Raw genomic sequence first — 57,671 nt, 5'->3', positions numbered from 1 at the left:
GGTTGAGCGCCGCGTACGGGTCCTGGAACACCATCTGCACCTCGGAGCGGAGGTCCTTCAGGCCACGCCGCCCGAGCTTGGCCACGTCGCTGTCGCCGAACCGGACCGTGCCGGTGGTCGGCTTCTCGACGCCGGTGAGCAGCTTCGCGATGGTCGACTTGCCCGAACCGGACTGGCCGACGAGGGCGAGCGACTGCCCGGGCTCGAGGGTGAACGAGACGTCGCGCACCGCCTGCACCGGCTGCTCACCGCGACGGGGCGCCGGGTACGTCTTGACGATGTGGTCGACGACGATCGGGTTGCGGGCGGCGCTGCGCTCGCGGGACCCGACCGTGCTGAACGACGACGTGGTCTCCTGGCGGGTGGCTGCCGGGTCACGGAGCGACCGGTCGGGGAAGCCGGGGAGCGAGACCACCTCGGCGCGCGGGTCGGCGTAGTGCGACAGCAGCATCTTCGTGTACTCGTCCTGCGGGTCGCGCAGGATGTCCTTCGAGCCGCCGTCCTCGACGATGCGCCCCTCGTGCATGACGAGCACGCGCTCGGTGGCCTCGAGGACGATGCCGAGGTCGTGGCTGATCAGGACGGCCGTGAAGCCCTCGGACTGCTGCAGCTCGATGATGGTGTCCATCACCGCGTGCTGCACGAGGACGTCGAGCGCCGTGGTCGGCTCGTCGAACACCATCAGGCGGGGCTCGAGCGAGAGCGCCAGGGCGATCGACACGCGCTGCCGCATACCGCCGGAGAGCTCCCCCGGGTAGCGGGCGAGCATCGCCGTCGGGAGCTTCACCTTCTCGATGAGCTCCTTCATCCGGGCGTCCCAGCGCTCGCGCGGCACGTGGCCGTGCGCCTTGAAGACGTCCACGAAGTGGTTCCGGATGGTCCGCACCGGGTTGAGCGCGTTCATGCCGGACTGCAGGACCATGGCGAAGCCGCCCTGGCGCTGCTGCCGGAGCTCCTCGTCGCCGAGGTCACGGATGTCGTGCCCGCCGAAGAAGATGTTCCCGCCGTTCGTGCGCGCCGGCGGCTTCTGCAGCCGGGTCAGCGCGTATCCGAGGGTCGACTTGCCCGAGCCTGATTCGCCGACCAGGCCGACGAACTCGCCCTTCTTCAGCTGGAACGAGACGTGGTCGACGGCCTGGACGGCCGTCTGGCCGGCCGATTCGTAGACGACCGACAGGTCGCGGACGTCGAGCAGGATGTCCTGCGTGGCGCTCGTGGAGTCGGACTGGAGGCGCGTGGCGGCGCCGTCCCGCGCCTCCAGGCCGTCTGCTGGTTGCGGTGCACGCGACCCGCTCATGCGGTCTTCTCCTTCTTCCGGCGCGCGCCCTCGCGCAGCCGCGGGTTGGACACGGCGTCGACGCCGAAGTTGATCAGGGTCAGGCTCATCGCGAGGAGTGCGATGCAGAGACCCGGTGCGAACAGCAGGATCCACTGACCGGTGAGCAGCGCGTTGGAGTTCTGCGCCCAGTAGAGGATCGTGCCCCAGCTGACGATCGACGAGTCGCCGAGCCCGAGGAACTCGAGGCCCGCCTCGGCGAGGATCGCGCTCGTGGCCGCACCGAAGAACGAGCCGACGATGAGGCTCGTCATGTTCGGCAGGATCTCGCGGAACACGATGCGGGTCGCGCCCTCGCCGGAGAACTGCGCGGCGGTCACGAAGTCACGGCCGCGGAGGGACTGTGTCTGGCTGCGCAGGACGCGAGCGCCCCACGCCCAGCCGGTCACGACGATGACCGCGATGATCACCGCGATGCCGCCGTTCTGCAGGTACGCCGCGATGACGATCATGAGGGGCAGACCCGGGATGACGAGGAAGAGGTTCACGATGAACCCGATGACCTCGGCGATCCAGCCGCGGACGTAGCCCCAGCTGAGGCCGATCGCGACGGCGACGAGCGTGGACAGCAGGCCCGCGACGGCACCGACGAGCACGGAGATCCGGGCGCCGTAGATGATCTGGGACAGGACGTCCTCGCCGGCCGCGGTCGTGCCCATCCAGTGCGCCCAGCTGGCGTCCGCGCTCCGGGCGAAGCCGTTCTGGCTGGCACCGTACGGGGCGAGGAGCGGGGCTGCGATCGCCACGACGACGAAGACAGCGAGGATGATGATGCCGATCCGGGCCTTGGTGTTGCTCCAGACGACGCCGAACTGTCTTGCTGCTGATTTGAGCTTGCTCGGGGCCTGCTGTTCGTTCTTGTCTTGGGTCCGTACTGCGACGGTCGCGTTGTTCGTCATCGGCGCGTCCTCGGGTCCAGGACGCCGTAGAGGACGTCCACGATGAAGTTGGCGATGAGCACCGACACGGTGATCATCAGGAAGAGGGCCTGCATGAGCGGGTAGTCCTGCCCGATCACGGCGTTGAACAGCAGGTAGCCGATGCCCGGGTAGCCGAACACCTGCTCGACCAGGACCGAACCGCCGACCACGCCACCGAGTGCCAGACCGAAACCGGTCAGGTTCGGCAGGATCGCGTTGCGTGCCGCGTACCGGATCGCCACGGTGCGGCCGCGGAGGCCGTTCGCCTCGGCGAAGGTCACGTAGTCGTCACCGAGGGTGTTGATCATCGCGTTGCGCATGCCGATGATCCAGCCACCGAGGCTCGTCACGAGGATCGTGACCGCCGGCAGCACCGCGTGCTGCAGGGCGTCCCCGATGAACGCGCCGCTCAGGCCAGGGGTCGTCGTCGCCGAGTAGGCGCCCGTCGTCGGGAACCAGTGGGCCACGTAGCCGAGGAAGAACAGCAGGAGGAGCGCCGTCCAGAAGTACGGGAACGTCGACATGAACGAGCCCGACAGCGTCGGGAGCGAGTCCAGCCAGGTGCCGCGCTTCCAGGCCGCGCCGACACCGATCAGGGTGCCGAGCACGAAGGCGAGGATCGTCACGACGCCGACCAGGATCAGCGTGTACGGCAGCGCTCGGGCGACGAGGTCACCGACCGGCTGCGGGTAGAACGTGTAGCTCGTGCCGAAGTCGAGCGTGACGACCTGGTGCAGGTAGCTGACGTACTGGTCCCAGAGGTTGCCGGTCGGGACGCCGAGCTGCGCCTCGATGGCCTTCTTGGTGGCGTTGGTGACCGGGCCGTTCTGGCTGAGCTTCGCCAGGGCGGCGTCGGTCGGGCTGCCCGGCATGAGTCGCGGGAGCACGAAGTTCAGCGTGACCGCGGCCCAGAGGGTCAGGACGAAGAGGACGAGTTTCTGGAGGATGTACTTCACTTGGCTTCGTCCTGTTCCTTCAGGATCTTCTGCCCGGCGGCGCTGTCACGCAGTCGCAGCTTGGAGAAGATGAGCAACGGGGCCGAGTCGTAGTTCTGCGGCGCCATGTAGGGGTCCTTCGCGCTCGGCCACCCGACGAACTTGCCGGTGTTGAACAGGCCCCAGAGCCCGCCGTAGTACATGCCGATCACGGGCAGGTCGTTGTAGACGACCTCCTGCAGCTGGTCGAGGATCTCCTGCTGCTTCGCCGTGTCCGTCGTCGCCTTGTACTCGTCGAGGAGCTTCTGCGTGTCGGCGTTCTTGTACCGCTCGTAGTTGTTCACGGTCGACTTGCCGACCGGCTGGTAGAAGTCGGTGCTGAGCAGGGAGTTGAACGCCTGGTAGACGTCGCCGTTGCCCATGCCGCCCATCGCCATGTCGAACGTGCCGTTGTTGATGTTCTGCTGGTACCCGGCGGGCTGCGGTGCCTGGATCGTCACCTTGATGCCGATGGCGGTCAGGTTGCGGCGGACCTCCTGCGCGGCGCGGAGCCAGTCGGAGTAGCCGTTCGCGGTCATGATGTTGATCTCGAGCTGCTTGCCGTCCTTGACGATCTTGCCGTCCTGGACCGTGTAGCCGGACTTCTCGAAGCTGGCGACCGCCGCCTTCGTGTCCTGCGTGACGACACCCTTGTTCGGGATGTCGTCGTTGACGTACTGCTCCTGGTTCGGCAGGATCAGCCCGGTCTGCGCCGCGGCCTTGAGGTTGCCCTCGGTCGCGGTCTCGGCGATGCCGTCACGGTCGAGCGCGAGGGAGATGCCCCGGCGGACGTTGACGTCGTTGTACGGCGCCTTCGTGAGGTTCGGGATCAGACCGATCACACCGCCCGGCGGGAACCAGTACGTGTTCGTCTTCGAGGCGGCGCCCCAGGTGCCCTTCACGTCGGAGATGAACGAGTACGCCCAGTCGTAGCCGCGCGTGACGGTGTCGAGCTGCGTGTTCGTCGCCGGCAGGATCAGGTGCTTGATGGCGATCTTGTCGGCCTGCCAGTACTTCGGGTTCTTGTCCATCGAGTACTGCTGGTCGGTGTAGTTGCCGAGCACGAACGGGCCGGTGCCGACCGGGTTCGGGTCACGCCAGGTGGTGGGATCCTTGACCTTCCCCCAGTGGTTCTCGCCGAGGATGTACGTCTGGCCGATGATCGTCAGGCTCGGGACGTCCTCCGACTTGAGGTGGAAGACGACGTGGTCGCCCTTCCGCTCGATCGTGTCGATGTGCTGCCACGCGCCCTTGATGTCCATCGCGGGGAACTTCTTGAGCAGGTCGAACGTGAAGACGACGTCCTTCGCGGTGAACGGGTCGCCGTTCGACCACTCGACGCCGCTGCGGATCGTCATGTCGATCGTCTTCGCGTCCGGCTGCGACCACGAGCTCGCGAGCCACGGGTTCCGCTTGCCGTCGAGGGGGTTCACCTCGATGAGGGGCTCGTACATCCACTTCGACGCCGTGCGGGCGTTCGCGATGTACGGGTTGAAGTTGCGGTCGAACAGCGGGTTGCCGTGGTCCGCGTTGATGAGCATCGTGTCCTTGCCGATGCTCGGGTCCGGTTGGGACCGGACCTGGATGCTGCAGCCGGTGGCCGCGAGGGCCACGACCGCGATGCCGGCGATGGCCGCGATGAGACGGCCACGCCATCCCCGGCGGGTGCCCGGGGTGCGCGGCTCGTGTTGCCCGCGCGTGCGCTGTGGGGGAAGCGTCATTGCTCGGTCGACCTCCGTGTCGAGTGGGTACTGGGACAATGTATGCGCTTACATCGCGTTGCGCAACCGAGTGGTTTGTGAACCGGGGCGGTGCGCGCGGTGCGGGGTTGCGCGGGGCGGTGCGCGCGGGGCGGTGCGCGCGGTGCGGGATCGCAGTGTGCGAGGTTCCGTCCTGCGTGCGAGGGTCCGACCGCCGCACAGTGCGCGGAACCTCGCACACTGGCGCGGCGGGGGCGGCGCGACCTCGCACCGTGCGAGTGTCGCACCCGGCCCTCGAGGGGGCGCGACGCGCCGCTCACGTCCGCCGAGAGGGCAGGAAGTGCTGCCCGCAGACGCCGAGCGCGACGTTTTGTGCTCTCTCGGCGCGGGGTGCACCGTGCGAGTCGCGCCGGGTCGCACCCGGTCGGCGAGGGGGCACGACGTGCCGCTCAGATCCGCCGAGCGGGCGGAAAGTGCCGCCGCCGCGCAACGAGCGCGACGTCTTGTGCCCTCTCGGTGACACGCGGACGGCATGTCGTGCGACCGCCCCGCACCCCTACAGCGCCGGCGGGCAGCTCTCGCGCAGCAGCACCTCGACGGGCAGACGCATCGCGCGCGGTGGCCCCTCACGTCGCTCGAGCCGGTCGACGATCGCCCGGACGGCGGCCCGCCCGAGCTCCCCCATCGGCTGGTGCACGGTGGTCAGCCTGGGCACCGAGAACCGCCCCGCGTCGATGCCGTCGAACCCGGTGACGACGAGGTCCTCCGGCACCCGCACACCCCGCGCGACCGCCGCGTCGAGCACACCGAGCGCCGACTGGTCGTTCGAGCAGATGATCGCCCGCGGGGCCGCGTCCCCGTCGAGCAGCTGCGCCGCGAGCTCTCGCGCGCGCACCCGCCCGAAGTCGCCGTGCACGACCCGGACAGCCGAGGCCGGGACCCCGTGGTCGTCGAGCGCCTGCCGGAAGCCCGCCGAGCGCTCGATGTCGTCCGGGGAGTCGATCGGTCCCGCCAGGTACACGAGCGACGACCGGATGCCGAGCCGACCGATGACGTGCGAGCCGAGCGTCCGCATCCCCGCGGCGTTGTCCACGCTCACGGAGTCGAAGCCGTGCGAGCGCCGGTCGTCGGCGAGCACCACGACCGGGATCCGTCGGGCGACGTGCTCGAGCAGGTCGTCCGGCACCGTCTGCGCCAGCACCGCGAGGCCGTCCACGCGTCCGGCGACGTCGTTGACGATGACGTCCCGGGAGGAGCCACGCCCCGCCGCCACCATGAGCGCCAGCCCGCGCTGCCACGCCTCGGTCTCGGCGCCGCGCAGGACCTCGTCGAAGTACAGGTTGGACGAGAAGGGCTGCGTGACGTGCCGTCGGTCGTCGACCACGCGGACGCCACCGTCGGTCACGAGGTCGGGTCGCTCGTCCGGCACCACGTCGAACCCGGGCAGCAGGAGTCCGACCACGCCGGTCCGCTTGCCCGCGAGGGCCCGGGCGTTGCCGGAGGGCACGTAGCCGAGGGTCCGGATCGCCGCCTGCACCCGGTCGCGGGTACCCTCGCGGACCGCGTCGGGCGTGCGCAGCACGCGCGAGACCGTGGCGATCGAGACGCCGGCGGCAGAGGCCACGTCGTAGACCGTGGGAGGTGCGGTGCGCTGCTCGGCCAAGCCGTGCCTCCCGTCCGACGTCCGCTGGTTCCGTGCCGCGAGCCGTGCGGCCGGACCATCCTAGGCATGCTGCATGCCGGGACTTTTCCACATGTGACCGGAATCCCTTGCGCGATCCGGACAGCGCCCGCACACTGGTGCGACCTCAGTACGTCCCGTGAGGAAGCGCATTGGCGGGCAGGTCGCCCGCATCAACCACGATGCCCACACACACAGGAGAAGACGCGATGTCCCAATCGACACGGTCCGGCAGCAAGAGCGCGATCCGGCTCACCACCGACGAGGCCGAGGTGCGCGACGCACTGCTCGACCACACCGACGGCGGCAACGCCTGGATCTTCGACCAGATCGACGCGGCTGAGGACGCAGCGACGAGACCGTAGTCACCAGCCTGGAGGCACGGTGCGGGTCCGCCCCGCGCCGTGCCTCCTGCAGATCGGTCGCCTCCAGGGCACGCGGCGCGCGTGAGCGGGTCAGCGCTCGGTGCTGCCCACGATCGCCATGCCCGCGCCACGCAGACGGCGACGCTCCTGCGCGATCCACGCGAGCAGGCGGTCGTTCGTGCCGGCGACGTGCGCCGCGAGCAGGTCAGCAGCGCGGTCCCCGTCCCCGGCGCGCACGGCGTCGATGATGGCGCTGTGCTCCTCCCAAGCGGCGTCCCGGGCCTCGGGCGTGCGGACCTCGATCCAGCGCGTCCGCTCCAGGCGGGTGAGGGCGTCGGCGATGGCGTCGGTGATGAACCGGTTGCCGCCGAGAGCGGCGAGGTCGAGGTGGAACGTCGACCCCATCCGGATGCCGGCCTGCTGGTCGGGCGTCGGCCGGAGGGTGTCGAGGTGCGCGCGGACCTCGGCGAGCTGCTCCTCGGAGGCGCGACCGACGGCGAGCCGGGCGGCGGCGGGTTCGAGGACGCCGCGGAGTTCGGCGAGGGAGGCGATCTCGTCGAGGTCGATCGGGGTGACCGTCCACGAGCGACCCTCGTGCAGGATGAGCCCCTCGCGTTCGAGCCGCGAGAGTGCCGCGCGGACGGGCGTGCGTGAGGCGTGGAACCGTGCCTCGAGGCCACGCTCGGAGATGCGCTCCCCCGGCGCGATCTCGAGGGTCAGGATCGCGGCACGCAGGTTGTCGTAGAGCTGACTCGTCTGCGACACGGGCACTGCATCGGTCGTCTCGGTCACGGCGATCCAGCCTAGTAGCGGAGCGGCCCGGATGGTATACCGTTTTGGTATACCAATTGCTTCCGAACTGAAACGATCGCTGTGACCCCCTCCTCCCGCGCCTGGACGATGCTCGCCCTCGGCGTCGCCGCCCAGGCCGCCGGCACCCTCGTGGTGTCCGCCCCCGCGCTGCTCATCCCCTACCTGCACGCCCAGGGCACGTCACTCACCCAGGCGGGACTGCTCGCCGCGGCCCCGACCTTCGGCATGGTCCTCACGCTCATCGCCTGGGGCGCGATCACGGACCGGTTCGGCGAGCGCATCGTCATCGCGGGCGGCCTGGTGCTCACGACCCTGGCGGTCGTCGGGGCCTGGGCCGCTGCGGGCAACCCGGTGCTGCTGGGGCTGGCGTTCCTCGCCGGCGGCATGACGAGCGCCTCGACGAACGCCGCGAGCGGACGGGTCGTGGTGGGGTGGTTCCCGAAGGAGCGGCGCGGACTCGCGATGGGCATCCGGCAGATGTCGCAGCCACTCGGGGTGACGCTCGCCGCGGTCACGGTGCCGCAGCTGGCCGAGACCGACGGGATCCGCGCGGCCCTGGTGCTGCCGATCCTCCTGTGCGCCGTGCTCGCCGTGCTGTGCGCGATCGGCATCGCGAATCCGCCGCGCCCGGCCCGTGCGGATGCTCCGGTGGAGCACGTCGCGAACCCGTACCGGGCGAGCGGGTTCCTCTGGCGGATCCACGCGGTGTCGGTCCTGCTGGTCGTCCCCCAGTTCACGCTGTCGACGTACGGCCTGGTGTGGCTCGTGGGCCTCGGCTGGTCGACCCCCGCTGCGGGGCTGCTCGTCGGGGCATCGCAGTTCGTCGGCGCGATCGGCCGGATCCTCGTCGGCGCGTGGAGTGACCGGGCCGGGTCACGTGTCGGGCCGCTGCGCGTCGTCGCGGTGAGCGCCGCCGTCGTGATGGGGCTGCTCGCACTGGTCGACACGACGCACTTCGCCGCCGCCGCGGTGTTCCTCGTCGTCGCGACGAGCGTCACCGTGGCGGACAACGGCCTGGCGTACACGTCGGTGGCGGAGGCGGCGGGGCCGTTCTGGTCCGGCCGGGCCCTCGGGGCGCAGAACACCGGGCAGTTCATCGCGGCGAGCGCCGTCGGTCCCGGGGTCGGCGCGCTCGTGGGGGCGCTCGGGTTCGCGGCGTCGTTCTCGATCGTCGGGGTCCTGCCGTTGCTGGCGCTCCCCCTGGTCCCCCGCCGCGACCGGACGCTCCAGGACTGAGGCCGCGCCCACTTCCTGAGCAGAAATGGTCGGGTTCCGTCACGGGACCCGACCATTTCTGCTCATGCAACGAAGCGCAGCGCAGGCAAAGCGCGCAGCGCGCTCACGCGGGGACGGCCGGACCCACCGGCCAGCGCAGCAACGCGGCCGCGGCCACCCCGCCGGGCAGCGACGCCGCGTTGACGAGCTGGAGCTCGGCGTCCGTGAGCACCGCGGCGCGCACGAGCGCGCAGACGGCCGGCACGGCGCCGATCACCGGCGTCCCGGCGGCCTGCTCCGGCGCGGTCGCCACCCACGGAGCCCCGGCGAGCGCGAGGAGCGTCCGGTCCCCGACCGCCACGGCGTCGAGCGCGACGACCGCCCCCTGCGCCTGCTGCAGTGCGGCGACGACGGACCCGAGCCCGGTCACCGCGAGGTTGTCGCCGCGCCCGACGTGGGTGCGGAGCAGGTCCTCGAGATCGTGCCGCCGGGTGGCGACGACACGGGCGAGGGCGGTCTCGACGTGCTCGACGAACGCCTGCTTCGACGAGGCGTCCGATCGCGGGTCCCCCGGGAACACCGAGGTCAGGGCACGACTCTCGCTCGACAGCGCCTTCACGAGCAGCTCGCGCGCGGTGACGTCACCGGCGACCACGACGAGCCCGGGCCGGAGGGTGCGCACGGCCTCGTCCACGGCGGCGGCGGTCTCCGACGAGTTCTGCTTCCAGATCTCCTCGGTGTGCTGCTGCCAGTGCGGCTGCTTCCACCCGGTGCCGGCCTTCTCGTAGTGCAGGGTGTCGTTCCGGCCCGCGACCTGCTGTTCATCGTGCGAGACCGGCGCGTGGCCGAGCCGGTACGCACGGAAGGCCCCGCCCTCCTTGCCGGCGTGCACGACCAGGAACGGCAGGTCGACCGGGCGGTGGGCGACGAGCGGCACGAGGTCCGGCACGGCGCCGACACCGACGGACTCCACGCCGTGCAGGTGGCCCGGCAGCACCTCGCTCAGGACGACGGCACCGTCGTGGACGAGCACGTAGCGGGTGACGGGCGACGGGACGCCGGGCTCCTGTTCGAACTCTTCGGCGATGACGTCGACGACCTCGTCGGACGCACCCTGCGCACGCAGCGCTTCCTCGACCCCGCGGAGCTTGAGCGCCGCCTGTCGTCGTGGGTCCTCGACGTTGCCGGACACGTCGGCGTAGGCCCACGCCCACGTGCCACCGCCCTCCAGCCGTTGCCCCAGGATCCCGTGCAGTTCACTCGTCGCGTTGGTCGACGTCATGGCAGCTCCTCTCGGACGGTCGCCGGGGCTGTCACGAACCCCGACGTTTCGTGTTGGCCCACACTCCACCCGGACGCGGCACGGTGTTCGACGTCCGGAGGGAACGTCCAGAGTCTGCGCGAAAGTACAGCCGCGCTCGGTTTTGTGGTTGGCTGGAGGGCACCCCGCTCGACGACGAACCGGAGTCCAGGCAATGACGCCACAACCGAACCGACGCCCGATGTCACGACGACAGCTGTTGGGCTTCGGCCTCGGCACGGCCGCCGCCGGACTCCTCGCCGGGTGCGCGGTGCCCGGCTCGACGAACGTCAACAAGGCCGCCCTCGTGCCCGCCGCCGTGAGCGGCCAGAAGGTCGAACTCACCTACTGGGCCTGGCTGAAGGACCTGCAGAAGGTCTGCGACGTGTGGAACAAGACGCACCCCGACATCCAGGTGAACGCGAACTGGATCCCCGGCGGCAACAGCGGTGGGTACCAGAAGATGTACTCCGCGCTGGCGGCCGGCGGTGGCCCGGACATCGGGCAGGTCGAGCTCCGGCAGATCCCCGAGTTCATGCTCGCGAACGGCCTGGTCGACCTCGCCCGCTACGGCGCGAAGGACTACGAGGCGAAGTACGACGACGCCGCCTGGGCGCAGGTGTCGTTCGTCGACGGGATCTACGGCATCCCCCAGGACACCGGCCCCATGGGCTTCTACTACCAGACAGCGCTGCTCGAGCAGGCGGGCGGCGAACCCCCGACGACGTGGGACGAGTGGCGCGAACTCGCCGAGAAGGTCCGGAAGACGGGTGCGCAGAACTACCTCGAGGTCTTCCCGGTCTCCGACGCCTCACCCTTCGCCGCGTACGCGCAGCAGGCCGGTGCCCGCTGGTTCAAGGTCGACGGCGACGAGTGGGTCGTCGACATGACCGACGACAAGACCCTGATGGTCGCGGAGTTCTTCGACGGCGTCATCGACGACAAGCTCGTCGACACGAGCGCCGGCGCGTACTCCCCCGGCTGGTACGCCTCGGCGGCGAGCGGCAAGATCGCGGCCGTCACGAGCGCGAGCTGGGGTGACGCCCTCATCGAGTCGGTGCAGGGCGGCGAGGGCAAGTGGAAGGTCGCGCCGATGCAGAAGTGGGGCGACACCGGCTTCGGCTCGAGTGCGATCGGCGGTTCGACGGCAGCCGTGCTCGCCAACTCGAAGCACCCGAAGGAGGCGCTCGAGTTCATCACCTGGATGACCACCTCGAAGGAGGGCATCGACGCGATGATCAAGCACTGCGGCATCGGGTGGTCCCCCGCGAAGGACTACATCGGCGCGCAGCGAGAGAAGCCGAGCAAGTGGTTCTCCGGGCAGAACTACAACGAGGACGTGTTCGTCCCCGCCGCCCGGGAGCAGAACGTCGACTGGTCGTGGTCGCCCGTGACGCAGTCGGCCTTCACGAGCCTGCAGAACCAGTTCCGCCGCAAGCTCACCAGTGGTCTGAAGCTCACCGACGCAGTGGAGCTCGCCCAGAAGGAGATCGTCCAGTCCTTCAAGGACAAGGGCCTCAGCGTGAGGACGGCACGATGACCACGACGCAGCCGAAGAACGGCTTCCGCACGAGCACGAAGGCCACGGTCGCCCAGAAGCGCGCCCCGTGGATCCTGCTCGCACCCTTCCTCGCCCTGTTCGTGCTGACGTTCATCATCCCGATCGTCAGCGCGCTGTTCCAGAGCTTCACCACGGTGGACCGGCAGGGACTCTTCGGTGAGGACGGCGTCACCGGCCGGTTCGCCGGGTTCGACAACTACGTCACCGCGTTGAACGACGCCGGCTTCGTCGCCTCCATCGGCCGCATGCTCCTGTTCGGCATCGTGCAGGTCCCGGTGATGATCATCGCGTGCACGATCCTCGCGCTGCTGCTCGAGTCGGCGAGCGCCCGCTGGCCCGGGTTCTTCCGGGCGATCTACTTCATGCCGTACGGCGTCCCCGGCGTCATCGCGACGATCCTCTGGTCGTTCCTGTACGTGCCCGGGCTGTCGCCGATCGTGTCCCTGCTGCAGTCGATCGGGCTGCAGCCGGACTTCCTCGGCGCGAACAGCGTGCTCTGGTCGATCGCGAACATCGTCACGTGGACGTACACCGGCTACAACATGCTCATCATCGTGGCGCAGCTGAAGTCGATCCCCGGCGAGGTCTACGAGGCCGCCAAGGTGGACGGCGCGAACGCGTTCCAGGTCGCGTGGCGGATCCAGATCCCGCTCATCGCGCCGGCCCTCGTGCTCACGACGGTGTTCTCGATCATCGGCACGCTGCAGCTCTTCGCCGAGCCGCAGATCCTGTCCACGGTCGCCCCCGCGATCGACACCGAGTACACGCCGAACTACGCCGCCTACACGAACGCGTTCGCGTTCAACGAGTACGGCGTCGCGAGTGCGCAGGCGGTCATCATCGCGCTGGCCGCGTTCATCCTGTCGTTCGCGTTCCTCGCGTTGACGAACCGTCCGCCGAAGGACGAACGGGATCGCCGCAAGCGGGCGAAGCGGGACGGCCTGGAGGCGCAGCGCGCGCTCCAGACGCGCGCATCCGCCCGACAGGTGGTCACCACCCAAGCCGCACCGAGCCTCCAGGGCGGGTCCGGTCTGCAGAACGGAACGAAGGGGGCGGACGCATGACCAGCGAAGCCATCGAAGCGCCGGCCACCCGCGTGAACGCGGAACGGCTCGACACCACGTCGATCTCGGCGCACCAGCGCCGCAAGCTCGACCGCTCCGGCAAGTCCCAGATCGTCGTGACGGGCATCCTCGTCATCGTCGCGATCTACTTCCTCGTCCCGCTGTACTGGGTGATCATCGCGGCGACGAAGACCACGGGAGCGCTGTTCGCCACGAACGGCTTCTGGTTCGGCGGTGACTTCGCGCTGTTCAGCAACCTCCAGCAGGTGTTCACGTACGACGGCGGCATCTTCGTCCGCTGGATCGCGAACAGCATCCTGTACTCGGGCGTCGGCGCCGTCCTGGCGACGTACTTCGCCGCCGCGGGTGGCTACGCGCTCGCGAAGTACGAGTTCCGCGGCCGGCAGCTCGTGTTCGGCACGATCCTCGGCGGCGTGCTCGTGCCGGGGACCGCGACGGCCCTGCCGCTGTTCCTGCTCTTCTCGACGCTGGGGCTCACCGACACGTACTGGAGCGTGCTCATCCCGAGCCTGGTCTCGCCGTTCGGCCTGTTCCTCTGCCGGGTGTACGCCGCGGCGTCGGTGGACACGGCGCTCCTCGAACAGGCCCGTATCGACGGTGCCGGCGAGCTGCGGATCTTCCACACCATCGTGCTGCGGCAGATGACACCGGCGCTCGTCACCGTGTTCCTGTTCCAGGTCGTCGGCATCTGGAACAACTTCTTCCTGCCGCTCATCATGCTGGCCGACCAGAAGCTGTACCCGATCACACTGGGACTCAACAACTGGCGATCGCAGGTCGACCGGCTGCCGGAGTTCTACCAGCTCACCACCGGCGGGGTGCTCGTCTCGGTCATCCCGCTCGTCATCGCCATCATCGTCCTGCAGCGCTTCTGGCGCGGGGGCCTCACGGAAGGATCGGTCAAGGGTTGACCAGTCTTGCGCTCGCTTCCACCGCTCCCGGTTCGGAGTCCCGGCTCGCACCGCGTGCCTGGCTGCACACCGACGCCCCGTCCCTGTCGCTGAACGGGGAGTGGGACTTCCGGTGGTCACCGGTGGCGGACGTCCCGGAACCCGGGCCGGAGGACGAGTGGGGCACCATCCCGGTGCCGGCGCACTGGGTGCTGCACGGCCACGGCGCGCCGAGCTACACGAACCTGCAGTACCCGTTCCCGATCGATCCGCCGCACCCGCCGGAGGAGAACCCGACCGGCGACTACCGGCGCACCTTCGACGTGCCGACGACCTTCGACGCGGCGGCCCGGGTGCTGCTCCGCTTCGACGGGGTGGAGTCGCACTTCCGGGTGTGGGTGAACGGGTCCGAACTCGGCTGGGCGACCGGCTCCCGGCTCGCGACGGAGTTCGACGTCACGTCGGTGCTGCGACCGGGGTCGAACGAGGTGCGGGTCCGGGTGCACCAGTGGTCGGCCGCCTCGTACCTGGAGGACCAGGACCAGTGGTGGCTGCCCGGCATCTTCCGCGACGTCACGCTGCTCGCGCGGCCCACCGCCCCGGTCGACGACGTGTTCGTCCGTGCCGGCTGGACCTCGACGCTCGGGTCCGCGGCGACCGCGGGCACCGCGGCGTCGGGTCGGCCGTCGACGGGCACGGGGACGATCTCGTTCCCGACGCTCGACGCGGTGTTTCCGGTGCGGTTCGTGGTGCCCGACCTCGGGGTGTCCGTGGTGTGGCACACGGCCGACGTCGTCACGCCGATCGAGGTCGAGGGCGTCGAACCGTGGAGCGCCGAGCTCCCGAAGCTGTACGACGCGACGGTGTCCACCGGGACCGACGCGGGCGGCGACGCGGGCGGTGAGACGGTCTCGCTGCGGCTCGGCTTCCGCACCGTGGCGATCGAGGGCGACCGGTTCCTCGTCAACGGCGAGCGCGTGGTGTTCCACGGGGTGAACCGGCACGAGACCCACCCGGAGCGGGGTCGGGTGTTCGACGAAGCCCACGCCCGCGCGGACATGGCGCTCATGAAGCGCCACAACGTCAACGCGATCCGGACCTCGCACTACCCGCCGCACCCACGCGTGCTCGACCTCGCCGACGAACTCGGGTTCTGGGTGATCCTGGAGTGCGACCTCGAGACGCACGGGTTCGTCTTCACCGACTGGGTCGGCAACCCCTCGGACGATCCAGACTGGCGCGAGGCCTACCTCGACCGGATCGCGCGGACGGTCGAGCGGGACAAGAACCACGCCTCGATCGTGATGTGGTCGCTCGGCAACGAGTCGGGCACGGGCCGGAACCTCGCGGCGATGGCGCAGTGGGTGCACGACCGCGACGCCGAACGCCCCGTCCACTACGAGGGCGACTACACGGGCGAGTACACCGACGTGTACTCGCGGATGTACCCGACGCTGCAGGAGACCGAGTCGATCGGCGGCGGCCCGGCCACGCCCCTGCTCGGCTGCGGTCCCGCCGAGGCCGCCCGCCAGCGGTCGAAGCCGTTCATCCACTGCGAGTACGTGCACGCGATGGGCAACGGCCCCGGGCAGATCGCCGAGTACGAGGCCCTGGTGGACAAGTACCCGCGGCTGCACGGCGGGTTCGTGTGGGAGTGGCGCGACCACGGGCTCCTCACGCACACCGCTTCCGGCGAGGCGTACTACGGCTACGGCGGCGACTTCGGTGAGGTGATCCACGACGGCAACTTCGTGATGGACGGCCTCGTCCTGCCCGACGACTCCCCCACCCCGGGACTCGCCGAGTTCGCGGCCGTGGTCGCCCCGATCCGGTTCGCCCTCTCGGACCGCACCGTGCTCGTCGAGAACCGCTTCCACTCCGCGTCGACCGCCGGGCTCCGGTTCCACTGGGCCCTGTCGCGCAACGGTGTCGTCGAGCACGAGGGTCGGTTCGCTCCGGGTGTCGTCGCGGCGCGGGAGTCCGCGACCGTGCCCGTACCGGACGAGGTGCTCGAGGCCCAGGCCGCGACGCTCGCTCCCGGCGACGAGCTGTGGTTCGACGTCACAGCGGAACTGGCGGGGCCGACCTCGTGGGCGGACACCGGCCACGTCCTGGCACGCGCCCAGACGCTCGTCGCGAGCCGACCGGCGGACGCACCACGGGCCTCCAGTCAGGGGTGGGACGGCGACCGGCTCGGCGACGGGACGTTCTCGGCCCGCGGTGACCTGGTGTCCTGGAAGGGGCACGAGGTGGCCGGGCCGCGGCTCGAACTGTGGCGCGCGCCGACCGACAACGACAGTCTGGCGTCGCAGGGTGGCTACGAGACGGCGGACCCGGTGCTGACGCACGGCGTCGGCGACCCGTCCGCTCCCGCATCGGCGACACGCTGGCGGGAGCGCGGCCTGGACCGGCTCACGCACCGGCTCGTGTCGGTGTCGCGGACCGACCACGGCCTGGAGCAGCGCATCCGCGTCGCGGCGGCGAACAGCGGGTGGGGCGTCGACGTCACGCACCGTTGGACCCTCACGGACGACGGGCTGCTGCTGCAGACCGACGCCGTGCCGTTCGGCGCCTGGGACGTGACGTGGCCGCGGATCGGAGTGCGGTTCGACCTCCCCGCGGGGCTCGCCGACGAAGACGCGAGCTGGTTCGGGACCGGGCCGCTGGAGTCCTACGCGGACTCGTCGCACGCTGCCCGGGTCGGACGCTTCACGGCTCCGGTGCGGACGCTCGGTGTGGAGTACTCGATGCCGCAGGAGACCGGGTACCGCCCCGACCTGCGAGAGCTGTCGGTGGGCGACCTCACCGTGTCGACCGTCGGGGCGCACCGGGCGGGCTTCACGCTCTCGCCGTGGACCGCGCAGCAGATCGGCCGCGCGATGCACCCGTACGAGCTGCCGGCGTCGGAGCACCTGTACCTGTACCTCGACGCCGCGCAGCACGGGCTCGGCAGCCGGGCGTGCGGCCTCGACGTGCTGCCGGAGCACCAGCTGTGGCCGCAGGCGTTCTCGTGGAGTGTCGTGCTCGCGTAGGGGTCCTCCGCAAAACACCGGTGTTCGTCGGTCGCACCCAGACATGTCGGGGTGCAACGGACGAACACCGGTGTCTTGCGATCCGGCGGGGCTACTCGGCGGACTCCGCGGACAGCGCCGGCAGCGCCGCGGGGTCGCTCGCGTCCAGGAACTCCGTCAGGCGCTCGGGCTCGCCCGGCTCCTCGATCGCCGACGCCGCGCGGCGCAGGGCGAACAGGGCCCGGAGCACGCCGCGGTTCGGCTCGTGCGACCACGGCACCGGCCCGGCCCCACGCCACCCCGCCTTGCGGAGCGCGTCGAGCCCGCGGTGGTACCCCACGCGGGCGTACGCGTAGGACTCGAGGGCGGCCCCGCGCGCCCAGGCCTCGTCGGCGAGGAGCGCCCACGCCAGGCTCGACGACGGGTGCGACACGACGACGCTCGCCACGGGGGTGTCGGCGGCGAGCGCGGCCTCCACCTCGGGTTCGGCGGGCAACAGGGTCGACGGGTTCGCGGTCGGGTTCGGCAGCAGGTTCTCCGGCATGCCCCCAGCCTGTCACCTCTTGCGTGTCCGCGGGACGCGGGCGTAGCGTGGTGGCACCTCGTCGTCATCACGGGGCTCCCGGGGCGGGACGACCGACCGGCAGCACGGATGGCGGACACGGGGGCTCCCCGACGGAAGAGACGCCTTGCTGGCCATCACCGGTTCTGCTCAGCCCACGCGCTGACACCGTGATGACGCGCCCCGTCGGGCGCACCACCGCCTCGGCGGTGGGTCCGGTGTCGAGCGCCCAGCTTCGACAACCGGGGAGGCATCTCCATGCCCATCAGTCCGTCCGTCGTCCTGAACGACGTCAGTTTCACCTGGCCCGACGGCACCGTCGCGCTCAGCCACCTCACCACCGCCTTCGGCCGTGGCCGCACCGGCCTGGTCGGGAGGAACGGGGCCGGGAAGTCCACGCTCGTCCGGTTGGTCACCGGTCGGCTCCACCCCACGTCGGGCACCGTCACGACGTCGGGTCCGGTCGACCACCTGCCGCAACGCCTGCAGACGGGTGACGACGCCGCGGTCGCCGACCTGCTCGGCATCCGACCGACGCTCACCGCGCTGCGGGCGATCCTCGGCGGGGACGCGTCGCCGGAGCACTTCGACGCGGTCGGTGACGCCTGGGACCTCGAGGAGCGGGCGGCCGCGGCGCTCGACGCGATCGGCCTGTCCGGCACCACGGCCGATCTCGAGCGGCCGGCGAGCACCCTCTCCGGCGGCCAGGCCGTCCTCGTGGCGGTCGCCGGGATCCGCCTGCGGGGTCGGCCGATCGCGTTCCTCGACGAGCCGACGAACAACCTCGACCGCCGTGCCCGTGGGCTGCTGCTCGACATGGTCGACGACTGGCACGGCACCCTCGTCGTCGTCAGCCACGACCGGGAGCTCCTCGAGCACGTCGACGAGACCTGCGAGCTCCGGGCCGGGAGCATGACGGTGTTCGGCGGGACCTTCAGCGCCTTCGAGGAGCATCTCGCCGTGCAGCAGGCCGCCGTCGAACGCGAGGTCCGGGTCGCCGAACAGCGGCACCGCACCGAGAAGCGGCAGCGGATCGAGGCGGAGACGAAGATCGCGCGCCGGGCCAAGGCCGGTGAGAAGGCCGGCCGGTCCATGCCGAAGATCCTCGCGAACGAAGCGCGGAAGAAGGCGCAGGAGACCGCCGGACGACTGCGGGTCGGGTACGCCGACGACGAGGCCGCGGCGCTCGACGCCAAGCGGGAGGCGCAGCTCCGACTCCGCACCGACGAGTCGATCCACGTGACGCTGCCGGACCCGGACGTCCCGGCGTCGCGGCAGATCGCGACGATCACGGTCCGGGGCCGCGAGACGATCGTGCAGGGGCCGGAGCGGATCGCCGTCTCCGGCGACAACGGTGTCGGCAAGACCACGTTGCTCGAACAGCTCGTCGGTGTGCCCGACGCCCGGGACCACCCGCTGCCGGACACCCGGGCGGTCCCGCACGTCGACCGGATCGCGTACCTGCCGCAGCGGAAGGACACGCTGGACGACACCGCGACCGTGCTCGACAACGTCCGGCGGGACGCGCCCCACGTGCCACCGGCCGAGGTGCGGAACCGACTTGCACGGTTCCTGGTGCGCGGGGACACCGTGGACCGCCCGGCCGGGGCGCTGTCCGGCGGGGAGCGGTTCCGGGTCGCACTCGCGAGCCTGGTGCTCGCGGACCCGCCCCCGCAGCTCCTGGTGCTCGACGAGCCGACGAACGACCTCGACCTGACGAGCGTCGACCAGCTCGTGGACGCGCTGCGGGCCTACCGCGGGGCCCTCGTCGTGGTCAGCCACGACGAGGCGTTCCTCGAGCGGCTCGACCTCACCGCCAGGCTCGAGCTCGGGTGAGGGGGCGAGCGGACCGCCGTCAGCGTCGCCGCGTCGGCCGGATCGCCAGCGACTCGATCGTGCCCCGCTCGGGCAGGTCGACGACGGTCCGGACGGCGTCGGCGACGTCCGACGGGGCGAGGTAGTAGTCGGTGTCGTAGTCCTCGCCGAGCTTCTCGGTGAGGGCCCGCTGCATGTCCGAGTCCGTCCGGCCCGGGTGCACGCTCGACACCCGCACGCCGTTCGCCCGTTCCTCCTCGCGCAGGGCGTCCGCGAAGGCCCGCAGGGCGAACTTCGACGCGGCGTACACGCCACCGCCGGGGCCGGAGTGGAACCCGGAACCGCTGTTGATCGGCACGACGATCCCGCGCGCTGCCCGGAGCGCGGGGAGCGCCACCCGGGTGAGTTCGGCGACCGCGAAGACGTTCGTGGCGAAGACCTGCTCCCACACGTCGCGCGGGGTGCCCGCGACGGTGGTGCCCTGCTCGACGCCCGCGGAGTGCACGAGCACGTCGAGCCGGTCCGGCAGCGCCGGCAGGTCCCCCGCGCCGAGGTCTCCCACGAACGGCGCCGCACTCGGCAGCTCGGCGACCACCGCGGCGACGGCGTCCGCGCTGCGGCCGCCGACGAGCACGTGGTGCGTGCGGCCCAGATCGAGCGCGATGGCCCGGCCGATCCCACGGGTCGCGCCCGTGACGAGGGCGGTCGGACGGACGGGAGGCGCGGTGTCGGTCATGCGCACCAGCCTACGGAGGCGGCGGGGCGGGCTGGCACCGTGCCTCCAGGCCGTCACACCGACGGCGAGGTGGGACGGCGTCGACGGCGCACCGACCAGACGACCGCCCCGGCGGCGAGGAGCAGCGCGACGAGCGCGACGACGCCCCACGGCGACCCGGCGACGGTCGCGACGACGGCCCAGAACAGGGCGATGCCGACGGTCGCGTAGACGAACGCCCACGCGACGCACCCCGGCACCATCGCGATCGTGTACCGCCACCACGGCACCCGGGCGACCCCGGCGGCCGCGTTCATGATCGTCTGCAGTCCCACGGTCAGGAAGCTCACCGTGACGACCGGCAGCCCCCAGCGGTCGAGCAACGCCGACCCGCGACGGACCGCAGCCGAGTCGAGCCACCGGCCCCACCGCGACCGCGAGGCCCCTGCCACCGCACCGCGCGCCAGCCAGTACGTCGCCTGCGCGCGGCAGAACACCACGGCGAAGAGCGCGAGGACGAGCCACCAGAACGGGAGGCCCTCGAGGAAGGTCGGCACGGGGCGAACCGTAGCGGCACCGCCCGGGAATCCTCCGTCAGCGGCGGTCGGCGCCCTCTCGGATCTTGATCCCGTCGAGGACGTCCTGCGCGCGCTTCTCGTCCTGCTTCTCGATCTGGCGGGTGTCGCGTTCGGGCAGCTGGATGTCCTCCTCGGCGCGGATGCCGGCCTGCAGCTGGCGGCCGCGTTCGAGCTCGGCGTCGAACTCGGCACCGAACAGCAGCGCGTTGTTCGTGATCCAGATCCACAGCAGGAACACGATCACCCCACCGAGGGAGCCGTAGGTGGCGTTGTAGTTCGAGAAGTTGCCGACGTAGAACCCGAACCCGACGCTCGCGATCACGAAGATCAGGATCGCCAGGATCGAGCCGCCGCTCACCCACCGGAAGGACGGCTGCTTGACGTTGGGCGCCCAGTAGTACAGGACCGCGACGACGATGATCGCGATGGCGAGCAGGATCGGCCACTGCACGATGCTCAGCACCGTGACCGCGACGTCTCCGAGGCCGATCACGTCGCCGAAGCTCCGGGCGAGCGGGCCGGACACGAGCACGAGCAGCCCGAGCACGAGCAGGATCACCGTGAAGAGCGTCACGCCGAGCATGGTCGGGCGGAGCTTCCAGATCGGGCGACCCTCGCGGACGTTGTAGATCCGGTTCATCGCCCGGCCGAAGGCGCCGACGTAGCCGGAGGCCGACCACACCGCACCGACGACACCGACGATGAACGTCACGGGGGCGGCGGGCGATCGGACGAGCCCCTCGATGGGGCCCTGCAGGAGGTCGACGACCTGCTGCGAGCCGACGTTCCCGAGGACGTCGAGCAGGGTCTTGATCGTGTTGTCCGCCTGGCCGACGAGACCGAGGATCGACACCACGGCCAGCAGCCCGGGGAAGAGCGCGAGGACGGAGTAGTACGTCAGGCTCGCGGCGAGGTCGGTGCACTGGTCGCTGGAGAACTCGCGGAGGGTCTTCTTCAGCGTGTAGACGACCGTCGGCTTCTGCAGGTCGGCGGGGCTGTCGGCCTTCCGGGAGTCGTCGGCGGCGGGCTTGCCGTGGTCGGATGCCATCGTCTCAGCCCTTCGCCGAGGCCTTCACGGCCTGCTTCGACCGTTTCACCGCAGCCTTGCGGTTCTTGTCGGCACGGCGCTGCACGGCTGCGATGCCGGCGCGCTGCTTCACCCGTGCGCGGTGCACCGGGTCGCGCTCGAGGGCTTCCTCGGCCGCCTTCGCTCGTGCCTTCCGACCCTTCCGGCCGGGCTGCGCCTGCTCCTTGGCCGACGGGCCGTCCCCGCGTGCGCCGAACGGCAGCAGCGCGGTGAACGCCGAGGTCACGTGCGGCTCGGCCAGGTGGCCGGCGGGCTTGTTGCGGATCGCGATGCCGACGACGATCGCTGCGACACCGGCCGCCGCGGTCATGCCCATCGCCACGAGCGGGGTGGGGTCACGGTGCCAGCGCTGCTTGGTCTTCGCGATCGCCAGACGGGCGCGCGCGGGGACGTCCGCACGACGACGGATCTCGGTCACGGTGTCCGTGATGCCCTCTCGCGTGCGGACGTTCGCGAGTTCGAGCTCGGGGAGACTGTCCTTGGCCATTCCCCATTTCGTACACGCTCGGGCCGGGGTCGTGTCCAGCCCCGGGCGTGTCCCGCGCGCGGCGGACGGGCGGGTCGCGCCCGAGTTTCGCGCTGAGCGACAGTTCTCGCGGCTGTGCGCGCGAGAACTGTCGCTCAGCGCGAGACGACGATGCCTGGAGGCACGGGGCGGGGCCGCCCCGCGCCTCCAGAGCGTCGACTGGTCACGTTCAGGACGGGACGACGACGTCCTCGGGACGGCCGGAGGCCGCGGAGCGGCCCGCCGCCTCCATGAGCGCGAGGCTCCGCAGGTTGTCGCGGCCGCTCGTCGCGGGCGCGGGACCGCCCGACACCGAGCGGGCGAAGGCCTGCAGCCCGCCCTGCCGGTCGGTGTGCGGCATCGTCGGCAGCTCGACGGCCTCGGCATCGTCGTCCTGGGTGCGGCGCACCGTCACGCGGTCACCGTCGACGGCGTTCGGCGACCCGTCGCGGCTCGTGAACCACAGTTCGCCGTCCTCGCCCTGGATGCTCCACTCGCCGGCCCAGGCCGTCCGGGGTCCGCGCGAGAGCCAGCTGCCGCGGTAGCTGACGACGAGCCCGTCCTCGAGCTCGATGATCATCGACGCGACCGCCTCGTCCTGGTACTTGCTGTACGACGGGTAGGACGCCTTCGCGAAGACACGCACGGCTTCCTGCCCGGTGACCATCCGGATGAGGTCGAAGTGGTGGATCGCCATGTCGTTGATCATCGCGTGCGGGAACTTGTAGTGCGGGTGCTCCTCGAACGCGAGGTCGTTGTCCCACTGCCGGAAGTCGATGTTGATCGCGGACAGCTCGCCGAGCGTTCCGACTGCCAGCAGCTCCTGCGCGACCCGGGGTGCCGGGTACCAGCGGTAGTTCTGGCTGACCTGCAGCACGAGCCCGAGTTCCTCGGCACGGCGGACGGCGGTGACGGCCTCGTCCGTGGTGTTCGCGAACGGCTTCTCGACGAGGACGTGCTTGCCGGCCTCGAGCGCCTCGAGCGCGAGCGGCACGTGCGTCACGGCGGGGGCGGTGATGACGACGGCGTCGGCCTCGACCCCGGCGAGCGCCTCGGTGAGGGACGCGAACGCCGCCGACTCCGGCAGTCCGAGGTCCGTGCGCACGGCGTCCAGCGTCACGGGGACCGGGTCGACGATCCCGACCACCTCCACTTCGGTGACCTCCGGGATGGCGGTGCGAGCCCAGTTGCCGCCCCACCCTCCGAGACCGACGTGGATGATCCGGACCGTCATGCGTGCACTCCCTCGTGGCTGGTGACGCACCACGGACGCCGCGGTGCGTCCGACCAGTCTGTCAGGGACACGCTCAGTGCGTGAACGCGTACGCGATGAGTGCCATCGTGACGATGAACCCGGCGAGGTAGTTGATCCAGAGGAAGCGCTTCCAGCCCGCGTTGGCGGACTCCGCGCCGTCATCGGTGACGTTCCACCACGGCAGCACGTTGAGGGCGTAGGGCACGACGACGATCGCGGCGATCGGCCCCGGGAACGCCGAGAACAGCAGCGCGACCCCGGCGACCAGGTACGCGACGAACGCCAGGCGCACGGTGGCCCGGGCGCCGATGACGGTCGCCACGGAGCCGATCCCGCCGGCTCGGTCGGCCAGGACGTCCTGCACGGCACCGAACGCGTGCGAGGCCACGCCCCACAGGAAGAACGCGACGCACACGGCGACGAGCTGACCGGTCCAGTGCGGTCCGGCGAGCGCCAGACCGTAGATCGCCGGGGACACGAAATGGGTCGACGAGGTCAGGGAGTCGAGGAACGGCTTCTCCTTGAAGCGCAGCCCCGGCGCCGAGTAGGCGATGACCGCGAAGACGCTGATCGCGAGGACCAGCCACGACCACGGCCCGTTCCCGGACACCGCGCCGAGCACGACGAGCGCGACCAGGAACGGCACGTTCGTGACGACGACGGCCCACAGCGTGGTGCGGTGCACGCTCTTGTCGAGCAGGGCGCCCTCGACCCCGCCCTTCCGCGGGTTCCGCAGGTCGGACTCGTAGTCGAAGACGTCGTTGATGCCGTACATCGCCAGGTTGTAGGGCACGAGGAAGTACACGACCCCGACGAGGAACGCCACGAGCGAGAACCCGCCACCGCCCTCGACGCCGACGCCGCTGCCGAGCAGGTACGCGGCGCCGAACGGGTACGCGGTGTTGACCCAGCTGATCGGTCGCGACGACACGAACAGGGCGCGCAGGGTCGACGGCCTGGAGGCGGTGCTCGCGTTCACGGGGATCCCTCCGGTGGTGCGGTGGTCGGGTCGGGCGCGGGGCGCGCGCCGGTGCGGTCGCGCGGACCGGTCCGGTCTTCCTGGGATGGCCGGGTGGGTCGGTCGAACAGCACCCACAGGCTGGGCAGCAGCACGATCGCGGCGATCGAGTACGCCAGGTCCTCGACGGGGATCGCCCCGATCTTCGCACCGCTGATGAGTGCCGGGTCGTAGGCGACGATCCGCAGCGTCACGATGACGTTGTCGAACACGATCGTCATGACGAGCAGGGCGACGCCGGCGACGAGCCCGGTCACGAGCACGATCCGCCGGCCGGTCGGGGCGCGGCGGCCCCGGGCACGGGCACGTCGTGCGGCGACGACCCCGGCGGCGAGCGCGACGACGGCCACCGCTGCGAAGAACGGTACGGCGAGCAGCGCGTACGCGCCCGACCCGGTCACGACCGGCTCCGCTCGGACCGGCGCAGCCCGCGTGCGACGAGGGGCTGCACGAAGCCGACCAGGTTCATGGTCGTGTAGCAGAGCAGCAGCAGGAAGAAGAGCTCCTCGAGCGGGACGTCCGGCGCGAGGAGCACGCCCGTCAGCAGGTTCTGCGGCCCGATGAAGAAGATGCCGAGCGCGACGCCGAGCGCGTCCCAGAACAGGAAGAACGCCACGCCCACCACCATCACGGCCGCCGCCCGCCACGGTGCCCGCCAGAAGAACAGTCGGAAGCGGGCGTCGAGCACGGTCATGCCGACGAGCGACACGACCAGCCCGGCGAGGTACAGCCCGGGCATCAGACGGCGTCGGCCGACGTGGACCCGAGCGGCGTCGGCAGCGGTTCGGTCGTGGTGTCCCCGTGGATGCGCTTGAGGAGCACCTCGGCGCTGATCAGGCACATCGGCAACCCGATGCCCGGGATCGTCGAGGCACCCGCGTAGTACAGCCCCTCGACCTTCCGGGAGGCGTTCTTCTCACGGAAGAACGCACTCTGCTTCAGGGTGTGCGCCGGTCCCAGCATCGACCCGTTCCAGGCGTTGTAGTCGTCGGCGAAGTCGCGCGGACCGATCGTCCGGCGGACCCGGATGCGCTCCCGCAGGTCGGGTACCCCGGCGCGCTCCGCGACGATGTCGATGGCGCGGTCGGCGATCCGCTCGACCTCGTAGTCCCCGGCGCCGTCGATGCCGCCCTTGCCGATCGACAGGTCGGCGGGCAGCGGCACGAGTACGAACAGGTTGCTCGAGCCGGGCGGCGCGACCGAGGCGTCGGTCTCCGAGGGCGCGCAGACGTAGATCGACGCGGGGTCCGGGACGTGTCGGTCGTGGCCGAAGATCGCGCCGAAGTTCGCCTTCCAGTCCTCGGTGAACACGAGCGTGTGGTGCAGGAGTCCCGGCACCGGGCCGTCGATCCCGAGGTACACGAGCACGGCGCTCGGCCCCGGGTCCCGCCGCTCCCAGTGCGCCGCGGGGTAGGTGCGGTGCTCCCGGTCGAGCAGCTGGAGCTCGGTGTGCCGGAGGTCGGCGGCGCTCACCACGAGGTCGGCGGGCGCGGTGTGCTGCTCGCCCCGGCGGTCCCGGTGGACGACACCCGTGACGTGGCCGTCCTCCACGACGATCCGCTCGACCGCGGCGCCGGCGATGATCTTCGCGCCCTCGCGACGGGCGACCCGCTCGACGGCGGCGATCACCTCGGTGATGCCACCCTTCGGGTAGAGCACCCCGTCGGCCAGGTCGAGGTGGCTCATCAGGTGGTACATGCTCGGCGCCGCGTACGGGCTGGTGCCGAGGAACACCGCCGGGTAGCCGAGGACCTGCCAGAGCCGCCGGTCCTTGACCGCGGACTCGGCGAACGTCGACAGCGGTTCGATGAGCAGGCGTGCGAGCTTCGGCAGCCGGCGGAGGACGTCCGGGGCGGCGAGCCCGCGGAGGTCCTGGAACGTCGTGTACAGGAACCGGCGGATCGCCATCGCGTAGGTGTCCTCGGCGGACGCCAGGTACTTCCGGATCCGCTTGCCGGCACCGGGTTCGATCGACTCGAACAGGGCGATGTTGGCCTCGCGGTCGGCGCGGAGGTCGATCGGCTCGTTGTGGCCCTCGCTGTAGACGCGGTAGCCGGGGTCGAGCTTCTCGAGGTCGAGTTCGGCGTCCGCCGAGGTGCCGAGCAACTGGAAGAAGTGGTCGAACACCTCGGGCATGAGGTACCAGGACGGTCCGGTGTCGAACCGGAAGCCGTCCTGCTCCCACGATCCCGCGCGGCCGCCGAGCTGCTGCCGCTGCTCGAGGACCGTCACCGAGAAGCCGTCCCGAGCGAGCAGGGCGGCGGACGCGAGTCCGCTGATGCCGCCGCCGATGACGACCGCGCGTCGGGCGGGCACCTTGCGGTTGGTCGTCGGGCCGGATGCCTTCGGACTGGAGGCGCGGGGCGGGGTCACGCCGTGCCTCCCGTCCGGTGGTGGGTCGCGCGCGACCGCAGCGGCGCACGTCCGGCGAGCACCTGTGCGGCCAGGCGCGCCTTCACCGGGTTCGGGACGCGCACGCGCGTCGTGATCAGGCGGTGCGCCGGCGTGACCGCGATGCGGTCGTTGAGTTCCTGGAAGAGCGCGTGCGCGAGGCCGACCGCGTTCCGCGCGTCGGCCGGAAGCAAGCGGACGGTGGCGGCGGCGCGGTCGAGGTCCGCCTGGACGTCGGCGACGAGCCGGTCCTTCGTGGCCTCGTCGAAGGTGCGGAGGTCGACGCCCGGGAAGTACGAGCGGCCGAGTACCTCGAAGTCGGCGTGCAGGTCGCGCAGGAAGTTCACCTTCTGGAACGCGGCACCGAGCGCGCGGGCACCGTCGACGAGCACGGCGTCGTCGAAGGTCGGCCGGCCGGCGCGGTACACGAACGCACGGAGGCACATCAGGCCGACGACCTCGGCCGAGCCGTACACGTAGCGGTCGAAGGACTCCTGGTCGTGCTCGGTCCGCTCGAGGTCCATCCGCATCGAGGCGAAGAACGGGCGCGTGAGCTCAGGACCGAAGCCCGTGACGCGTGCGGTGCGGGCGAACGCGTGCACCACCGGGTTAACCGAGAACCCGAGCGCGATCGCACGCTCCGTGTCCGACTCGAGCTCGTCGAGGACGGTGCGGGCGAGCTCGTGGTCGAGCCCGGCCTCGGTCGCGGGGCCGTCCACCACCTCGTCGGCGACGCGGACCAGCGCGTAGACGTTGCGGATGTGCTCCCGGGTGTCCTTCGTGAGCAGGCGGCTGGCGAGCCCGAAGGACGTCGAGTAGCGGTCGATGACGACCCCCGAGGCGGCCTCGGCCGTGGCGTCGTACAGGGGCAGACGCGTTGGTGCGTTCTGGTTCACCGGGCGCGTTCCACGAGTTCGGTCACGAGGCCCTCCAGGCGGTCGGCGAGGTCGTACGGCAGTCCGGCGAGCTCGGCACGGGCGAGTGCTGCGTGCTCGGCGATCCGCGACTCGGCGGCGGCGCGGGCACCACAGGTGACCAGGGTCGCACGGAGTTCGGCCGCGCGCTCCTCGGTGAGGTCCGGGTCGCCGAGGTACGGGGCGATGTCGGGCCAGCAGTCGGTGGTCGCCGCGTAGGCGATGAGCATGGTGCGCTTGCCCTCGCGCAGGTCCCCGAGCACGGTCTTGCCCGTCGTGCCCTCGTCCCCGAACACCCCGAGCAGGTCGTCGACGATCTGGTACGCGATGCCGATCTCCCGGCCGAAGGCACCGAGTGCGGCGACGACGGACTCGTCGGCACCGGCGAGCACGGCCCCGGACTGCAGCGGCGCCTCGAACGAGTACACGCTCGTCTTCGCCCGCTCCATCTGGAGCACCTCGTCGACGGTCGGCATGACCCCCAGCGCGAGGTCGACGTCGGTCATCTCGCCGGCTGCGCTGGCGAACACGGCTTCGTCCAGGAGTTCGAGCAGTCGGGCGCGTCGTTCACCCGTGACCCCGGAGGACTCGATGAACCGCGGCGCCGCGGCGAGGGCGAGGTCCCCGGCGATCACCGCGGCGCTCATCCCCCGGTGCTCGGCGGTCGGCAGGGGCAGGCCGCCGGTCGTCCCGGTGTCGCGGAAGGACCCGGCGACGTTCGGCTGCCCGCGGCGGGACCAGTCCCGGTCGATGACGTCGTCGTGCACGACCAGCGCGGTGTGCAGGAGTTCGTAGGCCGCGGCGACGTTCGCGGCCGCGTGCACGTCGTCCCCGCCGAGGCCGGCGTACGCGGTGAGGACCATGCGCGGGCGGAAGCGCTTGCCGCCCATGCTCGCCTTGCGGAGCACCCGCCAGAGTTCCTCGGACGGACGCCCGTAGCGCTCGGCGCGCGCCGACGACACGACGAAGAAGCGCTCGAGGCAGTCGTCGACGAGCGCGAGGTCGATGTGCGCCACGGTGGCCGCTTCCTCGCTCATTGGCCTAACCTATCGGTGCAGATGAGCGCATTCCCGGAAACCGTGGTGCTGCTGGCCGACGACCGTACCCCGATCGGCACAGCGGACAAGTTCACGGTGCACACAGACCACACGCCCCTCCACCTGGCCTTCTCGTGCCACGTGCGGAACACCGACGGCGACGTCCTGGTGACCCGTCGTGCGCTCTCGAAGAAGACGTGGCCGGGGGTGTGGACGAACACGTTCTGCGGCCACCCCGGCCCGGACGAGTCCTTCGAGGACGCCATCGCCCGCCGGGCGTCACGCGAACTCGGCATCACCGTGCGGGACATCGAGCTCGTCCTGCCCGACTTCCGGTACCGCGCGGTGGACGCCTCGGGCATCGTCGAGAACGAGGTCTGCCCGGTGTACCGCGCGGTCACCGACGACGTCCCGGCCCCCGCGGACGACGAGGTCGCCGAGTACGCCTGGGTCTCCGAGGACGCCCTGCGCGAGTCCGTCGCCGGAGCACCGTTCGCGTGGAGTCCCTGGCTCGGGTGGCAGCTCGCCGAGCTGTCCTCGGCCGGCTTGCACATCACGCGCTGACCGCCGCTGTCCCGCCGGACTCGCCGGGTGCGTGCCGTCGCGGTCGCCTCGTCGAGCCGCGAGGTCGGGGGGCACGTGAGCGCCCTCTCACTTGGCGCTCGCACGTCTGCGGAGTAGGGTCGGGCGTCGGCCACGGGTGTGGCCGTCGGCCACGAGTGTGGCCACGAGGCTGCGGACCGCGGCCACGACGGACCAGAAGGGCAGGTGAGGCGCGATGTCGGGTGACCATCCTCGATCGGGCCGGCCGCCCCTGACGGTCGTCGCCGTGCCCGTTCGCTGAACCACGCCTGCCCCGGGACCGCCCGGGATGACTTCGCGCCTGCCTGCTCCCGAGAGGAGCACAGCATGGCACTGATCGACAACGCGATCTACGTCGAGGGACGTCGCGTCGAATCGCCGTCGACCCTGTCGCTCGCCACGCGGGGCGACCTCGCGTGGATCGGGCTGCTCCGGCCCGACGACGCCGAACTCGAAGCCGTCGCGACGGAGTTCGACCTGCACGAGAACGCCGTGGAGGACGCCCGCAAGGGACACCAGCGCGCGAAGCTCGAGCGGTACGGCGACACCCTCTTCCTGGTGCTCCGGCCCGCGTGGTTCGACGCTCGCGCCGAGACCGTCGAGTTCGGTGAGGTGCACCTGTTCGTCGGCGACCGCTTCGTGGTGAGCGTCCGGCACGCCGAGCGGCCGGACCTGGCGGCGCTCCGTGCCCGGGTGGAGGGGGACCCGGAGTTCCTCGCACGTGGCTCCGAGGCCGTCACCGCCGCCGTGCTCGACGAGGTCGTCGACGGCTACGCCCCGGTCGTCGAGATCCTGCAGGACCACATCGACGCCATCGAGGACCAACTGTTCGCCGGTCAGGTCGACCCCGGCGTCTCGAAGCGGATCTACCAGCTCCTCAGCGAGGTCCTGGCGTTCCAGCGCGCCACGAAGCCCGTGCCCGCGATGGTCAAGGGACTGCTCCGCGGGGCCGACAAGTACGGCGTCGACGACGAGGTCCAGCACCGCCTGCGGAACGTGCTCGACCACGCACTGCGCGTCACCGAGCGGGTGGACTCGTTCCGCGCGCTGCTCGAGAACGCCCTGACGCTGCACTCGACCCTGGTCTCGCAGGAGCAGAACGAGGCGATGCGCCGCATGACGAGCGCCAGCCTGGCGCAGGGCGAGGAGAGCCGCCAGCTCGCACGCGCCGCACACCGTCAGGGCGAGGAGGTGAAGAAGATCTCGTCGTGGGCGGCGATCCTCTTCGCTCCGGGACTCATCGCCGGGGTCTACGGGATGAACTTCGACCACATGCCCGAGCTGCACTGGCGGTACGGCTACCCGGTCGCGATCCTCGGGATGCTCGCCCTCATGGGCGTGCTGTGGGCCATCTTCCGCAAGCGCAACTGGCTGTAGCCGTGACGACGGCCGATCTGCGGTGGCGCGTTCCGGCACCGGCGGTGTCCCGGACACGACGTGCAGCGTGACCCATCCGTCGCGGGATCCACGACTCAGGTGGCGCGGATCGTCGAGGTGTGCATAATGATCTGGCTCGGAATGTGAACGTGCACATCGGCGTGCTTCGGCCCCGGGCGAGAAACGAGTAGCAATGGCGTCGACGCGGACACAGCAACCGCGGTCGCCCAGCATCCGCGACGTCGCGCGGATCGCCGGGGTCTCCCACCAGACCGTCTCCCGCGTGCTCAACAACTCGGACGCCATCCGGGCGGAGACCCGGGACCGCGTCCTCGCGGCGATGGAGCAGCTGCAGTACCGACCGAACCGGGCGGCGCGGGCGCTGGTCACGAGCCGCACGCACACCATCGGCGTGCTCACGGCCCGCCGCGCGCACTACGGTCCGGCGGTCGCGCTGCAGGCCATCGAGGACGCCGCTGTCACACGCGGGTTCAACGTCACCACCTCGACCCTCACGGAGACGACGGACGAAGCGGTCCGCGAGAGCATCCAGCGGTTGCTCGACCTCGACGTCGAGGGCATCGTGGTGATCGCGCCGCAGCAGAAGGTGTTCGACCTCATCGAGGAACTCGGCATCCGCACGCCGTACGTCACGATGCGCGCGAGCGTGGGCGAGGACCCGACGGCGCTCTGGGTCGACCAGATGGAGGGCGCCCGACTGGCCACGGCCCACCTGCTCGACCTCGGCCACGAGTACGTCCGGCACATCGCGGGGCCGCAGGACTGGATCGAGGCTGACGCCCGCATGCAGGGGTTCCTGCGGGAGATGTCCGACCGCGACATGCCCGTGGCGCCGCCGATCCTCGGGGACTGGACCGCCGACTTCGGCTACCACGCCGGCCGCGAGCTCCTGCGCTGGCGGGACTGCACCGCGGTCTTCTGCTCGAACGACCAGATGGCGCTCGGCGTCATGCACGCGGCACGCTCGTACGGCCTCGACGTCCCGGGGGACCTGTCCGTCGTGGGCTACGACGACATCCCCGAGGCGAAGCACTTCTGGCCGCCGCTCACCACGGTGCAGGTCGACTTCGCCGAGCTCGGCCGGCGGTGCGTGGACCTGCTCCTGCCGGGCGAGGACGACGCGGCACTGCGTCCGATCGACATCGTCCCCCAGCTCGTCGTGCGCGGCTCCACGAGCGCACCCCGCAAGCGCTGAGCGCACCAGCGCAGCCACGGGCGGACTGGAGGCGCGTGGCGGCGCCGCCACGCGCCTCCAGACCGGAATGGCGTCACCTGGGTACCCCAACGCGGGGGACGTGCGCGGGTGCCATCCGCCAGATCACGCGGGCCGTTACACAAACGCGACCAATCCGAATTGACAGCCGCGCCGATCCCGTGCGTAGTATTACCTCCGTTCCGCCGATGTGAACGGTCACATGGACCGCCACACGACAGGACACCGGACGCGACAACGAAGTCCACACAGGCCTCCTGTGCCCTTCGCTGCCGCTGGCAGAACCACCCGAAGGACTGCCGCATCGCAGCGGCAGAAGGAGATGCACCGTGGCGTCAACCCCGATCGACACCGGCCTCGAGACCCGGTCGATCACCGCACCCGAGACGATCCTCGAGATGCGCTCGATCACCAAGGAGTTCCCTGGTGTGAAGGCGCTGTCCGACGTCTCGCTCAGCGTCCGTGCCGGCGAGATCCACGCGATCTGCGGCGAGAACGGCGCGGGCAAGTCGACCCTCATGAAGGTCCTGTCCGGCGTCTACCCGTACGGCACCTACGAGGGCGAGATCGTCTTCGAGGGCGAAGAGGTCCGGTTCAAGGACATCAAGCAGTCCGAGCAGTCGGGCATCGTGATCATCCACCAGGAGCTCGCGCTCATCCCCGAGCTGTCGATCACCGAGAACCTGTTCCTCGGCAACGAGCCCGGCAAGTTCGGCGTCATCGACTGGACCTCCGCCCAGCTCCGCGCCCAGGACCTGCTCGCCCGCGTCGGCCTGAGCGACGACCCGGACACCCAGATCAAGAGCATCGGCGTCGGCAAGCAGCAGCTCGTCGAGATCGCCAAGGCCCTGCACAAGGACGTCAAGCTCCTCATCCTCGACGAGCCGACCGCGGCCCTGAACGAGAACGACTCGCAGCACCTCCTCGACCTCATCGTCGGGCTGAAGGCCAAGGGCATCTCGAGCATCATCATCAGCCACAAGCTGAACGAGATCGAGCAGATCGCCGACGAGATCACGATCATCCGCGACGGCAAGACCATCGAGACGCTGAACGTCAAGGGCGACGGCGTCAACGAGGACCGCATCATCCGCGGGATGGTCGGCCGCTCGCTCGAGTCGCGCTTCCCGGACCGCACGCCGAAGATCGGTGAGACCTTCTTCGAGGTCCGCGACTGGACCGTCCAGCACCCGCTCGACGCGTCGCGCCTGGTCTGCAAGAACTCGAACTTCCACGTGAAGCGCGGCGAGATCGTCGGCTTCGCGGGCCTGATGGGCGCCGGCCGCACCGAGCTCGCGATGAGCATCTTCGGTCGCTCGTACGGCACCTGGCTCGGCGGCGAGATCATCAAGGACGGCGAGGAGATCAAGGTCACCACCGTCCAGCAGGCGATCCAGCACGGCATCGGTTACGTGTCAGAGGACCGGAAGGCGCTCGGCCTGAACCTGCTCGACACCGTCAAGCGGTCGACGGTTGCAGCTGATCTCCAGAAGATCTCGAAGGCCGGCGTCGTGGACTCCCTCGAGGAGTACAACGTCGCCGAGAAGTACCGGAAGCTGCTCCGCACGAAGGTGCCCACCGTCGAGGAGAACGTCGGGAAGCTCTCCGGCGGGAACCAGCAGAAGGTCGTCCTGTCGAAGTGGATGTTCACCGACCCGGACATCCTGATCCTCGACGAACCGACCCGCGGCATCGACGTGGGCGCGAAGTTCGAGATCTACGGCATCATCCAGCAGCTCGCGGCGGAGGGGAAGGGCATCATCCTCATCTCCTCGGAGCTCCCCGAACTCCTCGGCCTCTCCGACCGGATCTACACGATCTTCGAGGGCCAGATCACGGCCGACATCCCCTCGGAACAGGCCGATCCAGAAACGCTCATGCGCAGCATGACCTCCGCGCGGAAGGGCGCTCCCGTCTCATGAAGAACCTGAAACTGCTGTTCGGCAAGGGCAACAGCATCGGCCAGTACGGCATGATCATCGCGTTGATCGCGATCGTGATCTTCTTCTCGATCACGACGAACGGCCTGATCCTCGAGCCGACGAACGTCATCAACCTGTTCCTGCAGTACTCCTACATCCTCATCCTCGCGCTCGGCATGGTGATGGTGATCATCGCGGGCCACATCGACCTGTCGGTCGGTTCGGTCGCGGCGTTCGTCGGCATCATCGTCGCGCAGTCGATGTCCGTGTGGCACTGGCCGGCGTGGGCCGCGATCATCCTCGGCCTCGCTGTCGGTGCCCTCGTCGGCGCCTGGCAGGGCTTCTGGGTCGCGTTCGTCCGGGTCCCCGCGTTCATCGTGACGCTCGCCGGTCAGCTCATCTTCCGCGGTGCGAACCAGATCATCGGTCAGTCCACGTCGGTGCCGACGCCGAACGACTACAACGCGATCGGTGCGGGCTTCCTGCCTGACTTCGGACCGAACACGAACTACTCGAACGGCACGCTGCTCATCGGCCTCGCCACCATCATCGCGCTCATCGTCATCGAGGTCCGCGGTCGCAACCGTCGCAAGAAGATGCAGGCCGAGGTCCCGCCGCTCTGGGTGTCGATCGTCCGCACGGGCGTCCTCGTCGCCGTCACGCTCGTCGCGACGTACCTGTTCGGCGCCGGCCCGGTGGGCACCTCGATCCCGATCGTCGCGATCATCCTCGGTGTCCTCACGATCATCTACGGCTTCATCACGAAGAACACGATCTTCGGGCGCCAGGTCTACGCGGTCGGCGGCAACGCGAGCGCCGCGGTCCTCTCCGGCGTCAGCGCCCGCAAGGTGAACTTCTTCGTCATGGCGAACATGTCCGTCCTCGCGGCGATCGCCGGCATGGTCTTCGTCGGCTACTCGAACGCCTCGGGTCCGGCTGACGGCACCGGCTGGGAGCTCGACGCGATCGCTGCCGTGTTCGTCGGTGGCGCTGCGGTCGCGGGTGGCATCGGGACGATCTCCGGGTCGATCATCGGTGGTCTCGTGATGGCGCTGCTGTCGAACGGTCTCCAGCTCATGGGCATCGAGTCGAACAAGGTGCAGATCATCCGTGGTCTCGTCCTCCTCATCGCGGTGGCCTTCGACGTCTACTCGAAGTCCCAGGGCCGCCCGTCGCTCATCGGCGGCATGATGCGGCAGTTCCAGCGCAAGGACACGGAGCAGAACACCGTGGCAGCGCAGCAGCCGCAGTCCATCCAGGACCAGCCGGAGAAGGTCAACACCCAGTAAAGACGTGGCGCCCGGGGCGACCCGGGCGCACGAACCCCTCACCACAGCACCACTCCTCAACGAAGAGAAAGCAATCACATGCGCAAGAAGCTCATCGCCGGCATCGGCCTGGCACTCGTCGCGGGCCTCGCCCTCAGCGGCTGCTCGGCTCGTGACTCCTCCGGCTCGGACTCGAGCACGGCGATCAAGAAGGGCGACCTCATCGGTGTGGCGCTCCCGGCCAAGACCTCGCAGAACTGGGTGCTCGCGGGCGCCGCGTTCGAGAAGTCGATCGAGAAGGCCGGCTTCAAGGCCGACATCCAGTACGCGAAGGCCGACGGCCCCGTCCCGGACCAGCAGGGCCAGATCTCGACGATGCTCACCAAGGGCGCGAAGGTCATCATCATCGGCGCTGCCGACGGTTCGCAGCTCGGCTCGCAGGTGAAGGCCGCGAAGGCGAAGGGCACCACCGTCATCGCCTGGGACCGCAACATCCTCAACACGAAGAACGTCGACTACTACGTCGCCTTCAACAACTACAAGGTCGGCCAGCTCCAGGCGAACGCGCTGCTGCAGGGCCTCAAGGAGAAGAAGGGCAGCGGACCGTACAACGTCGAGCTCTTCGCCGGTTCGCCGGACGACGCGAACGCGACGGTCTTCTTCAACGGTGCGATGAGCGTCCTCAAGCCGAAGATCGCCGACGGAACGCTCAAGGTCGTCTCCGGCCAGACCACGTTCGGCAAGGTCAACACGCAGGGCTGGCTCGCGCAGAAGGCCCAGTCGCGCATGACCGACCTCCTGTCGCAGTACTACTCGGGCGACACCAAGCTCGACGGCGTCCTGTCGCCGAACGACACCCTCGCTCGTGCGATCCTCACCGCGACGAAGGCCGCCGGCAAGGACAACCCCGTCGTCACCGGTCAGGACTCCGAGACCGCGTCGATCCCGCTCATCATGAAGGGCGAGCAGTACTCGACGATCTACAAGAACACGACCGAAGAGGCCCAGGCGGCCGTTGACCTCGTCACGACGCTCTCGAAGGGCGACAAGCCCGACACCAAGATCGACAAGACGAACAACTACAACGGCGTCAAGACGGTCCCGGCGATCGAGCTCACCCCGATCCTCGTCACCAAGGAGAACGCGGTCGAGGCCTACAAGGGCAACAGCACCCTCGAAGACCTCGCGAAGGCAGGTCAGTAGTCCCTCCTGAGAGAACGGGCCCCACCTCATCGAGGTGGGGCCCGTTCTCGTTGCGCGGGGTACGCGAGCGGTCCCGCCAAGCGCGGACTGCGCGGCATGTTGCGCTGGGCTACTTTCGACCCAGATGAGGTTTCATCGAAAGATCAAAGGGGATCGAAATGAAAATGCTCACCAAGCTCGCGGCCGTCGCCGCAGCGGCAGGAGTCATCGTGGGGATGGGGGCCCTCCCGGCGCAGGCCGTGGGGACGAGTTCGCAGCCGTGCCCGGGCGGTTCCGCCGTCGGGCACTCGTCGACGAACGGCGGCGCAGACACCGTTGCCTCCAACTGCAAGGGGGCCCTCCACGTCTACGTTCGCCAGTGGTACACGGTGACCGGTGGGAAGGTCTACCACACGGATTGGAAGAAGAGCAACAACTACGTGACGACCGTGAAGCAGGCCAACCCCGGGTACCCCGTCTACCAGGCTGAACACCGGTGGGAGCCGAGCGTGGTCGGAGCGGGCGGCCCGCCGCCGATCTTCTTCGAGTGACACCCCGACGACCCCGTCTCGCCTCGGCGAGACGGGGTCGTCCCGCGTCCGCGACGCGACCCGGTGACGGCCTGGAGGCACGGTGCGGCCCCGCCACGCGCCTCCAGGCCGTCTCACCCGTGCGCAGCCCGCAGGCGGCGCACCGCCTCGCACAGCGAGGGCACGTCCACCCGTGCCGTCCCGAACACCACCGCCGGGGTCGTGTCGAAGTAGCGACGGGTGAGCCGCTCCCCCAACAGCGAGACCCGCGACCACGGGATGCCCGGCTCGGCGGACGTCACGGCGCTCGGGAGCATCCGCACGGCCTCGCCGATCTCGACCAGTCGCATCCGGACCGCGTCGTAGACCAGGTCCTCCGGCAACGTGTCGTCGTCCACGTACCGGCGGATCACCCCGCACGCGCGGATGACGTCGTCGAGGCGGTCACCGACGTCGCGGCTCACAGCGGGACCGCATCCCGGACGGCATCGATGCCCATCCCCGCGGCGTCCACGACGTCGACCCGGACGCCGAGGAGCTGTTCGGCCGCGTCCTGGATCCGCATGAGCGCGAAGATCCCGAGACCCGGCTCGAGGTCCACCATGAGGTCGACGTCGCTGCTCGGGCCCTCCTCGCCACGGGCGACGCTGCCGAACAACCGTGGGTCGCGCCCGCCGAAGCGGTGGACGATCGCGCGGAGCTCCTGCCGGACCGCGGTCACCCGGTCGCGGAGGGGCTGCGGTTCCTCGACGGGGAGCAGGTCGATCACCGTCGTGAAGCCCGCGGCGAGCAGCAACCGTTGGAGCGCCACGAGGGACGGCTCGCGACGACCGTTCTCGTAGGTGCTGATGACGCTCTGCGTGACGCCGGCCCGCACGGCGAGCTGCACCTGGGTCAGCTCGGCGCGCTGGCGGGCATCGCGGATGAGCTCGGCCGCCGACACCGGTGGCGCGGGCCTGGGGAGAACTGCGGACATGCTGTCACGATACACAGCGTGCGAAATTTTGTATCGACATTTCGTCCCGCGAGCTGAGGCCTACGGGCGGCGGGACACGTCCGTCCGCAGGAAGTTCTGCGCCGAGCGGGACGGCGTCGGCCCGCGCTGCCCCTGGTACCGCGACTGGTACTCGGCCGAACCGTACGGCTTCTCGGCGGGGCTCGACAGCTGGAAGAAGCAGAGCTGGCCGATCTTCATGCCCGGCCAGAGCTTGATCGGCAGGGTCGCCACGTTCGACAGCTCGAGGGTCACGTGCCCGGAGAAGCCCGGGTCGATGAAGCCGGCGGTCGAGTGGGTGAGGAGCCCGAGGCGTCCGAGCGAGCTCTTTCCCTCCAACCGGGCCGCGATGTCGTCGGGCAGCGTGACGACCTCGTACGTCGAGCCGAGGACGAACTCCCCCGGATGCAGCACGAACGCCTCGTCGGGGTCGGTCTCCACCAGACGGGTCAGGTCGGGCTGGTCCACCGCGGGGTCGATGTGCGGGTACTTGTGGTTGTCGAACAGCCGGAAGAACTTGTCGAGCCGGACGTCGATGCTCGAGGGCTGGACGAGCGAGGCGTCGTACGGGTCGAGCCCGATCCGGCCTTCGGCGAGCTGGGCGGTGATGTCGCGGTCGGAGAGCAGCACGCGCAGAAGCCTAGCGGCCCCGCGGCCGGCTCGATATGCTGCGAGGCTGTCCAGCGTCGGGCGGCGTCACACTGCCGGGAGGAACCGACATGACCGCGTACACCGTGCACGAACTCGACGTGCCCGCCACCATGGACGACGACCCCGCGAAGGTGCAGGCCTTCTGCGAGTGGCTCACGGTGTCCGACGCTGCCGAGGTCGCGGTGCACGGGCTGACCGAGCTGTCGTGGAAGCCCGAGGAGTACCTCCCGATGTGCCACGAGCCCGAGGCGCCGAGCCGACTCTTCGTGGTGCGCGACGCCGCGGGTGCCGTCGTGGCCGCGGGCTCGTACGACACGAAGCAGGCCCCGGGGACGCCGAACTGCTGGATCGCGATCGGCGTCGCCCCCGAGCACCAACGCCGCGGCGTCGGCACGCTGCTCGCGGACCACCTCGAGCAGCTCGCCCACGCCGAGGGCCGCACGCAGTGGAAGACGTACGCGGTGTCCCGGCAGGTCGGGCCGGCGTCGGGGCACGACTTCGTCGCGGCACCGACGGGGTTCGGCGCGGTTCCCGCCGACGAGGCCGGCGTGCGGTTCCTCACCGGACGCGGTTGGCGGTTCGGGCAGGTCAACCGGATCAGCCGACTCGGCCTGCCGACGGACCACTCGGTCGTCCGGGAGCTCCACGACCGCGCGGTGGCGGCCGCGGGTCCGGACTACCGCGTGCACGCCTGGACCGGGCGGACGCCCGAGCAGTGGCTGGACGGGCTCGCGCTGCTCGAGACGCGGATGAGCACGGACGCCCCGAACGGCGACATGGACGAGCCGGAGGACGTCTGGACCGCCGAACGGCTGCGGGAGCACGAGGCGGAGCTCGCCCGAGCGCCGCGGACGATGCTCACGGTCGCGGTGGAGCACGTGCCGAGCGCCACCCTGGCCGGTTTCACGCAGCTGGCCGTGCCGGACGACCCGGCCCGTGCGGTCATGCAGTGGGACACCCTCGTCCTCCGGGAGCACCGCGGGCACCGGCTCGGCTGGCTCCTCAAGGTGGCCGGCATCGAGCACGTGGAACGAGACTTCCCGGGTCGGCCGTCGATCATCACGTTCAACGCCGAGGAGAACCGGCCGATGCTCGACGTCAACGAGGCGGTCGGGTTCGTGGGTGTCGGCAGCGAGGGGATCTGGGAGCGCCGCGTCTGACGACGCGACCCGAGGCGGACCGCAGCCGGATCCGGCGACTCTCCCCACCGGCACGGCCTGACCGCCGCTGGCGCGTCGCTCAGGAACCGGCGGCGTGGGCCCAGCCGAGACGCCTACCATTGGACGGTCATGACCGTCACGTCACCCGAAACCCAGCCTGGAGGCGCGGCGCCGGAATCCGCGCCCGTCACCGCGCGCACGTCCACCGTCGCGACGGTCCTCGTCATCGCGATCCCGCTCGCGGTCGCGTGCTCGATCCTCGGGCTGACGCTCACGGGAGCGTTCACCGCGAACCAGCAGCTGGTGTCCGCGGGCGACCTCGTCGAGTACGGCCTGCCCGTCGCGCGGGTCGTGCACGACACGATGGCGGCGCTGACGATCGGGCTCCTCGTCGTCGGGGCGTTCGCGCTGCCGGCGCAGAAGAAGGACCACGGCGCGATGTCGAGCGTGCAGCACCGGGCGTCGCGCTGGGCGGCTGCCACCGGTGCGGTGTGGTTCCTCGCCGCGGTCGTGAGCATCGTCTTCACGGGGGCGAACACCCTCGGCGTCCCGCTCACCAGCCCGGTGTTCGCGCGGAACTTCATGCTCTTCGCGTTCCAGGTGGAGATCGGGCAGGCGCTCGTGGTGTCCGCGGCGGCGATCCTCGTCGCGACCGTCGTCGCGGCCTTCGCCACCCGGGTCACGACGCTCGCCGTCGCCACGGTCGCCGGGCTCTTCGCGCTGCTCCCCCTCGCGCTCTCCGGGCACGCAGCCGGCTCACTCGAGCACGCGAACGCGGTGAACTCGCTCGCGGTGCACCTCGTCGCGGTGTGCGTGTGGGCGGGCGGCCTCGTCGCCGTGCTCGTCCTGCGCACCCGGACGAAGGGCGCCACCGGCCGGGTCGTCTCGCGCTACTCGACCCTCGCCGGGTGGGCGTTCGCGGCCGTCGCGTTCTCGGGCATCGTGAACGCCTCGCTCCGGCTGACCGGCCCGCTCGACCTCTTCACCACGACGTACGGGTGGCTCATCACGGTGAAGGCCGTGATCCTCGTGCTGCTCGGGCTCGCCGGGGTCGTGCAGCGTCGCCGGCTCGTCCCCGCCCTGCTCCGCTCCCCGCTCGACCGGCGGTCGTTCACCCGGTTCGCCCTGGCCGAGGTCGTGTTCATGGCCGTGGCCATCGGCGTCTCGGTCGCCGTCTCCCGGTCCCAGCCGCCGATCCCGCAGACGCCGGAGACCGGCGAGGACACCCGTTCCGGCCTCATCGGCTTCCCGTACCCGCCGGCCCAGACCGTGCAGACGTACCTGACCGAGTGGCACATCGACTGGGTGTGGCTCGCGCTCGCGGTCGTCGGTGCCGGCTGGTACCTGCTCGCTGTCCGGAAGCTCCGGAAGCGCGGCGACAAGTGGCCCGTCGGACGAACGATCGCGTGGCTGCTCGGCTGTGCGCTGTTCATCTGGACGACCTCGGCGGGACCCGCGGTCTACGGGATGATCCACTTCTCGTCGCACATGCTCCAGCACATGCTGCTGATGATGTTCGTGCCGCTGCCGCTCGTGCTCGGCGGCCCGGTGCTCCTCGCACTGCGGACCCTGCCGGTGCGGAACGACGGCTCGCGCGGTGCCCGTGAGTGGCTCATGCTGTTCACGCACTCGCGGTACATGCAGTTCCTGGCGCGGCCGGCCGTCGCCGGGGTGATCTTCGCGGGCTCCCTCGTGGTGTTCTACTTCACGCCGGCGTACGAGTACGCCATGCAGTCGCACGAGTGGCACGTCGCGATGATCGTGCACTTCGTGTTCAGCGGGTACCTGTTCTTCTGGGTGTTCGTCGGTGTCGACCCGGGCCCGCAGCGCCCCCAGTACCCGATCCTCATCATCGCCCTGCTCGCGACCCTGGCCTTCCACGCCTTCTTCGGCGTCGCGGTGATGACCTCGCAGTCGGTGTTCGCGCTCGACTGGTTCCACGCGCTCGGGCAGACGAACGACGCGGCACTCCTCGACGACCAGCACACGGGCGGCGGGATCGCATGGGGCGCGTCCGAGCTCCCGATGGTGTTCGTCGCGCTGCTCGTGGTGCGGAACTGGGTGAAGTCGGACTCCCGGGACGCGAAGCGCCTGGACCGCAAGGCCGAGCGTGACGGGGACGCCGATCTCAAGGCGTACAACGAGCGGCTCGCCGCGATGCACGACCGCGACTGACCGTGGTGTGACGAACGCGGGGGCGTGACCGACGCTGGACGCAGAACCGCGCACCGTGCGGGGGTCGCACGGTGCGCGGTTCGTGGGTCGGTGCCCGGACGGTTACTCCGCGGACTCCCGGGCGGCGCGGGTCCGCCGGATCATCAGCAGCACCAGGCCGCCGAGGAGCAGGGCGGCCGCGAGGCCGATGCCCGTGCCCATCGCGAGCGGCGAGCCGGTGAACGCGAGCTCTCCCGCGCGGGGCGTGCCGCCGGTGGCCGACGGCGCGTGCGACGGCGACGCGGTCGGGTCGGTACCCGGGTCCGCGACCGGGGCTGCGTCGACGACGACCTGGAGCGAGGTGCTCGACGCCGCGAACGATGCGTCCCCGCTGTACGCGACCGTGACGGTGTTCGTGCCGACCGGCAGCGCGTCGGTCTCGCAGCTCGTCTCCGGCAGCGTGGCCGTGCACAGGACCGTACCGTCCGCCGCGGTGAACGTCACCGTGCCGGTCGCCCCCGCGGGCAGACCGGAGGCACTCAGGCGCACCTTCTTGCCGACGGCCGTGTGGGCGGTGTCCGTGGAGGCCACGAGTTCGGTCGGCTGCGCGGTCACGACCAGGTCGAAGGGCTCACCCTCGGCCGGCTCGTAGTTGTCGTCGCCGCTGTACTTCGCGTGCACGCGGTACTTGCCACCGGGGAGGTTCGACGGGACCGCACACGTGGTCTCCGGCAGCGTCGCGGTGCAGAGGACCGTGCCGTCGTCCGTGACGTAGTCGATGGTGCCCGTGGCGTCCTTCGGGACCTTCGGGGTGTCGAGCGTGGTCGTCTCGCCGTGCGTGACCGTCACCGTGGTGTCGGACGGGACGGACGGGTCCGTCGGGTCGGACGGCGACGACGGAGTCGGCGTCAGCGTCGTCGACGCCTTGCGCACCGTGAGGTCCACGGCCATCGCGGTCGACGCCGCGTACCGGCTGTCGCCCGAGTAGACGGCCGTGACGGCGTGCTTCCCGGCGGAGAGACCGGTGACGTCGCAGCTCGTGTCCGGGAGCGTCGCGGTGCAGAGGACCGTGTCGCCCTCGCGGAACTCGACGGTCCCGGTCGGCGCGGCCAACGTGCCGTCCTGGCCCTCGAGACCGTCGACGCCGAGCGTCACGGTCTCGCCGTACGCCGCGGACCCCGGGTCGGCGGTCAGCGCGATCTCGGTCGGGACCTTCGAGACGACGAGCGATCCGGTGCCGCTGGCAGCGGTGTGGTCCGAGTCACCCTGGTACGTCGCGGTGATGCCCCGCGTGCCGACCTCGGAGGTTGCGACGGTGCAGGACGCGACGCCGGAGGCGATCGTCGCGGAGCACAGCGTCGAGCCCGTCGTCGTGTCGGTGAAGGTCACGGTGCCGGTCGGCGTGGTGCCGCCCTGCGCTGCGCCCGACGCCACGGTCGCGGTCAGGGTGGCGCGGTCCCCCACGGTCGCGGTCGCCTCGGACACCGTGACGGCGCTCGACTGCGGCTCGACGGTGACGGCGCGGGTGATCGTGATCGCCTCGGCGTCCGTCGATGCCACGACGGTCGACACGGTGGCGGTGCGGGTGGCGCCGGACACCGTGTACGGGATCGTCAGCTGCGGGAGGACGGTGCCGGGGGCCCGGTTCGCCGCTGCCTGGTCGCACGTGACGACCTGCCCGGACGCGGTGCAGGTCCAACCGTCACCGGTCGCGGTCGCGGCAGCGGGCGTGAAGCCCGCGGGGAAGGTGGTCGTGGTGCGCACGAGCTGCGACTCCGACCCGCCGTCGGCGGAAACGGTCGGGGTGACCGTGTAGGTGCCCGAGCCGGCGTGCGCGACGCTGGTCGTGCCTCCAGTCTGGGCGGTCAGCACCGGCACCGGACCGGCGGCCGTCGTCGTCTTGAGGTAGTTGACCTCGTGGATGTCGTTCTGCCCGCCGGTGCCGGCGACCCAGCCGTAGGTGAGCTTGTAGGGGTAGCCCGTCGCGGGGTCGATCCACGACGAGTCGATGTTCGCGGCGTTCCCCGACGTCGCGAGCTTCGGCAGTGCGCCCGTGACGACCTGCTGCGTGCCGCCGATGGAGGTGAAGACCACCGCGTACTGACCAGCCGGCACGGACACCGAGGTGTTCTCCTGCGCGGTCAGCGTCGACGACGTCGGGTTGATGACGATCTCGACCGGGACCTTCGCCTGGGCGCGGTCGGTGACGCCGGTCTTGTTGAGCGAGCCGGTGACCTGGGTCTTCGACTGCACGCAGTACCCGGTGGAGCCGTCGCCCGGGCCGCGCACCGTCACGGCGTTCGCGTACAGGGTGCCGTTCGTCCCGGCGTCGGCGGTGCAGCCGGTTCCGCCGAAGTCGCGGTTCGCGAAGTTGCCGAACCGGTCGAGGCCGATGCCGAGGTAGGCGTGCGACAGCCCCTGCGCGCCGTTCGCGGCGCTCGCGCTGTACCCGAGCGACCCGCCGAGGTACCCGATCTTCGCCGGGACGGCCGGGTTGTACGGGTCCGTCGCGGCCAGGTAGAACACGATGCCGTCGGCCGAGTTGCCGTTGTACTGGTAGCTGTTGAAGACCGCGTCGATGCCCTTGGTGATCGGCACCGACTGCTTCGCGCCAACCCCGCCGGACTGGTTGTTCTCGTTCGAGGTCAGACGGAGCGCGCCGGAGCCGTCGATGTCCGCCGTGTCGGAACACGTGGGGATCGAGCCGGTGTTCGAGCCGGACGACGGGCGAGCGGTGAGGCACGCGACGTTCCCGGAGGACGCCGTCGTCGCCGGCAGGATGTAGCCGCTGCCGGCGGTGGAGCCGGTGAAGCCCTCCTGCACGAAGGTGGTCTGCGCCGGAGCGGCGGCCGACGCGCTGGTCGCGCCCGCGCCCACGAGCGCGAGACCGGCGAGACCGGCGACCACGAAGCCGGCGAGGATGCTGCGAGCGCGCGCGACGGCACGCTTCTGGGGTTGTGTACGCACTGGAGCCCTGTTCAGTGAGAAGAGCGGTGCCGACGAGGAGCGTGCGCGCCCGGCTCGTCGGCTCGGGTGTTCACACCGTAGAGCCGGATCGGGTACTCGCGGGTCTCGAAACCGGAGTTCGCACCACAACTGGGGACACGCGCGGGGTGGATCGGCGCAGCGACACCGCGCGGGTGCGCGCAGCGCACCGCGCGGCGTCGGTCAGTCGCCGTGCACGATGCAGACCGCGTCGAGGTCCAGCGCGGCCTCGAGCGCAGCGGAGATGCCGGACTCGCCGTCCGCTCCCGCCGGGGTCACCGTGTCGACCCACCACAACGGCGTGGACAGGGTCGGGGCGTCTGGCAGGATCCGCTGGACCTCGTCGAGGGAGTCCACCCGCCGAACCCCGAGCACCGTGATCACCGGGTGCGTGGCGTCCCGGCAGACCTGCATCATCGGGCCGTCGTCGAGCGCCCGGACACCCCAGGTCTCGTCGTGCAGGAGCAGTGCCTCGGCGACGTCGCGCGTCTCCACTGCGTCCCGGCAGAGCAGGGTGACGTCACGGGGCACCGTGACCACCGAACGCGTGCGAACCAGAACCACCGCTGACGTGCCCGTCGAGCGTGCCCTCGTCGTGCGCCGGGTCGAGCGGGGCGCCACCGACGAGGTGCAGGAAGCGGTCCTCGTCGATGCGGTCCAGGAACGCCTCGAGCGCCTCCCACCCGTCGTCGAACCGCACCACGAGCCCGCCGCCGCCGAACGTCGACGTGGTGGTGCGCGGTGGCGGCCAGACGCCGTCGCGGTCGAGGAACTGCGACGCCTCTGGTCCGACGACGACCGCGAGGGGCGTGGGTTCGCCGTGCGACACCGCGCGGACGAGGTGGTCGGCGTCTCCACGACGCTGCATCACCACGCCGAACACCGGCTCGACGTCGTCCGCGACACGGTGCACCGCGTCCAGCAGCTTCGTCGCGAGGGCCGGGTCTGCGCCGTCCTCGGGGATGGTCAGCACGGCGGACATCGTCTCGACGACGACCCCGTCGAGCAGGTGCGCGGTCATGGTCGCCGAGAACCCTTCGCCCACGGCGTACGAGGTGGAGATCGCCGGCGCCTCGTGCTTGGCGTACTGCGTGACGACCCAGCGGTCCCACGGCACGGTGAGCGGCTCCGCGGTACCCCAGCGCGTCGGGCACGTGTCCACCGTTTCGCACAGGGCCTCGATCGCGGAGCCGATGTCGATCGCCCGCTCGGAGTGGTGTCGGAGCGTCAGGTCGATGCTGATCTGTCGCACGGAGTCCGTCGCGACGGGGTGTTCCGGCGACTGGGTGCCCACGAGCTCGGGGCCGCGGCGGACGAAGTCCTCGATGCCGGAGGCAGCGACCCCCGTGCGTCCGTCACGCAACGTGCCGTCGGTGGCGACCACGGCCCACGCAGCCCCGTGTGCTCCCAGCGCGTGCCGCAGGGCGGGGGTGATGGATGCCTCCTGGCCGGTGCGGAGCACGACCATGCGGCCGGACTCGGACGCACGTCGGAGCAGGGAGGCGAGCGCATCGGTCAGCCACACCACCGGCGAAGCGGACTCGACCACGATGGCGGGGCCGACCACGTCGTCGATGAGGGGATGCCTGACCATCCGGGTCCTCCTCGGGGTTGGCGGGACGCTCGATCCACCTGGACGGTACACACGAGGACGACACCTGTCCGTCAGGCGGGCGGGCTCACAGCGGAGACTCGGGTGGGCCCGGCTCGCGTCCACGAGACGCCGCGGCAGCCGGCCTGGAGGCTCGGATCGCGTCCGCCACGCGGCGCACGGTGGGCGCTCGGCTGGCTTCCAGCGGAGAATCCGCTAGGCTTGCGTCGTCCCGCTGAGCGGGGTGCGCGAGTGTAGTTCAATGGTAGAACTCCAGCTTCCCAAGCTGGTAGCGCGGGTTCGATTCCCGTCACTCGCTCGGAAGCACGAAGGGCCGCCCGGATCGGGCGGCCCTTCGTCGTCCGGTGAAGAGGTGGTCAGCCCCGGACCACCATCGAGACCCACGACGTGGTCGCTGCTCCGGCGAGGTGGTGGGCTCGCCGTTCAGCGTGCTGATGGTGGGCGCGTGCGGCGTGGTCCCAGCCGGCCGAGGAAGGGTGAGCGGATGCGCCACCTCCGCTCGCCCCTCGTCGTCGCCGCGACGGCTGCACTCGTGCTCGTCGGGTGCGCGAGCGGCGGCAGCCCCGGATCGACGGGCACGCCGGCCCCGGTGAGCAGCACGCCGAGTCCGACCGCGACCAGCGTCACACCGGCCGACCGCGCCGCCGTCGCGAAGGCCCTCGCGGCGCTCGAACAGCAGTACGACGCCACCGTCGGGATCGTCGCGACCGACACGACGACCGGCGAGACCGTCTCGCACAACGGCGACCGCCGCTTCGGGTACGCGTCCACGCTCAAGGCCTTCGCAGCTGCGCAGTTCCTGCGGTCCGTGCACGGTGCCGCCCGTGACGAACGCGTGCACTGGACCGCGGCCGACGTCACGGCGGCGGGGTACTCCCCGGTGACGGAGCAGCACGTGTCCGACGGGCTGACGTACTCGCAGCTGGCCGAGGCCGCGGTCCGGCAGAGCGACAACACGGCGCTCAACCTCGTCCTCAAGCGGATCGGCGGGCCGAAGGGACTCGGCGACGCCCTCACCGAACTCGGCGACGCCACGACCCAGGTGGTCAACGACGAGCCGGCCCTCAACACGATCGAGCCCGGCAGCACCGAGGACACGACCACCCCGGCAGCGTTCACCGCCGACCTGGCGAGGGTGTTCGACGGGCACACGCTGGACGCCTCCGACACCGCGCAGCTCCAGGACTGGATGAGCGGCAACGCCACGGGCGACACCCTCATCCGCGCCGGCGCGCCGAAGGGGTGGACGGTGGCGGACAAGTCCGGTGGCGCAGGCGGCATCCGCAACGACATCGCACGCGTCACGACGACCGACGGCCACGAGATCACCATCTCGGTCCTGACGACCAGGAACGACCCGGCAGCGAAGTACGACGACGCCCTGGTCGCGAAGTCCGCCGCGGCGGTCCTGCAGGCGTTCGCCACCGAGGACTGAGCGTCACACGGCGTCATCGACGACACGTGTCGGAAACGGACCGCAACTACGATCGCGACATGCCCTCCCCCACCGTCGTCGTCGGCGCCGGCATCATCGGCCTCTCCACCGCCTGGCACCTCGCCGAGCTCGGCCAGCGCGTCGTCGTGGTCGACAGCGGCCCGGCAGCGGGCGGGACGACGACCGCGGGTGCCGGGTTCGTGGGCCTCTGGGCAGCCGGCTACGCCTGGTACTGGAACGAGTCCGAACGGGACGTCGAGCAGTACGGCATCGACTTCTACCGCCGCCTCGCCGAGTCCGGGAACGGCCCGACGGGGTACCGCCAGAACGGCAACGTCTGGCTGACGGTCACCGACGAGGGCCGCGCCGACCACATCCCGCCGTTCGAGGAGCACCGGTTCCGCCCGGCGGGCGCACGCACGCTCACCCCGGCCGAGGCCGCCGACCTCGTCCCGGGCCTCGACCCGTCCGCGGTCACGGCCGGCTTCTTCCACCCCGACGGCATCCAGATCAGCGCGCCCGACACGGCCGCGGCACTCGTCGGCGCACTCCGCGCACGCGGCGTCGCGTTCCGCGAGCACACCCCGGTCACCGGCCTGGAGGCACGGGACGGCTCCGTCACGGGCGTCCGGACCGCGAGTGGCGAGGTCATCGACGCCGCGAGGGTCGTGCTCGCCGCCGGCAGCTGGACGAACACCCTCCTCGCACCCTTCGGGCGCGAGCTGCCGACCGTGCGGGTGGTCGCGAGCCGCCTGGTGACGAAGCCGTTCGGCCTGCCGGGCACCCTGCCGACCCTGATGCTCCCCGAGCTGCAGGGACTGTGGATCCGGGAGCACCGCGGCGGCCTGACGTACGGCGCGGGCCGCGGGTACGAGCCGCTGTTCGTCAGCGGGGCCGACCGCCGCACCGAACCCGCACGCCGGCCGGTCCGCCCCGACCTGCTCGACGCCATGCGCGAGTCCCTGCACCCGATCGTGACGAAGCTGCTGCCGGACGCGGCGAGCGCCCTCGGGGCGGACGAGACCGCCACGCAGGGCGTCGTCTCGATGACCGCGGACCGGAACTTCATCGTCGGTGCCGTCCCGGAGGTCGCTGGGCTCGTGGTGGCCGGCGGCGACAACGAGTCCGGTGTCACGCACGGTCCGGGCCTCGGGCGGATCGCAGCCGAGCTCAGCGTCACGGGCACGACCACGCTCGGCGACGCGAGCCGCTACGACCCGGCGCGCTTCCCCGCCGAGGCCCCGAGCGAGCAGGACGTCGTCGGGCTGATGCCCGCTCGCCGCGAAGCCGACGCCCGACGCGCAGGAGCAGCCGCATGAGCACGACCGCACCCGCATCCACCCACGTCGTCATCGGTGCCGGGGTCGTCGGCGCTGCGACCGCGTACGCCCTGACCGCCCGCGGCGAGCGCGTCCTCCTGGTCGAGCAGCACGAGCGGGGGCACCACCTCGGCTCCTCGCACGGTGCGACCCGGATCTTCCGACAGGGCTACGCCGATGCCGAGTACGTCGCGCTGACGATCCGCGCGCTGGAGTTGTGGGAAGCGCTCGAGGCCGCGGGCGACACGACCCTGATCGACCGGACCGGCGCAGTGGACCACGGTCGGCCCGAGGTCGTCGACGCCATCGCCGCGGCGCTCTCGGACGCGGGCATCCCGCACGAGACCCTCACCCCGGACGAAGCAGCAGCCCGCTGGCCGGGCATCGCGTTCGAGGGGCACGTCCTCACGCACGCCACGGCCGGGCGCATCCGCTCCGCCGAGGCGATCGAGCTCTTCCTCACCCTGGCCGAGCGCACGGGGCTCGCCGACCTCCGGTTCGACACCCGGGTCGCCGGCCTCCAGGACCACGGCGACGCCGTGACCGTCACCCTGACGGCCGCCGGCGGCGACACCGAGGCGGTCCGCACCGCGTCTGTGGTGGCCGCGGTGGGCTCGTGGGCCCCCACGCTGATCGGTGACCTGCTCGAGGAACGCGGGGCGCGCCTCCCGGCCATCCGCGTCACCCAGGAGCAGCCCGCCCACTTCCCCAGCCACCTGCCGGACGAGGCCTGGCCGAGCTTCGTGCACTGGGCCGACGGCGACGACGTGTACGGCCTGCTCACCCCGGGTGAGGGCGTCAAGGTCGGGTTCCACGGGACGGGACCGGTCGTCGACCCGGACCACCGCGACTTCACGCCAGTACCCGCCGAGGCCGCGCGGCTGCAGGCGTACGTCGAGCGCTTCGTGCCGGGGGTCGACGCGTCGAAGCCGACGTTCATCAGCTGCCTGTACGACAACTCCCCCGACGAGGACTTCGTCATCGACCGTCGGGGCCCCGTCACCGTCGCGACCGGGTTCTCCGGCCACGGCTTCAAGTTCGCACCGCTGCTCGGCGACGTGATCGCCGACCTCGCGACCGGCGGGGCACCCCATCCCCGCTTCTCCCTCTGACGCTCCTCCCCACAGACCCAGGACCCATGAAGACCCGACTGATCAGCGCCCTCGCGCTCACCGCGGCCGTCGCCGCCGTCCTCTCCGGCTGCGCCGACACCGGCTCGTCGACCGACTCCGACGTGGACGGCCTCGTCGTGGGCACCACCGACGTCGTCACCTCCCTCGACCCAGCGGGTGCCTGGGACCGTGGCAGCTACACGGTGCAGACGCAGCTGTACCAGCACCTGCTCACCTACCCGGCCGGGAAGACCACCACGAGCCCCGAGGTGGCGAAGTCCTGCGACTTCACGGACGGCACCCACTACGTGTGCGAGATCCGCGACGGGCTGCAGTTCTCGAACGGCGACGACGTGACCGCGAAGGACGTCGTGTTCTCGTTCGAGCGCCAGGTGTCCCTCGGGTCGTCGAACGGACCGGGCTCGCTGCTCGCCAACATGGCCTCGGTCTCGGCGTCCGGCAGCACCGTGACGTTCACCCTGAAGCAGGCGAACGACCAGACGTTCCCGTACGTGCTCGCGAGCATGGCGGGCGCGATCGTCGACTCGAAGGTGTTCTCGAAGACGAAGGTGCACGCGAACGCCGGCGTCGTCGGCTCCGGGCCCTACGCGCTCGAGCAGTCCGCCGACAGCGGAGCGACGATCGCCCTCACCGCGAACGAGCACTTCGACGGCTCCGCCCCGGCAACGAAGCACGTGACGATCAAGCAGTACACGAAGTCCGCCGACCTCAAGCTCGCCGTGCAGAAGGGCGACGCGGACGTCGCGTACCGCCAGCTCACGCCGACCGAGGTGACCTCGCTGTCGAAGGACGACGGGCTGCAGCGGGTGCAGGGCAACTCCGGTGAGATCCGGTTCCTGGCGTTCAACCTCGACACCATGCCCGGGAAGGACGCCGCGGAGAAGCAGGCGATCCGGCAGGCCGTCGCCGCGTCGATCGACCGGGCAGCGATCGCGAAGGACGTCTACCAGGGCACCTACGCGCCGGCGTGGTCGATCGTGCCGACCGGGTTCGCCGGGGCGACGGACGCGTTCGAGGACCTGTCCGGGGACTCCGCGAAGTCGATCCTGCAGGACGCCGGCGTGACCACCCCGGTGACCCTGCCGATCGAGTACACGACCGACCACTACGGCTCGGGCTCCGACGACGAGTACGCGCTCATCAAGGAGCAGCTCGAGGACACCGGGCTGTTCCGGGTCGACCTGCAGTCGGCGAGCTGGGACACCTACGTCGGCAACGTCGGCAAGAGCGAGTACCCCGTCTTCCAGCTCGGCTTCTTCCAGGACTACCCGGACGCGTCGTCGTACCTGACCCCGGCGTACGGCTCGGCGGACGTGAACCTGCTCGCGAACGGGTTCGACGACACGACGGTGCAGGGGCTCGTCGCGTCCCAGGCCGTTCAGCCGGACATCACGAAGCGGAAGGCCGAGATCGAGCAGATCCAGCAGGACACCGCCGAGTCCGTGCCGCTCATCCCGCTGCTCGCCGGGCAGGAGAACGTGATCGGGCAGAAGTCGCTCACCGGGCTGTCGAAGTCCGTCGACGCGTCCGGACTCTTCCGCATCTGGGAGATCGGCCGCTCGTGAGCCCGTCCTCCCTGCGCACCGCGGTCCGTGACCGGATGGCGGAAGGCCTCGACGACCTCGCTGCGCTCGTCGCGATCCCGTCCGTGCACGATCCGGCCGTGCAGTCGCTCGACGACTGCCGCCGGGTCGCCTCCGCCGTGCGGGACGCGTTCGCGGACCTCGGCCTGGAGGCACGGCTCGCCACCACCGCGGACGGCTCGCAGGCGGTCATCGCCTCCACCCCCGCACCCGCCGGAGCACCGACGGTGCTGCTCTACGCGCACCACGACGTGCAGCCCGCGGGCGACCTGGAGGCGTGGACCAGCGATCCGTGGACCCTCACCCCGCGGGACGGCCGGCTGTACGGCCGCGGCGCGGCGGACTGCAAGGGCGGGATCGTCACGCACCTCGTCGCACTCCGGGCGCTGCGCGACGTGCACGGGTCGTTCCCGGTCGGGCTCGTCGTGGTCGTCGAGGGCTCGGAGGAGCAGCCGACCGACGGCCTCGAGGACTACGTCGCCGCGCACGCCGACTCCTTCGCCGGGGTCGACGCCGCCGTGGTGATGGACGCCGGGAACGCCGCTGCCGGGGTGCCCGCGCTGGTCACCTCACTCCGGGGCACCGCGGGTGTGGAGCTCCGGGTCCGGGCACTGCGCGGCAACGTGCACTCGGGGATGTTCGGCGGCGCCGCACCCGATGCCCTCGCCACCCTCGTGTCGCTCCTGGCCTCGCTCCGGGACGACGCGGGCGACACGACCATCGACGGGCTCGACGCCTCCGGCACCTGGGACGGGCTCCCCTACGACGCCGGACGGTTCGCGTCCGACGCCGGCATGCTCGACGGCGCCGTGCCGATCGGATCCGGGGATCCGGCATCCCAGGTCTGGGCACGGCCGGCGGTGACGATCGTGGGGATCGACGCGCCGGCCGTCGCGGGGTCCTCGCCGTCCGTGCAGGCCGCTGCGGGCGCTGCGCTCAACCTCCGGGTGCCGCCGGGCGTCGACCCCGTCGCGGCGGGTGCGCTGCTCGTGGCGCACCTGGAGCGGCGGGCACCGGCCGGGGTCGAGGTCACGGCGCGGGTCGTCGGCGGCGGCCCGGGGTTCTCCGCGACCGCGGGCCCGTACTCGGAGGCGTTCAGGGCCGCGCTCGCGTCGTCGTACGAGGTGCCGTCGGTGGGCTCGCTCGGCGGCGGCGGCTCGATCCCGCTCTGTGCGACGTTCGAGCGGGCGATCCCCGGGGTCGAGGTCATCCTCGCGGGGGTGTCCGAGCCCGCGGCGAACGTGCACGCCCCGGACGAGAGCGTCGACCCCTCGGAGATCGAGCACATGGCCCTGGCCGAGGCGACGTTCCTGGCCGCGCTCGCCGGGCGCTGACCGCGCCTCCGGTCCGGTGGGACCGCGTTTCCGGGTGCGGAGATGACCGTCCCGGTCCACGATCCCCGAGGATCGTGAACCGGAACGGTCGTACGCGGAACCGAACCTGGTCACCCGGCGGCCGGCACCGGTGCCCTCCTCCGGGTCCGGACCTGCAGCACACCCGTCAGGAGCAGCACGACCAGCCCGATCGCGAGGACCACGAGCCCGGCCAGGAACCCGATCACGACGAGCAGCAGGGTCTCGGTCGACATCCCGCCGCCGGACCCGTCCGTCGTCGAGGCCGCGGCGACCTGTGCCTCGGACCCGTCCGTCGTGGCGGCAGCGGAAGCGCCCGACACCGTGAACGGCACCGCGACGATCGTGCCGCGGTCACCGACGAGGACGACGTGGTGCCCGCCTTCCGACAGGCCCGCCGTGTCGACCGTGCCCGTGGCCGTGCCGTCGGCGACCGTGAAGTCGCCCGCCTGCACCGGCTCGGAGTACGTCCACGCGGTGCCGCCGGTGTCCTCGCCGGACCAGGCCAGCGAGAGGGCGAGCTCGTCGCCGGCACGGACCTCCTCGGGCAGTCCCGCGTCGGACGCCGACACGACGTCGATCTCACCCGCGTCGATCTTGCGCTGGAGGTCATCCGAGTCCGCTGCCGGGGCGGTCGGCGGCGCGGCGGCCGCCGGCGCCTTGGCCGAGTTCGGGTTCTTCGCCTGCGGAGCGGTGACCGCGGCGTTCCGGATCGTCGGCGCGCTCGCGGCCGGGGGCATCTGGACCACGGGCGGCTGGATGACCGTGGTGCCACCGTTGCCGCCACCGCTCGTCGGGCCGGTCGGCAGTGCGCCGGGGACGGTCTGCCCGGCGAAGTACACCGGGGTGAACGTCTCGAGGGCGGCGTCCTGGGCCCCGTGCGCGCCGATCGTGATGATGCCGCACTGCACGGCACCCGACAGGCAGTCCACGCGCTTCGTCGACTGCCCGGTGAACGCGGCCTTCGCGACGACGCCGGACTGCGTGAACCCGGCGTTCGCCGTCCCGCTGAACTTCGCGGTCGCCGCTGCTCCCGTGCCGGTGTTGTCCGGCCAGGCGACGAAGCCCTGCCCGTCCTGACCACCGCTCCCACCGCCGGGGATGTAGTCGTAGCCGTTGCCCGCGGCACCGCCGGCACTGGGGTACTTCGTGACGTAGCCGAACAGCACGTAGAGCCCGGAGCCGTTCGTGTTCTTCGAGAACGCCGATCCCTTGACGGTCAGCGTGCTGCCGGCCGCGGTGGTCGTCAGTCCGGTCGCCGGCTTGACGTTGGTCGAGGCGCCGCGGGCGTTCTTCGCTCCCGTGATCGATCCGTCCGCGCCGACGACGGTCGAGCCACCGGTGCCGCCCGGGTCGGTCGGGGCGGTCGGCTCCTGCACGGTGACGCGCAGGGTGGCGGTGCTCGACGCGACCCGACCGATGACCGTGTCGCCGATGCCGTTCGTCGCGATGGCCCGGTACCGGTCGCCGTCCAGCGCCTCGGTCGCGGTGATCCGCAGCGTGGAGGTCGTCGCGCCGGACACGGACCCGCCGTCCTGCAGGTCGGCCCAGCCGGAGGGGGTCTGCTTCTGCCACTGGAGCGTCGGTGTCGGCGAGCCCGTCGTCGTGGCCGTGAAACGGACCTCGGCCGGGGTCGCGCCGCTCACGGTGCCGTCCGCGGCCTTCGTCGCGCCGGTCAGGGTGACCGCGACGTCGGCGGGCTGCTTCGTGAACGCCGGCGTCGTGACGACAGCGAACGTGCGGAGGCCCTGGCCGGCGGGGTCCGTCGCGGTGTTCGTCACGCCGAGGACCGCACGGCCGTCGGCGGTGAGGACGAACGGGTCGCCCGTGTAGTTGTTGCCCGGCGCGTACTCGGCCACGACGGTGCGAGCAGTGCTGCCGTCGATCGGGTAGGCGCGGAGGACGTTCCCGGCGTCGGCGCTGCCGGGGGCTGCGACCCAGAGACGCTTCGCGGACTCGTCGACGGCGAGGAACGCGGCGCCGCCGTCCCGGTCGATCGTGGTCGTCACTGCCGGGGTGCCCCGGAGTGCGACGGCGCGGAGCTTCCCGTCACCGTCGTTGCTCCACCACGCCCGTCCCTGCGAGTCGACGACGGTCCCGCCGGCAGCGGCCGAGGTCGCCGCCGCACCGATCGACACGTCGGCGACGAGGGCACCGCTGGTGAGGTCGACGACCCGTGCGAGCGCGGCGCCCTGGTCGAACGACACGGCACGCTTCCCGCTCCAGTCGACACCGACCGAGCTGATCGTCCCGGCGACCGAGCCGATCAGCGTCGCGGTCCGGGTCACGGCACGGACGGTGCCGCCGGCGGGGCTGGCGCCGATCGGGTTCGACGTGCCCGAGTCGGTGGCGGCCACGCGCTGCAGTCCGGCGGAACCGCCGTTCGCCGCGGGGGCGATCTGCGCGACGATCGATCCGTCGGTGGGGTCGACCGCGAACGCCTTCGCGGCGGGCACGGCCACCGAGGGCTTCACGTGCACGACGTTCCGGTAGGCGGCGTCGGTGCCGCGCTCGACCACGACGTAGCCCTGCACGTTCGCACCCGTACCGCCGAACTCCGCGGCGGGCAGCGAGGCGGTGGCGACGATGTTGCCGGTGGACGGGTCGATGCTCGGCCTCGAGGTCGCGACGCCGGGGTCGATCGGCCCGGCGACCCGCTTGCCGTCGTCGTCCAGCACCAGGTAACTGGCCTTGGCGGTTCCGGCAGCGGGGACCTGGACGACGACCAGACCGTGCTTCGTGTCGCGGAGGACGGTCGTCACCCGCCCGATGGTGGTGTCACCGGCGGTGGTCTGCACACCCGTGCTCACGAGGCCCTGGACGCCCGGCTCGCTGAACTGCTCGTCGGGGTCCGATCCCTCGGCCGGCCAACCGCCCGTGACGTGCACGGACAGCGGGTCGAGCGCGGTGCCCGCCGAGTAGAACTGCGTCGGGTTGCTCCCGCCGGTGATGTCCGCCGCGAACGCCGCAGCGCCCGCCGCCGTGATCGTGGTCGGCAGGTCGGTCCACGAGTAGTCGCCCGCGGTCACCGCCCGGGTGCCCTTCGTGACGTCGATCGTGGCGAAGGCGATGCGCTTGCTGCCCGGGTCCGAGGTCGTGGCGCCCGTGGTGGGGTCCACGAGCCGCACGTCCACCCCCGCGGTCAGCGTGCCCGAGGTCGGCGTGAGCTCGATCGTCGGGTCGCTCAGCGTGATGACGAACGTGTGGGCTCGGTAGTCGAACACGACCTTGCCGGAGCCGTTCACGGTGAGCTTCCGGGTGCTCGCGTCGTAGGTGCCGTCAGCCGCGGTGAACCGGAACGTGCCGTCACTCTGCTTCGTGGCACCGTCCGTCGCGGACTGGCCGGCCGCGGGCACGTAGTTCCGGAACGACTTCTTGAACCCCCAGTCCAGCGTGCCTCCGGAGACGATGGAGGCGCCGGAGCCCGCGGCGACGGCGGGGACCGTGCCGACGATGGCCGACGTCAGGCCGATGATCGCGGCGACGGTGACGCCGAGCACACGGAGGTGCAGTGGCGGTCGGGTCTGGGTGTGCATGGGTTCCTCGGGTGGGATCGGGTGGATCGGGGCGGAAGAAGGGGGGTGCCCTGGACGGCGGCTCGCCGCCCAGGGCCGAGGGTCACCAGTTGACGGGGACCTGGACCTCGTCGAGCTCGGCGGGGTCGTTCGCGACGCCGTGCGCCGAGAACGTCTGGACGAAGCACTGGTACTGGCCGAGAGCGGTGTTCGCGGCCTTCGTCTTGGTGGCGTCGTAGTCGCAGTTCACGGTCGCCGCCGCGTCGCCGGTGTGGTGCGGGTCGGCGGTGTAGCTCTTCGCGACGTTCAGCGTGGTGGTGAACCCGCCGGAGGCCGAGAACGCGCTCTTCGAGACCCACTGCGCCGACCCGAACCAGCCCGAGTTGGTGAAGTAGTCCGCTTCCTTGGGGCCGTACACGACGTACACGCCGAAGCCGCGCCCCTGGGCGTTGCCGTCGAAGCCGTCGCCGGTGACCGTCACGGTGCCGCTCCCGACGCCGTTCACCGCGCCGCTGCCGTCGGTGACGACCGACGCCGGTCCACTGACGGACAGGCTCGCGCCGAAGTCGTTCGTGACCGCGGTCGCGGCCGAGGCGCTGACGGCCGGCAGGACGGCCAGCCCGATCGCCGCGACCCCTGCCGCGAGCGTGACGCCGAACGTGCGCATGGTTCTTGCCATGGTGTTCCCTCTCAGTTGTTGACTGGTGTTGCAGTGCGGGTGCCCCCTGTGGACCCCGACTCCTCAGTGCGTCGTGCCGCCCGGCGGGCGTGCACGATCGCGAAGACGACGAGCGCCGCGACCGCGACGACGAGTGCGGCGAGCCCGCCGACCACGATGCGCAGCACGCTCGGATCGATGCCACCGGCATCAACGCCGGCAGCCGCGGCGACCGCGGTCGGCGTCGCAGTCGGGGCGTTGGTCGCCGAGGCGGTCGCGGACGCACTCGGTGCCGTC

At 71.0% G+C, this 57,671-nt stretch carries 49 protein-coding genes and 1 tRNA gene (2 of these 50 running past the window's edge); 22 read left to right on the top strand and 28 right to left on the bottom strand.

Annotation, left to right across the window (positions count from 1 at the left end):
• The 5 genes from FS532_RS17460 to FS532_RS17440 all read right to left on the bottom strand — a co-directional run.
• Positions 1–1,297, bottom strand: the 5' portion of a protein-coding gene (locus FS532_RS17460) for an ABC transporter ATP-binding protein (RefSeq protein ID WP_260852803.1). Its footprint begins 500 nt before the window's first position; the window shows 1,297 of its 1,797 coding nt (coding positions 1–1,297); its start codon is at positions 1,295–1,297; its stop codon lies off the left edge, out of view.
• A complete protein-coding gene (locus FS532_RS17455; protein WP_144757089.1) occupies positions 1,294–2,235 on the bottom strand; it encodes an ABC transporter permease in 942 nt (313 codons plus the stop codon). The genes FS532_RS17460 and FS532_RS17455 overlap by 4 nt, the downstream gene beginning before the upstream one ends.
• Entirely contained in the window at positions 2,232–3,212 is a 981-nt protein-coding gene (locus FS532_RS17450) for an ABC transporter permease (protein ID WP_144757087.1), read from the bottom strand. The genes FS532_RS17455 and FS532_RS17450 overlap by 4 nt, the downstream gene beginning before the upstream one ends.
• On the bottom strand, positions 3,209–4,951 hold the full coding sequence (locus FS532_RS17445) for an ABC transporter substrate-binding protein (RefSeq protein WP_260852802.1): 1,743 nt from the start codon (positions 4,949–4,951) through the stop codon (positions 3,209–3,211). Before FS532_RS17445 ends, FS532_RS17450 begins: the two co-directional genes overlap by 4 nt.
• Before the next feature lie 535 nt (positions 4,952–5,486).
• Positions 5,487–6,593 (bottom strand): LacI family DNA-binding transcriptional regulator, encoded by a 1,107-nt coding sequence (locus tag FS532_RS17440; RefSeq protein WP_144757085.1) that lies wholly within the window; start codon positions 6,591–6,593, stop codon positions 5,487–5,489.
• Between the two features lie 227 nt (positions 6,594–6,820).
• Between FS532_RS17440 and FS532_RS18805 the strand changes: the two genes are divergently transcribed.
• Positions 6,821–6,976, top strand: coding sequence for a hypothetical protein (locus FS532_RS18805; protein WP_186322116.1), 156 nt, complete (start codon positions 6,821–6,823; stop codon positions 6,974–6,976).
• A 90-nt stretch (positions 6,977–7,066) separates the two neighbouring features.
• Here FS532_RS18805 and FS532_RS17435 read toward each other — a convergent pair whose 3' ends face one another.
• On the bottom strand, positions 7,067–7,768 hold the full coding sequence (locus FS532_RS17435; protein ID WP_260852801.1) for a GntR family transcriptional regulator: 702 nt from the start codon (positions 7,766–7,768) through the stop codon (positions 7,067–7,069).
• A gap of 108 nt (positions 7,769–7,876) precedes the next feature.
• On the opposite strand from FS532_RS17435, the gene FS532_RS17430 reads away from it, so the two are divergent.
• The gene (locus tag FS532_RS17430; protein WP_144757129.1) at positions 7,877–9,025 is read left to right on the top strand and encodes an MFS transporter; all 1,149 of its coding nucleotides are present in this window, start codon (positions 7,877–7,879) and stop codon (positions 9,023–9,025) included.
• 103 nt (positions 9,026–9,128) lie between these two features.
• Here the strand turns inward: FS532_RS17430 and FS532_RS17425 are convergent, their stop codons facing one another.
• On the bottom strand, positions 9,129–10,286 hold the full coding sequence (locus FS532_RS17425; protein ID WP_144757083.1) for a baeRF2 domain-containing protein: 1,158 nt from the start codon (positions 10,284–10,286) through the stop codon (positions 9,129–9,131).
• 220 nt (positions 10,287–10,506) lie between these two features.
• Here FS532_RS17425 and FS532_RS17420 point away from each other — a divergent pair, with 220 nt between their 5' ends.
• The 4 genes from FS532_RS17420 to FS532_RS17405 are packed head-to-tail and all read left to right on the top strand — an operon-like array spanning position 10,507 to position 16,872.
• Complete coding sequence (locus FS532_RS17420) at positions 10,507–11,844, top strand: ABC transporter substrate-binding protein (RefSeq protein WP_260852800.1); 1,338 nt, start codon at positions 10,507–10,509, stop codon at positions 11,842–11,844.
• The gene (locus FS532_RS17415) at positions 11,841–12,929 is read left to right on the top strand and encodes a carbohydrate ABC transporter permease (protein WP_144757079.1); all 1,089 of its coding nucleotides are present in this window, start codon (positions 11,841–11,843) and stop codon (positions 12,927–12,929) included. The genes FS532_RS17420 and FS532_RS17415 overlap by 4 nt, the downstream gene beginning before the upstream one ends.
• Complete coding sequence (locus FS532_RS17410; protein WP_079238017.1) at positions 12,926–13,861, top strand: carbohydrate ABC transporter permease; 936 nt, start codon at positions 12,926–12,928, stop codon at positions 13,859–13,861. Before FS532_RS17415 ends, FS532_RS17410 begins: the two co-directional genes overlap by 4 nt.
• Positions 13,858–16,872: a glycoside hydrolase family 2 TIM barrel-domain containing protein gene (locus tag FS532_RS17405; RefSeq protein WP_144757077.1), complete on the top strand. Its 3,015-nt coding sequence runs from the start codon at positions 13,858–13,860 to the stop codon at positions 16,870–16,872. Before FS532_RS17410 ends, FS532_RS17405 begins: the two co-directional genes overlap by 4 nt.
• A gap of 91 nt (positions 16,873–16,963) precedes the next feature.
• Here the strand turns inward: FS532_RS17405 and FS532_RS17400 are convergent, their stop codons facing one another.
• Positions 16,964–17,395, bottom strand: a complete 432-nt coding sequence (locus FS532_RS17400; protein WP_144757075.1) for a DUF3151 domain-containing protein — start codon at positions 17,393–17,395, stop codon at positions 16,964–16,966.
• 276 nt (positions 17,396–17,671) lie between these two features.
• Between FS532_RS17400 and FS532_RS17395 the strand changes: the two genes are divergently transcribed.
• Positions 17,672–19,249 (top strand): ABC-F family ATP-binding cassette domain-containing protein, encoded by a 1,578-nt coding sequence (locus tag FS532_RS17395; RefSeq protein ID WP_144757072.1) that lies wholly within the window; start codon positions 17,672–17,674, stop codon positions 19,247–19,249.
• A 19-nt stretch (positions 19,250–19,268) separates the two neighbouring features.
• Here FS532_RS17395 and FS532_RS17390 read toward each other — a convergent pair whose 3' ends face one another.
• The 11 genes from FS532_RS17390 to FS532_RS17340 form a co-directional block, all read right to left on the bottom strand.
• The gene (locus FS532_RS17390; protein ID WP_144757070.1) at positions 19,269–19,964 is read right to left on the bottom strand and encodes an SDR family oxidoreductase; all 696 of its coding nucleotides are present in this window, start codon (positions 19,962–19,964) and stop codon (positions 19,269–19,271) included.
• A gap of 53 nt (positions 19,965–20,017) precedes the next feature.
• Entirely contained in the window at positions 20,018–20,500 is a 483-nt protein-coding gene (locus tag FS532_RS17385) for a DedA family protein (RefSeq protein ID WP_144757068.1), read from the bottom strand.
• 37 nt (positions 20,501–20,537) lie between these two features.
• Entirely contained in the window at positions 20,538–21,569 is a 1,032-nt protein-coding gene (locus FS532_RS17380) for a YihY/virulence factor BrkB family protein (protein ID WP_144757066.1), read from the bottom strand.
• 4 nt (positions 21,570–21,573) lie between these two features.
• The gene (locus FS532_RS17375; RefSeq protein ID WP_144757064.1) at positions 21,574–22,095 is read right to left on the bottom strand and encodes a hypothetical protein; all 522 of its coding nucleotides are present in this window, start codon (positions 22,093–22,095) and stop codon (positions 21,574–21,576) included.
• A 208-nt stretch (positions 22,096–22,303) separates the two neighbouring features.
• A complete protein-coding gene (locus FS532_RS17370) occupies positions 22,304–23,347 on the bottom strand; it encodes a Gfo/Idh/MocA family protein (protein WP_144757062.1) in 1,044 nt (347 codons plus the stop codon).
• Between the two features lie 73 nt (positions 23,348–23,420).
• A complete protein-coding gene (locus FS532_RS17365) occupies positions 23,421–24,347 on the bottom strand; it encodes a prenyltransferase (protein ID WP_144757060.1) in 927 nt (308 codons plus the stop codon).
• A complete protein-coding gene (locus tag FS532_RS17360) occupies positions 24,344–24,787 on the bottom strand; it encodes a lycopene cyclase domain-containing protein (protein WP_260852799.1) in 444 nt (147 codons plus the stop codon). The genes FS532_RS17365 and FS532_RS17360 overlap by 4 nt, the downstream gene beginning before the upstream one ends.
• Positions 24,784–25,125 (bottom strand): lycopene cyclase domain-containing protein, encoded by a 342-nt coding sequence (locus FS532_RS17355; protein ID WP_079238008.1) that lies wholly within the window; start codon positions 25,123–25,125, stop codon positions 24,784–24,786. Before FS532_RS17355 ends, FS532_RS17360 begins: the two co-directional genes overlap by 4 nt.
• Positions 25,125–26,759 (bottom strand): phytoene desaturase family protein, encoded by a 1,635-nt coding sequence (gene crtI / locus FS532_RS17350; RefSeq protein ID WP_260852798.1) that lies wholly within the window; start codon positions 26,757–26,759, stop codon positions 25,125–25,127. Before crtI ends, FS532_RS17355 begins: the two co-directional genes overlap by 1 nt.
• Complete coding sequence (locus tag FS532_RS17345) at positions 26,756–27,673, bottom strand: phytoene/squalene synthase family protein (RefSeq protein WP_144757058.1); 918 nt, start codon at positions 27,671–27,673, stop codon at positions 26,756–26,758. The genes crtI and FS532_RS17345 overlap by 4 nt, the downstream gene beginning before the upstream one ends.
• The gene (locus tag FS532_RS17340) at positions 27,670–28,728 is read right to left on the bottom strand and encodes a polyprenyl synthetase family protein (RefSeq protein ID WP_079238006.1); all 1,059 of its coding nucleotides are present in this window, start codon (positions 28,726–28,728) and stop codon (positions 27,670–27,672) included. Before FS532_RS17340 ends, FS532_RS17345 begins: the two co-directional genes overlap by 4 nt.
• Before the next feature lie 21 nt (positions 28,729–28,749).
• Here FS532_RS17340 and idi point away from each other — a divergent pair, with 21 nt between their 5' ends.
• The 7 genes from idi to FS532_RS17305 all read left to right on the top strand — a co-directional run bounded on the left by idi (position 28,750) and on the right by FS532_RS17305 (position 36,844).
• Positions 28,750–29,292, top strand: a complete 543-nt coding sequence (idi, locus tag FS532_RS17335; protein ID WP_144757056.1) for an isopentenyl-diphosphate Delta-isomerase — start codon at positions 28,750–28,752, stop codon at positions 29,290–29,292.
• Positions 29,293–29,637: 345 nt separating this feature from the next.
• Positions 29,638–30,687 (top strand): magnesium and cobalt transport protein CorA, encoded by a 1,050-nt coding sequence (locus FS532_RS17330; RefSeq protein ID WP_079238004.1) that lies wholly within the window; start codon positions 29,638–29,640, stop codon positions 30,685–30,687.
• Positions 30,688–30,880: 193 nt separating this feature from the next.
• Complete coding sequence (locus FS532_RS17325; RefSeq protein WP_144757054.1) at positions 30,881–31,903, top strand: LacI family DNA-binding transcriptional regulator; 1,023 nt, start codon at positions 30,881–30,883, stop codon at positions 31,901–31,903.
• Positions 31,904–32,319: 416 nt separating this feature from the next.
• Complete coding sequence (gene mmsA, locus FS532_RS17320; protein WP_186322120.1) at positions 32,320–33,843, top strand: multiple monosaccharide ABC transporter ATP-binding protein; 1,524 nt, start codon at positions 32,320–32,322, stop codon at positions 33,841–33,843.
• Positions 33,840–35,132 (top strand): multiple monosaccharide ABC transporter permease, encoded by a 1,293-nt coding sequence (mmsB, locus tag FS532_RS17315; RefSeq protein ID WP_144757052.1) that lies wholly within the window; start codon positions 33,840–33,842, stop codon positions 35,130–35,132. The genes mmsA and mmsB overlap by 4 nt, the downstream gene beginning before the upstream one ends.
• Positions 35,133–35,210: 78 nt before the next feature.
• The gene (locus FS532_RS17310; RefSeq protein WP_144757050.1) at positions 35,211–36,314 is read left to right on the top strand and encodes a substrate-binding domain-containing protein; all 1,104 of its coding nucleotides are present in this window, start codon (positions 35,211–35,213) and stop codon (positions 36,312–36,314) included.
• A gap of 158 nt (positions 36,315–36,472) precedes the next feature.
• The gene (locus tag FS532_RS17305; RefSeq protein WP_144757048.1) at positions 36,473–36,844 is read left to right on the top strand and encodes a hypothetical protein; all 372 of its coding nucleotides are present in this window, start codon (positions 36,473–36,475) and stop codon (positions 36,842–36,844) included.
• A gap of 113 nt (positions 36,845–36,957) precedes the next feature.
• On the opposite strand, the gene FS532_RS17300 is transcribed toward FS532_RS17305, so the two are convergent.
• From FS532_RS17300 to dcd, 3 genes are read right to left on the bottom strand one after another with little or no spacing between them, the layout of a single operon-like run.
• Positions 36,958–37,287, bottom strand: a complete 330-nt coding sequence (locus FS532_RS17300; RefSeq protein ID WP_144757046.1) for a HepT-like ribonuclease domain-containing protein — start codon at positions 37,285–37,287, stop codon at positions 36,958–36,960.
• Positions 37,284–37,799 carry an XRE family transcriptional regulator gene (locus tag FS532_RS17295; protein ID WP_144757044.1) on the bottom strand — a complete coding sequence of 172 codons (516 nt, stop codon included), beginning with the start codon at positions 37,797–37,799 and terminating at the stop codon, positions 37,284–37,286. Before FS532_RS17295 ends, FS532_RS17300 begins: the two co-directional genes overlap by 4 nt.
• Positions 37,800–37,859: 60 nt before the next feature.
• Positions 37,860–38,447: a dCTP deaminase gene (gene dcd / locus FS532_RS17290; RefSeq protein ID WP_079237998.1), complete on the bottom strand. Its 588-nt coding sequence runs from the start codon at positions 38,445–38,447 to the stop codon at positions 37,860–37,862.
• A gap of 89 nt (positions 38,448–38,536) precedes the next feature.
• On the opposite strand from dcd, the gene FS532_RS17285 reads away from it, so the two are divergent.
• Both FS532_RS17285 and FS532_RS17280 read left to right on the top strand, forming a co-directional pair.
• Positions 38,537–39,628: a GNAT family N-acetyltransferase gene (locus tag FS532_RS17285; protein ID WP_186322115.1), complete on the top strand. Its 1,092-nt coding sequence runs from the start codon at positions 38,537–38,539 to the stop codon at positions 39,626–39,628.
• A gap of 129 nt (positions 39,629–39,757) precedes the next feature.
• Complete coding sequence (locus FS532_RS17280; RefSeq protein WP_144757040.1) at positions 39,758–41,803, top strand: cytochrome c oxidase assembly protein; 2,046 nt, start codon at positions 39,758–39,760, stop codon at positions 41,801–41,803.
• 102 nt (positions 41,804–41,905) lie between these two features.
• Here the strand turns inward: FS532_RS17280 and FS532_RS17275 are convergent, their stop codons facing one another.
• From FS532_RS17275 to FS532_RS17265, 3 genes are all read right to left on the bottom strand, one after another.
• Positions 41,906–44,749, bottom strand: coding sequence for an Ig-like domain repeat protein (locus tag FS532_RS17275; protein ID WP_144757038.1), 2,844 nt, complete (start codon positions 44,747–44,749; stop codon positions 41,906–41,908).
• Between the two features lie 201 nt (positions 44,750–44,950).
• Entirely contained in the window at positions 44,951–45,298 is a 348-nt protein-coding gene (locus FS532_RS17270) for a hypothetical protein (RefSeq protein ID WP_144757036.1), read from the bottom strand.
• Positions 45,288–46,361, bottom strand: a complete 1,074-nt coding sequence (locus FS532_RS17265) for a DUF6177 family protein (RefSeq protein WP_144757034.1) — start codon at positions 46,359–46,361, stop codon at positions 45,288–45,290. Before FS532_RS17265 ends, FS532_RS17270 begins: the two co-directional genes overlap by 11 nt.
• Before the next feature lie 245 nt (positions 46,362–46,606).
• On the opposite strand from FS532_RS17265, the gene FS532_RS17260 reads away from it, so the two are divergent.
• The 6 genes from FS532_RS17260 to FS532_RS17235 all read left to right on the top strand — a co-directional run bounded on the left by FS532_RS17260 (position 46,607) and on the right by FS532_RS17235 (position 53,183).
• A tRNA-Gly gene (locus tag FS532_RS17260) sits at positions 46,607–46,677 on the top strand.
• Between the two features lie 186 nt (positions 46,678–46,863).
• The gene (gene bla, locus FS532_RS17255) at positions 46,864–47,814 is read left to right on the top strand and encodes a class A beta-lactamase (protein WP_144757032.1); all 951 of its coding nucleotides are present in this window, start codon (positions 46,864–46,866) and stop codon (positions 47,812–47,814) included.
• Positions 47,815–47,873: 59 nt separating this feature from the next.
• Positions 47,874–49,133, top strand: coding sequence for an NAD(P)/FAD-dependent oxidoreductase (locus FS532_RS17250; RefSeq protein WP_144757030.1), 1,260 nt, complete (start codon positions 47,874–47,876; stop codon positions 49,131–49,133).
• Positions 49,130–50,245: an FAD-dependent oxidoreductase gene (locus FS532_RS17245; protein WP_144757028.1), complete on the top strand. Its 1,116-nt coding sequence runs from the start codon at positions 49,130–49,132 to the stop codon at positions 50,243–50,245. The genes FS532_RS17250 and FS532_RS17245 overlap by 4 nt, the downstream gene beginning before the upstream one ends.
• Positions 50,246–50,271: 26 nt before the next feature.
• Positions 50,272–51,831: an ABC transporter substrate-binding protein gene (locus FS532_RS17240; RefSeq protein WP_144757026.1), complete on the top strand. Its 1,560-nt coding sequence runs from the start codon at positions 50,272–50,274 to the stop codon at positions 51,829–51,831.
• A complete protein-coding gene (locus FS532_RS17235) occupies positions 51,828–53,183 on the top strand; it encodes a M20/M25/M40 family metallo-hydrolase (protein WP_144757024.1) in 1,356 nt (451 codons plus the stop codon). The genes FS532_RS17240 and FS532_RS17235 overlap by 4 nt, the downstream gene beginning before the upstream one ends.
• A gap of 110 nt (positions 53,184–53,293) precedes the next feature.
• Here FS532_RS17235 and FS532_RS17230 read toward each other — a convergent pair whose 3' ends face one another.
• From FS532_RS17230 to FS532_RS17220, 3 genes are all read right to left on the bottom strand, one after another.
• Positions 53,294–56,737 carry an HtaA domain-containing protein gene (locus tag FS532_RS17230; protein WP_144757022.1) on the bottom strand — a complete coding sequence of 1,148 codons (3,444 nt, stop codon included), beginning with the start codon at positions 56,735–56,737 and terminating at the stop codon, positions 53,294–53,296.
• 82 nt (positions 56,738–56,819) lie between these two features.
• Entirely contained in the window at positions 56,820–57,395 is a 576-nt protein-coding gene (locus FS532_RS17225; protein ID WP_144757020.1) for a hypothetical protein, read from the bottom strand.
• Between the two features lie 11 nt (positions 57,396–57,406).
• Positions 57,407–57,671, bottom strand: partial view of a hypothetical protein gene (locus FS532_RS17220; RefSeq protein ID WP_144757018.1) — the end only. The gene runs 728 nt beyond the window's last position; 265 of the gene's 993 nt are visible here — the last part of the coding sequence; its start codon lies off the right edge, out of view; it ends in the stop codon at positions 57,407–57,409.

This window comes from Curtobacterium pusillum (genome assembly GCF_007673235.1).
Classification (GTDB): Bacteria; Actinomycetota; Actinomycetes; order Actinomycetales; family Microbacteriaceae; genus Curtobacterium; species Curtobacterium pusillum_C.
Note: the sequence above shows the minus strand (reverse complement) of the source record. Positions and strands in the feature narration are given on the sequence as shown.

Coding starts and splice junctions, on each gene's coding strand:
- FS532_RS17240 (WP_144757026.1), top strand. CDS start 50,272: ATGAAGACCCGACTGATCAGCGCCCTCGCGCTCACCGCGGCCGTCGCC.
- FS532_RS17355 (WP_079238008.1), bottom strand. CDS start 25,125: ATGCCCGGGCTGTACCTCGCCGGGCTGGTCGTGTCGCTCGTCGGCATG.
- FS532_RS17445 (WP_260852802.1), bottom strand. CDS start 4,951: ATGACGCTTCCCCCACAGCGCACGCGCGGGCAACACGAGCCGCGCACC.
- mmsB (WP_144757052.1), top strand. CDS start 33,840: ATGAAGAACCTGAAACTGCTGTTCGGCAAGGGCAACAGCATCGGCCAG.
- FS532_RS17390 (WP_144757070.1), bottom strand. CDS start 19,964: ATGACCGACACCGCGCCTCCCGTCCGTCCGACCGCCCTCGTCACGGGC.
- FS532_RS17265 (WP_144757034.1), bottom strand. CDS start 46,361: ATGGTCAGGCATCCCCTCATCGACGACGTGGTCGGCCCCGCCATCGTG.
- FS532_RS17410 (WP_079238017.1), top strand. CDS start 12,926: ATGACCAGCGAAGCCATCGAAGCGCCGGCCACCCGCGTGAACGCGGAA.
- FS532_RS17370 (WP_144757062.1), bottom strand. CDS start 23,347: ATGACGGTCCGGATCATCCACGTCGGTCTCGGAGGGTGGGGCGGCAAC.
- FS532_RS17430 (WP_144757129.1), top strand. CDS start 7,877: ATGCTCGCCCTCGGCGTCGCCGCCCAGGCCGCCGGCACCCTCGTGGTG.
- FS532_RS17420 (WP_260852800.1), top strand. CDS start 10,507: ATGTCACGACGACAGCTGTTGGGCTTCGGCCTCGGCACGGCCGCCGCC.
- FS532_RS17425 (WP_144757083.1), bottom strand. CDS start 10,286: ATGACGTCGACCAACGCGACGAGTGAACTGCACGGGATCCTGGGGCAA.
- FS532_RS17305 (WP_144757048.1), top strand. CDS start 36,473: ATGAAAATGCTCACCAAGCTCGCGGCCGTCGCCGCAGCGGCAGGAGTC.
- bla (WP_144757032.1), top strand. CDS start 46,864: ATGCGCCACCTCCGCTCGCCCCTCGTCGTCGCCGCGACGGCTGCACTC.
- FS532_RS17400 (WP_144757075.1), bottom strand. CDS start 17,395: ATGCCGGAGAACCTGCTGCCGAACCCGACCGCGAACCCGTCGACCCTG.
- FS532_RS17380 (WP_144757066.1), bottom strand. CDS start 21,569: ATGGCATCCGACCACGGCAAGCCCGCCGCCGACGACTCCCGGAAGGCC.
- FS532_RS17250 (WP_144757030.1), top strand. CDS start 47,874: ATGCCCTCCCCCACCGTCGTCGTCGGCGCCGGCATCATCGGCCTCTCC.
- FS532_RS17375 (WP_144757064.1), bottom strand. CDS start 22,095: ATGGCCAAGGACAGTCTCCCCGAGCTCGAACTCGCGAACGTCCGCACG.
- FS532_RS17340 (WP_079238006.1), bottom strand. CDS start 28,728: ATGAGCGAGGAAGCGGCCACCGTGGCGCACATCGACCTCGCGCTCGTC.
- FS532_RS17285 (WP_186322115.1), top strand. CDS start 38,537: ATGACCGCGTACACCGTGCACGAACTCGACGTGCCCGCCACCATGGAC.
- FS532_RS17280 (WP_144757040.1), top strand. CDS start 39,758: ATGACCGTCACGTCACCCGAAACCCAGCCTGGAGGCGCGGCGCCGGAA.
- FS532_RS18805 (WP_186322116.1), top strand. CDS start 6,821: ATGTCCCAATCGACACGGTCCGGCAGCAAGAGCGCGATCCGGCTCACC.
- FS532_RS17230 (WP_144757022.1), bottom strand. CDS start 56,737: ATGCACACCCAGACCCGACCGCCACTGCACCTCCGTGTGCTCGGCGTC.
- FS532_RS17310 (WP_144757050.1), top strand. CDS start 35,211: ATGCGCAAGAAGCTCATCGCCGGCATCGGCCTGGCACTCGTCGCGGGC.
- FS532_RS17395 (WP_144757072.1), top strand. CDS start 17,672: ATGCCCATCAGTCCGTCCGTCGTCCTGAACGACGTCAGTTTCACCTGG.
- FS532_RS17295 (WP_144757044.1), bottom strand. CDS start 37,799: ATGTCCGCAGTTCTCCCCAGGCCCGCGCCACCGGTGTCGGCGGCCGAG.
- FS532_RS17415 (WP_144757079.1), top strand. CDS start 11,841: ATGACCACGACGCAGCCGAAGAACGGCTTCCGCACGAGCACGAAGGCC.
- idi (WP_144757056.1), top strand. CDS start 28,750: ATGAGCGCATTCCCGGAAACCGTGGTGCTGCTGGCCGACGACCGTACC.
- FS532_RS17325 (WP_144757054.1), top strand. CDS start 30,881: ATGGCGTCGACGCGGACACAGCAACCGCGGTCGCCCAGCATCCGCGAC.
- mmsA (WP_186322120.1), top strand. CDS start 32,320: ATGCGCTCGATCACCAAGGAGTTCCCTGGTGTGAAGGCGCTGTCCGAC.
- FS532_RS17455 (WP_144757089.1), bottom strand. CDS start 2,235: ATGACGAACAACGCGACCGTCGCAGTACGGACCCAAGACAAGAACGAA.
- FS532_RS17225 (WP_144757020.1), bottom strand. CDS start 57,395: ATGGCAAGAACCATGCGCACGTTCGGCGTCACGCTCGCGGCAGGGGTC.
- FS532_RS17245 (WP_144757028.1), top strand. CDS start 49,130: ATGAGCACGACCGCACCCGCATCCACCCACGTCGTCATCGGTGCCGGG.
- FS532_RS17330 (WP_079238004.1), top strand. CDS start 29,638: ATGGCACTGATCGACAACGCGATCTACGTCGAGGGACGTCGCGTCGAA.